Annotated in this window: 62 protein-coding genes and 1 tRNA gene (3 of these 63 running past the window's edge); 41 read left to right on the forward strand and 22 right to left on the reverse strand. The window is 54.8% G+C overall.

The features are described 5' to 3' along the window. Positions 1-38 carry the 3' end of a hypothetical protein gene (locus tag E3E36_RS08355; RefSeq protein WP_167894988.1) on the forward strand. Its footprint begins 505 nt before the window's first position, so the window shows 38 of its 543 coding nt (coding positions 506-543); its start codon lies off the left edge, out of view; the stop codon is at positions 36-38. On the opposite strand, the gene E3E36_RS08360 is transcribed toward E3E36_RS08355, so the two are convergent. The 3 genes in view from E3E36_RS08360 to E3E36_RS08370 are tightly spaced (at most 30 nt apart) and all read right to left on the reverse strand, a layout consistent with a single transcriptional unit that may run on beyond the window. Continuing rightward, a protein-coding gene (locus E3E36_RS08360; protein ID WP_167894989.1) for a sulfite exporter TauE/SafE family protein crosses the window boundary here: on the reverse strand, positions 1-762 show its 5' portion. Its footprint begins 3 nt before the window's first position; 762 of the gene's 765 nt are visible here — the first part of the coding sequence; its start codon is at positions 760-762; the stop codon falls past the left edge of the window. The genes E3E36_RS08355 and E3E36_RS08360 overlap by 41 nt on opposite strands. A gap of 30 nt (positions 763-792) precedes the next feature. Continuing rightward, positions 793-1,788, reverse strand: coding sequence for a M42 family metallopeptidase (locus tag E3E36_RS08365; protein ID WP_167894990.1), 996 nt, complete (start codon positions 1,786-1,788; stop codon positions 793-795). Between the two features lie 19 nt (positions 1,789-1,807). Further along, positions 1,808-2,809, reverse strand: a complete 1,002-nt coding sequence (locus tag E3E36_RS08370) for a 2-hydroxyacid dehydrogenase (protein ID WP_167894991.1) — start codon at positions 2,807-2,809, stop codon at positions 1,808-1,810. A gap of 125 nt (positions 2,810-2,934) precedes the next feature. On the opposite strand from E3E36_RS08370, the gene proS reads away from it, so the two are divergent. From proS to E3E36_RS08385, 3 genes are all read left to right on the forward strand, one after another. Beyond that, on the forward strand, positions 2,935-4,386 hold the full coding sequence (gene proS / locus E3E36_RS08375; protein ID WP_167895345.1) for a proline--tRNA ligase: 1,452 nt from the start codon (positions 2,935-2,937) through the stop codon (positions 4,384-4,386). A gap of 25 nt (positions 4,387-4,411) precedes the next feature. Beyond that, positions 4,412-6,022 carry a carbamoyltransferase gene (locus tag E3E36_RS08380; protein WP_167894992.1) on the forward strand — a complete coding sequence of 537 codons (1,611 nt, stop codon included), beginning with the start codon at positions 4,412-4,414 and terminating at the stop codon, positions 6,020-6,022. A gap of 104 nt (positions 6,023-6,126) precedes the next feature. After that, positions 6,127-7,296: a pyridoxal phosphate-dependent aminotransferase gene (locus tag E3E36_RS08385; protein WP_167895346.1), complete on the forward strand. Its 1,170-nt coding sequence runs from the start codon at positions 6,127-6,129 to the stop codon at positions 7,294-7,296. On the opposite strand, the gene E3E36_RS08390 is transcribed toward E3E36_RS08385, so the two are convergent. Both E3E36_RS08390 and E3E36_RS08395 read right to left on the reverse strand, forming a co-directional pair. Beyond that, positions 7,293-7,949 carry a metallophosphoesterase gene (locus tag E3E36_RS08390; RefSeq protein WP_167895347.1) on the reverse strand — a complete coding sequence of 219 codons (657 nt, stop codon included), beginning with the start codon at positions 7,947-7,949 and terminating at the stop codon, positions 7,293-7,295. The genes E3E36_RS08385 and E3E36_RS08390 overlap by 4 nt on opposite strands. 10 nt (positions 7,950-7,959) lie before the next feature. Beyond that, positions 7,960-8,496 (reverse strand): adenylate kinase family protein, encoded by a 537-nt coding sequence (locus E3E36_RS08395; RefSeq protein WP_167894993.1) that lies wholly within the window; start codon positions 8,494-8,496, stop codon positions 7,960-7,962. A 128-nt stretch (positions 8,497-8,624) separates the two neighbouring features. Here E3E36_RS08395 and E3E36_RS08400 point away from each other — a divergent pair, with 128 nt between their 5' ends. Continuing rightward, a complete protein-coding gene (locus E3E36_RS08400) occupies positions 8,625-8,840 on the forward strand; it encodes a hypothetical protein (protein ID WP_055428707.1) in 216 nt (71 codons plus the stop codon). Between the two features lie 46 nt (positions 8,841-8,886). Here E3E36_RS08400 and E3E36_RS08405 read toward each other — a convergent pair whose 3' ends face one another. Next, complete coding sequence (locus E3E36_RS08405; RefSeq protein ID WP_167894994.1) at positions 8,887-10,104, reverse strand: methionine adenosyltransferase; 1,218 nt, start codon at positions 10,102-10,104, stop codon at positions 8,887-8,889. 334 nt (positions 10,105-10,438) lie between these two features. Here E3E36_RS08405 and E3E36_RS08410 point away from each other — a divergent pair, with 334 nt between their 5' ends. The 5 genes from E3E36_RS08410 to E3E36_RS08430 are packed head-to-tail and all read left to right on the forward strand — an operon-like array spanning position 10,439 to position 13,063. Continuing rightward, a complete protein-coding gene (locus tag E3E36_RS08410; RefSeq protein WP_167894995.1) occupies positions 10,439-11,062 on the forward strand; it encodes a haloacid dehalogenase in 624 nt (207 codons plus the stop codon). 27 nt (positions 11,063-11,089) lie between these two features. Further along, on the forward strand, positions 11,090-11,659 hold the full coding sequence (locus tag E3E36_RS08415) for an endonuclease V (RefSeq protein WP_167894996.1): 570 nt from the start codon (positions 11,090-11,092) through the stop codon (positions 11,657-11,659). After that, positions 11,656-12,294 (forward strand): DUF120 domain-containing protein, encoded by a 639-nt coding sequence (locus E3E36_RS08420; RefSeq protein WP_167894997.1) that lies wholly within the window; start codon positions 11,656-11,658, stop codon positions 12,292-12,294. Before E3E36_RS08415 ends, E3E36_RS08420 begins: the two co-directional genes overlap by 4 nt. 11 nt (positions 12,295-12,305) lie before the next feature. Then, positions 12,306-12,812 (forward strand): hypothetical protein, encoded by a 507-nt coding sequence (locus E3E36_RS08425; protein WP_240911833.1) that lies wholly within the window; start codon positions 12,306-12,308, stop codon positions 12,810-12,812. Between the two features lie 41 nt (positions 12,813-12,853). Continuing rightward, the gene (locus E3E36_RS08430; RefSeq protein WP_167895348.1) at positions 12,854-13,063 is read left to right on the forward strand and encodes a PRC-barrel domain-containing protein; all 210 of its coding nucleotides are present in this window, start codon (positions 12,854-12,856) and stop codon (positions 13,061-13,063) included. Between the two features lies 1 nt (position 13,064). Here the strand turns inward: E3E36_RS08430 and E3E36_RS08435 are convergent, their stop codons facing one another. Further along, the gene (locus E3E36_RS08435) at positions 13,065-14,528 is read right to left on the reverse strand and encodes a DHH family phosphoesterase (RefSeq protein ID WP_167894999.1); all 1,464 of its coding nucleotides are present in this window, start codon (positions 14,526-14,528) and stop codon (positions 13,065-13,067) included. Positions 14,529-14,641: 113 nt separating this feature from the next. Between E3E36_RS08435 and E3E36_RS08440 the strand changes: the two genes are divergently transcribed. Next, entirely contained in the window at positions 14,642-16,387 is a 1,746-nt protein-coding gene (locus E3E36_RS08440) for a hypothetical protein (protein ID WP_167895000.1), read from the forward strand. Positions 16,388-16,487: 100 nt separating this feature from the next. On the opposite strand, the gene E3E36_RS08445 is transcribed toward E3E36_RS08440, so the two are convergent. Continuing rightward, positions 16,488-17,258 (reverse strand): hypothetical protein, encoded by a 771-nt coding sequence (locus tag E3E36_RS08445; protein ID WP_167895001.1) that lies wholly within the window; start codon positions 17,256-17,258, stop codon positions 16,488-16,490. Positions 17,259-17,389: 131 nt separating this feature from the next. Between E3E36_RS08445 and E3E36_RS08450 the strand changes: the two genes are divergently transcribed. The 11 genes from E3E36_RS08450 (at position 17,390) to E3E36_RS08500 (ending at position 27,937) form a co-directional block, all read left to right on the forward strand. Then, positions 17,390-18,184, forward strand: a complete 795-nt coding sequence (locus E3E36_RS08450) for a winged helix-turn-helix domain-containing protein (RefSeq protein WP_167895002.1) — start codon at positions 17,390-17,392, stop codon at positions 18,182-18,184. A gap of 32 nt (positions 18,185-18,216) precedes the next feature. After that, the gene (locus E3E36_RS08455; protein ID WP_167895003.1) at positions 18,217-19,131 is read left to right on the forward strand and encodes a UbiA family prenyltransferase; all 915 of its coding nucleotides are present in this window, start codon (positions 18,217-18,219) and stop codon (positions 19,129-19,131) included. A 57-nt stretch (positions 19,132-19,188) separates the two neighbouring features. Next, positions 19,189-20,058: a DMT family transporter gene (locus tag E3E36_RS08460; RefSeq protein ID WP_167895004.1), complete on the forward strand. Its 870-nt coding sequence runs from the start codon at positions 19,189-19,191 to the stop codon at positions 20,056-20,058. A gap of 264 nt (positions 20,059-20,322) precedes the next feature. Further along, positions 20,323-20,895: a CBS domain-containing protein gene (locus E3E36_RS08465; protein ID WP_167895005.1), complete on the forward strand. Its 573-nt coding sequence runs from the start codon at positions 20,323-20,325 to the stop codon at positions 20,893-20,895. Between the two features lie 117 nt (positions 20,896-21,012). Next, the gene (locus tag E3E36_RS08470; RefSeq protein ID WP_167895006.1) at positions 21,013-22,878 is read left to right on the forward strand and encodes an ABC transporter substrate-binding protein; all 1,866 of its coding nucleotides are present in this window, start codon (positions 21,013-21,015) and stop codon (positions 22,876-22,878) included. Positions 22,879-22,933: 55 nt separating this feature from the next. Beyond that, positions 22,934-23,107, forward strand: coding sequence for a hypothetical protein (locus tag E3E36_RS08475; RefSeq protein ID WP_167895007.1), 174 nt, complete (start codon positions 22,934-22,936; stop codon positions 23,105-23,107). A 251-nt stretch (positions 23,108-23,358) separates the two neighbouring features. Beyond that, positions 23,359-24,462 (forward strand): NADPH-dependent hydrogenase/sulfhydrogenase 1 subunit beta, encoded by a 1,104-nt coding sequence (hydB, locus tag E3E36_RS08480; RefSeq protein ID WP_167895008.1) that lies wholly within the window; start codon positions 23,359-23,361, stop codon positions 24,460-24,462. Then, positions 24,459-25,349 (forward strand): NADPH-dependent hydrogenase/sulfhydrogenase 1 subunit gamma, encoded by an 891-nt coding sequence (gene hydG, locus E3E36_RS08485; protein ID WP_167895009.1) that lies wholly within the window; start codon positions 24,459-24,461, stop codon positions 25,347-25,349. Before hydB ends, hydG begins: the two co-directional genes overlap by 4 nt. A gap of 10 nt (positions 25,350-25,359) precedes the next feature. After that, positions 25,360-26,154 (forward strand): NADPH-dependent hydrogenase/sulfhydrogenase 1 subunit delta, encoded by a 795-nt coding sequence (gene hydD / locus E3E36_RS08490; protein ID WP_167895010.1) that lies wholly within the window; start codon positions 25,360-25,362, stop codon positions 26,152-26,154. Further along, entirely contained in the window at positions 26,151-27,440 is a 1,290-nt protein-coding gene (hydA, locus tag E3E36_RS08495; RefSeq protein WP_167895011.1) for an NADPH-dependent hydrogenase/sulfhydrogenase 1 subunit alpha, read from the forward strand. Before hydD ends, hydA begins: the two co-directional genes overlap by 4 nt. Before the next feature lie 47 nt (positions 27,441-27,487). Next, positions 27,488-27,937, forward strand: a complete 450-nt coding sequence (locus E3E36_RS08500) for a hydrogenase maturation protease (RefSeq protein WP_167895012.1) — start codon at positions 27,488-27,490, stop codon at positions 27,935-27,937. A gap of 11 nt (positions 27,938-27,948) precedes the next feature. Here E3E36_RS08500 and lonB read toward each other — a convergent pair whose 3' ends face one another. Beyond that, entirely contained in the window at positions 27,949-29,853 is a 1,905-nt protein-coding gene (gene lonB, locus E3E36_RS08505) for an ATP-dependent protease LonB (protein WP_167895013.1), read from the reverse strand. A 116-nt stretch (positions 29,854-29,969) separates the two neighbouring features. Between lonB and E3E36_RS08510 the strand changes: the two genes are divergently transcribed. From E3E36_RS08510 to E3E36_RS08540, 7 genes are all read left to right on the forward strand, one after another. Beyond that, positions 29,970-30,770, forward strand: coding sequence for a DUF2666 family protein (locus tag E3E36_RS08510; protein ID WP_167895014.1), 801 nt, complete (start codon positions 29,970-29,972; stop codon positions 30,768-30,770). A 94-nt stretch (positions 30,771-30,864) separates the two neighbouring features. Continuing rightward, a complete protein-coding gene (locus E3E36_RS08515; RefSeq protein ID WP_167895015.1) occupies positions 30,865-31,248 on the forward strand; it encodes a RidA family protein in 384 nt (127 codons plus the stop codon). A 47-nt stretch (positions 31,249-31,295) separates the two neighbouring features. Then, a complete protein-coding gene (locus E3E36_RS08520) occupies positions 31,296-31,667 on the forward strand; it encodes a Mov34/MPN/PAD-1 family protein (protein WP_167895016.1) in 372 nt (123 codons plus the stop codon). A gap of 84 nt (positions 31,668-31,751) precedes the next feature. Further along, on the forward strand, positions 31,752-32,129 hold the full coding sequence (locus E3E36_RS08525) for a helix-turn-helix transcriptional regulator (RefSeq protein ID WP_167895349.1): 378 nt from the start codon (positions 31,752-31,754) through the stop codon (positions 32,127-32,129). A 3-nt stretch (positions 32,130-32,132) separates the two neighbouring features. Beyond that, positions 32,133-32,426 carry a nucleotide pyrophosphohydrolase gene (locus E3E36_RS08530; protein ID WP_167895017.1) on the forward strand — a complete coding sequence of 98 codons (294 nt, stop codon included), beginning with the start codon at positions 32,133-32,135 and terminating at the stop codon, positions 32,424-32,426. 176 nt (positions 32,427-32,602) lie between these two features. Then, on the forward strand, positions 32,603-33,052 hold the full coding sequence (locus E3E36_RS08535) for an Lrp/AsnC family transcriptional regulator (RefSeq protein WP_167895018.1): 450 nt from the start codon (positions 32,603-32,605) through the stop codon (positions 33,050-33,052). A 76-nt stretch (positions 33,053-33,128) separates the two neighbouring features. Next, complete coding sequence (locus tag E3E36_RS08540) at positions 33,129-33,842, forward strand: DUF92 domain-containing protein (protein ID WP_167895350.1); 714 nt, start codon at positions 33,129-33,131, stop codon at positions 33,840-33,842. A gap of 136 nt (positions 33,843-33,978) precedes the next feature. Here the strand turns inward: E3E36_RS08540 and E3E36_RS08545 are convergent, their stop codons facing one another. The 7 genes from E3E36_RS08545 to E3E36_RS08575 all read right to left on the reverse strand — a co-directional run bounded on the left by E3E36_RS08545 (position 33,979) and on the right by E3E36_RS08575 (position 38,638). Beyond that, positions 33,979-35,034, reverse strand: a complete 1,056-nt coding sequence (locus E3E36_RS08545; protein WP_167895019.1) for an SPOUT family RNA methylase — start codon at positions 35,032-35,034, stop codon at positions 33,979-33,981. A gap of 103 nt (positions 35,035-35,137) precedes the next feature. After that, on the reverse strand, positions 35,138-35,740 hold the full coding sequence (locus tag E3E36_RS08550) for a 30S ribosomal protein S3ae (protein WP_167895020.1): 603 nt from the start codon (positions 35,738-35,740) through the stop codon (positions 35,138-35,140). A gap of 15 nt (positions 35,741-35,755) precedes the next feature. Beyond that, positions 35,756-36,016, reverse strand: coding sequence for a KEOPS complex subunit Pcc1 (locus E3E36_RS08555; RefSeq protein ID WP_167895021.1), 261 nt, complete (start codon positions 36,014-36,016; stop codon positions 35,756-35,758). Then, positions 36,006-37,433 (reverse strand): DHH family phosphoesterase, encoded by a 1,428-nt coding sequence (locus E3E36_RS08560; RefSeq protein ID WP_167895022.1) that lies wholly within the window; start codon positions 37,431-37,433, stop codon positions 36,006-36,008. The genes E3E36_RS08555 and E3E36_RS08560 overlap by 11 nt, the downstream gene beginning before the upstream one ends. A gap of 39 nt (positions 37,434-37,472) precedes the next feature. Next, on the reverse strand, positions 37,473-37,928 hold the full coding sequence (locus E3E36_RS08565) for a 30S ribosomal protein S15 (RefSeq protein ID WP_055428677.1): 456 nt from the start codon (positions 37,926-37,928) through the stop codon (positions 37,473-37,475). A gap of 83 nt (positions 37,929-38,011) precedes the next feature. Then, positions 38,012-38,479, reverse strand: coding sequence for a lamin tail domain-containing protein (locus tag E3E36_RS08570; protein WP_167895023.1), 468 nt, complete (start codon positions 38,477-38,479; stop codon positions 38,012-38,014). 81 nt (positions 38,480-38,560) lie between these two features. Beyond that, positions 38,561-38,638 (reverse strand) — tRNA-Met (locus E3E36_RS08575). A 451-nt stretch (positions 38,639-39,089) separates the two neighbouring features. On the opposite strand from E3E36_RS08575, the gene E3E36_RS08580 reads away from it, so the two are divergent. The 3 genes from E3E36_RS08580 to E3E36_RS08590 are packed head-to-tail and all read left to right on the forward strand — an operon-like array spanning position 39,090 to position 41,956. Beyond that, positions 39,090-40,250, forward strand: a complete 1,161-nt coding sequence (locus E3E36_RS08580) for an aconitase X catalytic domain-containing protein (RefSeq protein WP_167895024.1) — start codon at positions 39,090-39,092, stop codon at positions 40,248-40,250. 9 nt (positions 40,251-40,259) lie between these two features. Next, complete coding sequence (locus E3E36_RS08585) at positions 40,260-40,652, forward strand: DUF126 domain-containing protein (RefSeq protein ID WP_167895025.1); 393 nt, start codon at positions 40,260-40,262, stop codon at positions 40,650-40,652. 41 nt (positions 40,653-40,693) lie between these two features. Then, a complete protein-coding gene (locus E3E36_RS08590) occupies positions 40,694-41,956 on the forward strand; it encodes a site-2 protease family protein (RefSeq protein WP_167895026.1) in 1,263 nt (420 codons plus the stop codon). On the opposite strand, the gene E3E36_RS08595 is transcribed toward E3E36_RS08590, so the two are convergent. Further along, positions 41,946-42,518: a hypothetical protein gene (locus tag E3E36_RS08595; RefSeq protein ID WP_167895027.1), complete on the reverse strand. Its 573-nt coding sequence runs from the start codon at positions 42,516-42,518 to the stop codon at positions 41,946-41,948. The genes E3E36_RS08590 and E3E36_RS08595 overlap by 11 nt on opposite strands. 117 nt (positions 42,519-42,635) lie before the next feature. On the opposite strand from E3E36_RS08595, the gene E3E36_RS08600 reads away from it, so the two are divergent. The 5 genes from E3E36_RS08600 to prf1 all read left to right on the forward strand — a co-directional run bounded on the left by E3E36_RS08600 (position 42,636) and on the right by prf1 (position 45,196). After that, positions 42,636-42,812 (forward strand): class III signal peptide-containing protein, encoded by a 177-nt coding sequence (locus E3E36_RS08600; RefSeq protein ID WP_167895028.1) that lies wholly within the window; start codon positions 42,636-42,638, stop codon positions 42,810-42,812. A 57-nt stretch (positions 42,813-42,869) separates the two neighbouring features. Beyond that, entirely contained in the window at positions 42,870-43,058 is a 189-nt protein-coding gene (locus tag E3E36_RS08605; protein WP_167895029.1) for a hypothetical protein, read from the forward strand. A gap of 6 nt (positions 43,059-43,064) precedes the next feature. Then, the gene (locus E3E36_RS08610) at positions 43,065-43,634 is read left to right on the forward strand and encodes an adaptin domain-containing protein (RefSeq protein ID WP_240911846.1); all 570 of its coding nucleotides are present in this window, start codon (positions 43,065-43,067) and stop codon (positions 43,632-43,634) included. 10 nt (positions 43,635-43,644) lie between these two features. Next, on the forward strand, positions 43,645-43,881 hold the full coding sequence (locus E3E36_RS08615; protein ID WP_167895031.1) for a pro-sigmaK processing inhibitor BofA family protein: 237 nt from the start codon (positions 43,645-43,647) through the stop codon (positions 43,879-43,881). A gap of 67 nt (positions 43,882-43,948) precedes the next feature. Beyond that, the gene (gene prf1, locus E3E36_RS08620) at positions 43,949-45,196 is read left to right on the forward strand and encodes a peptide chain release factor aRF-1 (protein ID WP_167895351.1); all 1,248 of its coding nucleotides are present in this window, start codon (positions 43,949-43,951) and stop codon (positions 45,194-45,196) included. Positions 45,197-45,201: 5 nt separating this feature from the next. Here prf1 and E3E36_RS08625 read toward each other — a convergent pair whose 3' ends face one another. Further along, complete coding sequence (locus tag E3E36_RS08625; RefSeq protein WP_167895032.1) at positions 45,202-46,083, reverse strand: dihydrodipicolinate synthase family protein; 882 nt, start codon at positions 46,081-46,083, stop codon at positions 45,202-45,204. 115 nt (positions 46,084-46,198) lie between these two features. Next, positions 46,199-48,127 carry an arginine--tRNA ligase gene (locus E3E36_RS08630; RefSeq protein ID WP_167895033.1) on the reverse strand — a complete coding sequence of 643 codons (1,929 nt, stop codon included), beginning with the start codon at positions 48,125-48,127 and terminating at the stop codon, positions 46,199-46,201. 72 nt (positions 48,128-48,199) lie between these two features. On the opposite strand from E3E36_RS08630, the gene E3E36_RS08635 reads away from it, so the two are divergent. Beyond that, entirely contained in the window at positions 48,200-48,478 is a 279-nt protein-coding gene (locus E3E36_RS08635; protein WP_167895352.1) for a lipoate protein ligase C-terminal domain-containing protein, read from the forward strand. A gap of 5 nt (positions 48,479-48,483) precedes the next feature. Further along, positions 48,484-49,047 (forward strand): stage II sporulation protein M, encoded by a 564-nt coding sequence (locus E3E36_RS08640; protein ID WP_167895353.1) that lies wholly within the window; start codon positions 48,484-48,486, stop codon positions 49,045-49,047. Here E3E36_RS08640 and E3E36_RS08645 read toward each other — a convergent pair. Further along, complete coding sequence (locus E3E36_RS08645) at positions 48,979-50,112, reverse strand: DUF354 domain-containing protein (RefSeq protein WP_167895034.1); 1,134 nt, start codon at positions 50,110-50,112, stop codon at positions 48,979-48,981. The genes E3E36_RS08640 and E3E36_RS08645 overlap by 69 nt on opposite strands. A gap of 282 nt (positions 50,113-50,394) precedes the next feature. Between E3E36_RS08645 and E3E36_RS08650 the strand changes: the two genes are divergently transcribed. Further along, positions 50,395-51,681: a UDP-N-acetyl-D-mannosamine dehydrogenase gene (locus E3E36_RS08650; protein ID WP_167895354.1), complete on the forward strand. Its 1,287-nt coding sequence runs from the start codon at positions 50,395-50,397 to the stop codon at positions 51,679-51,681. Beyond that, positions 51,678-52,811: a non-hydrolyzing UDP-N-acetylglucosamine 2-epimerase gene (gene wecB / locus E3E36_RS08655; RefSeq protein ID WP_167895035.1), complete on the forward strand. Its 1,134-nt coding sequence runs from the start codon at positions 51,678-51,680 to the stop codon at positions 52,809-52,811. The genes E3E36_RS08650 and wecB overlap by 4 nt, the downstream gene beginning before the upstream one ends. Here the strand turns inward: wecB and E3E36_RS08660 are convergent. Continuing rightward, on the reverse strand, positions 52,797-53,510 hold the full coding sequence (locus E3E36_RS08660) for a hypothetical protein (RefSeq protein WP_167895036.1): 714 nt from the start codon (positions 53,508-53,510) through the stop codon (positions 52,797-52,799). The genes wecB and E3E36_RS08660 overlap by 15 nt on opposite strands. Continuing rightward, positions 53,507-53,929, reverse strand: partial view of a hypothetical protein gene (locus E3E36_RS08665; protein ID WP_167895037.1) — the 3' portion only. It continues 156 nt past the right edge of the window; only the last 423 of its 579 coding nucleotides appear in the window; the start codon falls outside the window, past its right edge; the stop codon is at positions 53,507-53,509. The genes E3E36_RS08660 and E3E36_RS08665 overlap by 4 nt, the downstream gene beginning before the upstream one ends.

A 53,929-nucleotide genomic window follows, 5' to 3' on the forward strand; every position in this document is an offset into this window, starting at 1 on the left:
GGGAATCGGAAGACCGAGGCCCTTCAGTATCATCCTGAGGGCGAGAACTGCCATGACCACGGCGAAGGCCTTCTTAAGACTGCTTGCCTTCGTCCTCTTTGCCACCCTTGCCCCCAGCTGGGCGCCTATGATGAGTCCCGGCACGAGGAGGAGCAGCCACTCGGTCTCCACGTTGCCCATGGCGTAATGCTTGAGCGCTCCGGCGGTTGCGGTGAACACTATCGCAAAGCTCGACGTTGCCACGGCGTAGTGTATCGGCAGGCCGAGGTACGTCAGGAAGGGCACGTTGATTATACCCCCTCCAACGCCGAGGAGACCGCTTGCTATCCCCGCGAAGAAGCCACCGACCGGAACCAGTTTGTAGTTGACCTCGACGTCCTCCAGCCTCACTTCGCTCGGCTCGGCCGTCTTCTTCTGGTATATCCTAACCGCGACTATGACGAGGGCCGCGCCAAAGATTACCTTCAGCTGGGCGGCGCTTATGTAGCTCGTCATCCACGCGCCTATGTAGGCCCCTATCACCGCAGTCGAGGCGAGCAGAAGGCCGACCTTGTAGTGTATCCTTCTCTGCCTGTGGTAGGCTATGGCAGAGCTCAGTGAGGTGAAAACAACTGCCGCACTCGACGTTCCAACGGCGTGGTGTATCTCCACCCCAAGGAAGTTGAGCGTGGGGACTATCAGGAATCCCCCGCCGAGGCCAAACATCGCGGCCAATATTCCTATAAAGATTCCAACCGCAAAGTAGCCGATGTATTTGAGCAAAGAATCACCTCCAGTTTTCTAATTGAATGCTTATAGTTCGAAGGCTATCGCCTCTATAAGCTTTATCAGCGCCTCAAGGTCAGCCACATGGAGCGTCTCGACCTCGCTGTGGAGGTACCTTATCGGCACGCTCAAAGCGAGAACCTCGCTCTTGTGCTGGAAGACTGACGCGTCCGTTCCGCCGCCGGTAACGCCCACCTGGAGGGGAATCTTGTTCCTGCGGGCTATCTCTGACACCTTCCTCGCTAGGTTCCTCGTGTAGATTGCGGAGTTGTCAACGGCCCTTATGACGGCTCCACCGCCGAGCCTGACGTCTCCGGTTATGTCGCCGCAGCAGGCAAAGGAGTCTATCGCAAAGGCACACTTTGGAGAGTACTTTTCGGCCAGGAACTTCGCCCCTTTGAGACCTATCTCCTCCTGGACGGTGAAAGCGAAGATATAGCGCCCGTCGAGGTCGTGGTCAACGAGATCCTTTATGGCTTCAACGAGGGCAACGACGCCAAAACGGTCGTCCAGGGAGCGCGTTGAAACGTAGCGGTCGTTTAAAACGGCAAAGTGCTTCTTGAAGACTGCGTAGTCAAGAACCTTGACGCCGAGTCTTTCAGCCTCCTCCCTGCTCTCGGCGCCGATATCCATGACCAGTTTGCTCCACGGAACGGTGTCGAACTTCCTTTCGAGGTTCAGGTGCACCGGCAGAGCACCGATAACTCCGTCGAGCTTCCCGTTTTCGGTAATGACGTCGAAGTGCCTGCCGTAGAGCAACCTGTCATCAATGCCCCCGATCTTCCTGAAGGTCAGCTTCCCATCCGGGCGGATTCCCGTTATGAGAAGCCCAATCTCGTCCATGTGGGCCATGAAGATGCCCTTGAGCTCACCCTCGCCGAGCTCAACGATGAGGTTTCCTATCGTGTCAATGGTGTAGTCGGCGTAGGGTTCAATCCACTCCGCTATCTTTTCCCTCACCTTCTCCTCGTAGCCGGAAATCCCGGGGATTTGCGTTATCTCCCTGAGTTCCTCAATCAGCATTTTCACCACCTCCAAAGCATCAGAGCATTCTAACCTCTTCCGGCGGGCGGACTTTGACAACCTCACGGTTGACCAAATCTTTTGGAACCTCGCCGCGCAGAACGGTGAGGAGGTTCCTAACCGCCTGGAAGCCCATGTCCTCCATGGCCTCCTTCGAAAGGCCGGCGTGGTGGGGGGTTAAAACCGTCTCCCACTCGTACTTAAACAGCTCGTGCTTCTGTACTGGCTCATTCTCAAAGACGTCCGTTGCGTAGCCCTTGAGTTTGCCTTCTTCAATGGCCTTGACTATGGCCTTCTCGTCCACCAGTGTGCCGCGCCCGATGTTGACGAGGTACTTGCCCTCAAGGAGTTTGAGCCTTTCCTCGTTGATTATGTGGTACGTCTCAGGTGTTGCTGGAAGGGCGAGTATAACGATGTCGCTCTCCTTGAGGACGTCATCGAGGGACTTATAGACGGCCCCAACTTCTTTTTCGATGTCCTCCTTCCTCGACCGTGACCAGTAGAGTATCTCTGTACCCATAGCCCTCATTCTCCTAGCTATCGCCTTTCCAATGGCTCCCATGCCGAGGATGCCGACCTTCTTGCCGTAGACCGTCTCGATGTCCTTGAATCCGCTCCATATCACCGCGTGGCTTTCCCACTTCCCGGAGCGTATTAGCTTGTCCGTGTAGACCATCTTTCTGAGCAGGGCTATCGTCAGTCCGACGGCAAACTCCGCAACGGCCTCGCTCAGGACACCGGAAACCTTGGTGACGTAAATTCCCCTCTCAGTCGCCGCTTTGATGTCAACGTGGTCATAGCCGGCCGAGTGGCAGCTTATCACCTTAAGCCTCTCGGCCCTCTCGATGACCTCGCGGGGGAGCCTGTTCAGGGGCGAGATTATCACGCCGTCGAACTCTCCTATGCGCTCTTTCAGCTCGTCAGTGCTCGGATACAGGATGAACTCCACATCAGCGTACTTCTTGAGCTCCTCCGTGGGTTTGCTCTTCATCTTGAAAAGAATGGCCACCTTCGGCCTCATGCTACCACCTTAAGATGATTATCGAAACGTCCCTAATAAGGTTTTCCTTCACGGTTTGTCAAAAATTCGAGCCGCCACCGGGAAAACTTAAAAACTTTTTCGATTTCTCCCTCTAGGTGGTGCAGATGGCGGGTAAAGTTAAGAGGGAAAAGTGGAGCGAGAATTTCAGCGAGTGGTATAACGAGCTCATCGAAACCGCTGGGATACAGGACAAGCGCTACCCGGTCAAGGGAATGAACATCTGGCTACCCTACGGCCTCAAGATCATGCGCAACATAGAGAGGTTCATCCACTCCGAGATGGAGAGAACCGGCCACGAGGAGGTTCTCTTCCCGGCACTCATCCCTGAGACCGAGTTCCAGAAGGAGGCCGAACACATAGCCGGCTTCGAGGGAGAAGTTTTTTGGGTCACCCATGCCGGTCACGATCCGCTTGATATAAAGCTCATCCTCAGGCCGACGAGCGAGACGGCGATGTACTCAATGTTCTCGCTCTGGATAAGGTCGCACGCCGACCTGCCCTTCAAGGTCTACCAGATAGTCAACACCTACCGCTACGAGACCAAGCACACGAGGCCCCTTATCAGGGTTAGGGAAATCAGCAGGTTCTTCGAGGCCCACACCGCCCACGACAGCTACGAGGACGCTGAGAGGCAGATAAAGGAGGACCTCGAGATATTTGACAGGCTTGCAAAGTTCCTCGCGATTCCTTACATAGTCTCCAAGAGGCCTGACTGGGACAAGTTCCCCGGTGCCTACTACTCCCTTGGCGCTGAGGTCATGATGCCCGACGGCAGGACGCTCCAGATAGGCACCATACACAACTACCGCCAGAACTTTGCCAGGGCATACAACATCCAGTACGAGACAGAAAGCGGTGAGCATGAGTATGTCCACCAGACGACGTTCGGAATGAGCGAGAGGCTTTTAGCGGCGGTCATGGCCATACACGGCGACGACAGTGGCCTCGTTCTCCCGCCGACGATAGCCCCAATACAGGTCGTTATCGTCCCGATACCGAAGAAGGACGCCGAGGCTGACGTCTTTGCCTACGCGAGGGAGATAGCAGAAGAGCTCAGGAACGCCGGGATACGCGTCCACGTGGACGAGCGCGACATAAGGCCCGGAAGGAAGTACTACGACTGGGAGCTGAAAGGAGTTCCCCTCAGGATAGAGGTCGGCCCGAGGGACGTTGAAGGAAAGAAGGCCGTCCTGGCCAGGCGCGATACGCTCACCAAGGAGGTCATCGAGAGGGCAGAGATCGTCGATGCCGTCAGGAGAACTTTCGACAAGATAATGGAGAACCTCTACAACCGCGCGAGGAAGTTCCTTGAGAGCCACATCAAGCGCGTTGACACCATCGAGGAGGCGAAGGAAGTTTTCGAGGACAGGCGCGGTATAGTCGAGATCCCCTGGTGCGGTGAGGAAGAGTGCGGCCTCAGGATGGAGGAAGAGCTCGACGCCAAGATGCTCGGAACCCCGTATCCGGACGAGAAGGCCAGAGCTCCGGAAGGAAAGAAGTGCCCGGTCTGCGGCAGGGAGGCGAAGTTCATAGCGAGGTTCGCCAGAACCTACTGAGTTTCCCTCTTCTTGGTGATTTTTTATGATCCTCGGAGTCCACGACGGCCACGATGCGGGTGCGGTGCTCATAGATGGGGATAGGATATTCGCTGTCAACGAGGAAAGGCTCAACAGGGTCAAAAAATATCGGGGCTTCCCCGAGCTGAGTGTGAGGAAAGTCATGGAGATGGCAGAAGCCTCTCCCGAAGATATTGAGATAATAGCCGTTGCGGGAATCTTCCGGAAAGGAAAGCGCCTGCGGGAGCTTGAGGAAAACCTCCAGGCGATATTCGGACCGAAATTCAAGGAGAAGGTCATTTTCGTTGAGCACCACCTGGCCCATTCCGCCTCTGCATACTACACCTCCGGCTGGCGTGATGCACTGGCGCTTAGCATCGATGCCGCCGGAGACGGACTGAGCGCCTCGATTTACGTTGCAAGGGACGGCGAGATGATACGAATTGCCCAGAGCACATACCTCGACTCCCTGGGCGACTTCTACGCCTCGATTACGGAACTTCTGGGCTTCAAACCAATGCGCCACGAGGGCAAGGTCATGAGCCTGGCCGCCTACGGCAGGCCAACCTACGACCTGAGCTCGATAATCGAGCTGAACGGCCTGAGCTTTGACAACCATCTCAGGCTCATTGGGATTGAGGCGACGAGGAAGCTCGCCGAACTTTTTGACTATCCCCTCCGCCACGCCAAAGAGATTGCCCTCCAGATGAAGCGCGGAAATCTTGAAGGTAAACTCCAGAAAAAGGCCATAGAGATAGCGGCAAGCGCCCAGGCCCACCTGGAGAAGCTGATTGAGGAGCTCGGCCTCAGGCTGAAGGACAGGAAACTGCCAGTTGCCTACGCCGGCGGAGTTGCCCAGAACGTCAAGGCGAACGCTGTTCTTCGCCATGTCTTTGGAGACAACAGCCTCTGGGTCTTTCCGGCGATGGACGACGGCGGTTTGGCCTTTGGGGCGGCGGTTTTTGTGAAAGCTCAATTCGATAGGCTTGACGGAAAGTGGAAACCCTCCAGGCTGGAGCACGTCTATCTTGGGCCTGGGTACTCAAAGGAGGAGGTCGAGGAATTCCTGAAGAAGGAAGGGGTCAAGTACGAAGAGATAGGGAACGCCTCCGGCTTCGTGGCGGATGCCTTGACTGATGGCAAACTGGTGGGGTTCTTCCAGGGTAGAATGGAGTTCGGGCCGAGGGCCCTGGGGAACCGCTCGATTTTGGCAGACCCGAGGGATGAGGGCGTCAAGGATAGGCTCAACGTTGCCCTGAAGCGCGACGTCTTCCAGCCATTCGCGCCTTCCCTGCTATGGGAGAAAGCCGAGGAATACCTTGAAGACCTCGGAGGAAAGCCGAACGAGTTCATGACGATGAGCTACACCGCGAGCGAAAGCTTTAGGGAGCTTGCCCCCGCTGTCATTCACGTGGACGACACAACGAGGCCGCAGGCGGTGAGGAGGGAGATCAACCCGATTTATTACAAGGTAATCAAAGCCTTCGAGCGGAAGACCGGTCTGGGTGCGGTGCTGAACACGAGCTTCAACATGCACGGCGAGCCGATAGTCTGCTCCCCTGCCGATGCCCTGAAGACGTTTAGGAACGCGGGGCTCGACCTGCTGGTCATTGAAGGCTTCGCAGTCTGGCGATGAGGATCCGTTAATTGTTCATCAAAGCACTTTCCTGCGCTTTGAAGTACATCTTTTCTCTGAGGTAAGGTTATAAACATCGCCCCGTAATGCCTTCGGTGATGCTGATGGCGCTGAGCGACAGGCTTGAACTCGTCAACCCTTCTGAAATTAGAAAGCTCTTCGACCTTGCTCAGGGCGTTGAGGGGTTAATCTCACTCGGCATCGGTGAGCCGGACTTTGACACGCCGGAGCATATTAAGGAGTATGCCAAGGAGGCCCTTGACAGAGGGATGACCCATTATAGCCCGAACGCAGGAATCATGATGCTCCGGAAGGCCATAGCCAGAAAGTTACGGGAACAGAACGGCATCGAAGCTGACCCGAAGACTCAAATCATGGTAACTGTCGGCGCCAACCAGGCCTTCCTTATGGGGCTCGCCGCCTTTCTCCGGGAGGGGGAGGAAGTCCTGATTCCAAGCCCGATGTTCGTCAGCTACGCTCCGGCGGTTATCCTTGCGGGAGGAAAGCCGGTTGAGGTTCCGACCTATGAGGAGAACGAATTCAGGCTGAACGTGGACGACCTCGAAAAGCACGTGACCAAAAAGACAAGGGCGCTCATCATAAACTCCCCCAACAATCCGACCGGTGCGGTTCTCACCAAGAAAGACCTCGAAGAGATAGCCGACTTCGCGGTGGAGCACGACCTCATAGTCTTCAGCGACGAGGTTTACGAACACTTCGTTTACGACGGGGCCAGAAACCACAGCATAGCCTCCCTCGACGGTATGTTCGAGCGCACCCTCACCATCAACGGCTTCTCTAAGACCTTCGCCATGACCGGCTGGCGCCTCGGCTTTGTCGCAGCTCCGGAATGGATAATCGAGAGGATGACCCGCTTCCAGATGTACAACTCGACTTGCCCGGTCACCTTCGCCCAGTACGCCGCGGCCAGGGCCCTCGAAGACCCCCGTAGCTGGAAGGCCGTCGAGGAGATGAGGAGGGAGTACGAACGCAGGAGAGACCTCGTGTGGAAGCGTCTGAACGAGATGGGACTTCCGACGGTTAAACCCAAGGGTGCCTTCTACATCTTCCCGCGCGTTAAGGACACCGGTCTAACCAGCAAGGAGTTCAGCGAGCTGATGCTCATGGAGGCGAGGGTCGCTGTGGTTCCCGGTTCTGCCTTTGGAACGGCCGGCGAGGGTTACATAAGGATAAGCTATGCAACGGCGTACGGACAACTTGAGGAAGCTATGGACAGGATGGAGAAGGTTCTGAGAGAAAAGAAGCTCGTTTAGAGCGTCTCCAGCCTTACGTCTTTCACCTTTTTCTCGTCTTCGTCGAACTCGATAACCGCGTAGTGGCCCCTGAAGAGCGGGCCGGGGTTCACTATCACCGTATCACTGATTCTATCAACGCTCCTCGCCTCGTGGATGTGGCCGCAGACGACGAGGGGCGGCCCCCTTTTTTCGATGAAGCTCCTGAGCGCCGGGCTCCCCACGTGCAAACCTGAGTGAACCCTGTCGGCCTCTGTGTCTTTTGGTGGGACGTGGGAGAGGATTATATCTCCAGTGAGATAGCTCTTCGCAAGGATTGAAGCTATCTCGTCTTCGGTGAGCTCCCAGACGGTGTTGAACGGTGTCACGTTCGAGCCGCCGATTCCAACGAAGCCCAAGCTCCCAATTTGGGTGCGCCTGTTGTGGACGCTGATTTCAAGCTCATTGAGAAGCCCCGGAACGTCCCTGCCGTCGCAGTTGCCATGGACAGCCAGAAGGGGCTTCCGCAACTTCAGCAGGGGTTCAAGTATCTCCCTGGCGGTTTCTGCACCACTGAAATGGGTTATGTCGCCGGCAATAAGGATGACGTCCGGGTCAATCTCAGGAACCATCTTCGCGAGCCTTTTGACCCCACCCAGCCTTCCGTGAAGGTCTGTAACGGCGAGTATTCTCATGGCCACCACCTCACGAGAGGTTTAGATAGGGCAGCACCTCATCGTATGCATCGCTCCAGTCTACAATGCCGACACGCTTTTTAACACCCCTTCCGATAAGGTCCGTTATCTCATCGGCAACTTCTTCGGGAGTCTTCCCGGTGGTGTCGACCTCTATCACGGTCTCATTTTCCTCAAGGGCCTCAACCAGTATAACGTCAATCAGCTCGGCCTCGACGTTCTCTGCCAGCTTTTTCCTTGAGTAGCCCCTTTCCTTCAGCCTCTCTGCGACCAATTTGGGGTGGGCGCGGAGGACTACTACGATGTCCGCCGGAACAAAGTGGCTCAAGTGGCCGTCGATGACGACGTTCCTCCCCCTGAACTCCTCTGACATCCTCTCAGCGAGCTCGTCCACGTCTATCTCCAGTTCATCACCTGATTTTTCACCTATCCCCTTCTCAACGGCAAAGTCCTTAACGCTCACGTATTCGTAGCCGAGCCTCTCCGCAAGGATTTTTGACACAGTAGTCTTACCGACCCCGGGGGTTCCGGTTACTGCTATTATCATGCTCCCACCGGAGATGCTAACCGGTCGGAGCTTATAGGCTTGTCTTCCGACAATTGACGAATGAACATATAGCATTCGGCGAAAACCTTTTAAGGACTATAGTTTCTATATAGACCCGGTGGTTCGTCATGGAGAGGCTCAAATTGCTCCAGAAGAGGCTGCATGTTGTTAAGAAACAGAAAGAACTCCTCATGCTTGAGGAGGCGAAGCTCATAAGGGTCGCCCGCCAGAAAAAGGCCTCCATGAGGGAGCTTGCAAAGGTGAAAAAGGAGAAAATTGCATTAATGGCAGAGGAAGCGAAGCTCGTAAGGGTTCTCAAACAGAACGGCTACCCTGCCATTTGATCCTTCCAAAATTTTGGCCCACATAGGGATAAAAGAAGGAGTAAGCTCAGAAGACATTGAGCTTGTCCTCGAGTATCATCTTCTGGATCTTGGTTATGTCGGCGAGCCAGGCGTCAGCTATTTCGTAGGCCGGCTTCTGGATGGTTTCAAGGCTGTAGCCCTTCTTCGGAATGACCTGAACGCTGGCAACGAGCGGCTCGTCGATCGGCTTGCCTATCTGGCTGAGTATCCTGACGTAGACCTCCTCGACGCCCTCGACCTGCTCGGCGATGTCGTTGGCGATGAGCATCGAGAGGAGGTTGTAGATCTTACCAACGTGGCTGACCGGGTTCTTACCGGCGGCCGCCTCCATGCTCATGTGCCTGTTCGGGGTGATGAGTCCGTTGACGCGATTGCCCCTGCCGACGCTGCCGTCGTCTCCGGCCTCAGCACTGGTTCCGGTGACGGTGATGTAGTATATGCCCTTCTCCGGGTCGTCGGCGGTGTTGACGTAGATGTTGACCTTCCTCTCGGTGTGCTCCTCAACAACTGCCCTGGCCGCCTCGTAGATGGCCTCCTTAACGGCCATGTAGTCGTCGGGGGTCTGGACCTCGCTGTCCACTATAGCGGCGGCGATGGTAATGTCTATCTCGTCGCCTTTCCTGAGTCCCATGACCTTGATGTCTTCACCGACGGCGGGGTATTTCTTCTTGAACTCGTCGCTGTTGAGGAGTCTCTCGGTCTCAAGGACTATCCTCTCGGTCTCACTGAGCGGAGCGTAGCCGACACCGAAGCTGGTATCGTTGGCGAGCGGAATCGGGTTCTCCTTGGCCTTGTTGAATACTCCAACGAGGTCCACGCTTCCCTGGCCGATGCGGGAGTCGATGACGACGTGGTTCTCAAGGTCGAGGTGCCGGACGGCTCTCTTCAGGTACTCGCGGGCGGCCTTTATGGCCACCTCATGGACGGGGAAGAACTCACGATCAACCATCTCGACTGCCCTTCCTGAGAGGAGGATGTATATCGGCTTGATGACCTCACCGCCGCCGAACTTGGGGTAGGCCCTTCCTCCGACGACCTCGACCTGGTCGGTGTTGTGGTGCAGGATTATGCCGTATCTCTTTATGTACTCCCTGCTGAGGGCCCTGCTGACTGCCTCGGCTATGCCGTCGGCTATGCTGTCCGGGTGCCCTATACCTTTCCTCTCAACGAGCTCAACCTTCTGCATCTCAACAGGAGTCCTTACGAGCTCCTCAACAACTATGTTCCGGACCTTCTCAGCCATGATCGTCACCTCTTTCCGGGTTTGCATGGACGGGTCTGTTCATCTACTTATATAATTTTCGGCATGAAGCTATATACGTAATATTCCTAGTGGTTATTAGCTTCGAAACCCTTAAATTTCTCCCCGAAAATCTTTCACAACGGATGTCCGACCGCGCCCGGTGGCCCGGGCCCGGGAGCCGGCTTAAGGCCAGCTGTGAGCGGGTGCGACGATGCCGGGCGGACAGGGCCCGCCCTCCGGACTGCCTGAGGGAGCCGTCGGGCGTTCGATGAGGGTGGGGGATCGGCCGGGCCCACATTTTTAAGGTTCCCACCCAACTTCTACCGGTGGGAGCATGGAGCTTAAAGATATAATAGCCGAGATTAGGAAAGCCCTGGATGAGAAGGACTCACTGCGGGAGGAGGCGCTCAGGCTCACCCGCGAAATTGTAAGGCTCAGTGGGGACGCCATAAAGGCCCTGCACAGAGGCGAGGTGGAGAAAGCAGAGGAAAGACTGAAACTGGTCCGTGGGAAGGTTGAAGAGCTCAGGGAAAAGCTCAGGGGGCACCCTGACCTATACCACAGCGGCTACGTCCAGAACGCCCACCAGGAGTTCGTTGAGGCCAGTCTGTTCTTCGCGTACATTGCGGGGAAAGATTTCCCGTCCCCCGGAGAGCTTGGGGTACCACATGCGGACTATGCCCTCGGAATCGGTGACCTCATAGGTGAGCTGAGAAGGCACTTCCTTCTCCTGCTGCTCGACGGGAACCTGGAGGAAGCTGAGAAGACCTACCGCTTCATGGAGGAAGTCTATGAAGAGCTCATGACCCTCGAGTACCCCAAAGGGCTTGTCAACGTGCGCCAGAAGCAGGATCAGGCAAGGTATGTTCTTGAAAGGACTCTTGAAGACCTGACGAGGGCAAAGCTGGGCAGAACGCTGGAGGAGAAGCTTGAGCGTGCCGCATTGGGTGACTGCTGAATTAGACAAAAAGGTGATTATATAATTATGGTATCACAGAAAAAATTTGAGATTATGGCCAAAGTCCAGAGGGAGCTTTCGAGGAGGATCGTGGAGAGGCGGCTCGGCGTCGATGGGATAAAAACTATCGCGGCAGTGGACGTTTCCTACAGGGAGAACCTCGCCAGGGCGGCCTTCGTGCTCTGCTCCTTTCCCGACTGCAAGGTACTCAAAGAGAAGGTGGTAGAGACCTCCGTGGGATTCCCATACATCCCGACCTTCTTCTTCCTCAGGGAGACAAGACCGGTGCTCCTGGCCATTGAAGGTGAGAGCTTTGACGTCCTTCTTGTCGAGGGGCACGGAAAGGCCCACCCAAGGGGCTATGGCCTCGCTTCCCACGTAGGCCTCCTCACCGGCAGGCCGACCATCGGTGTGGCCAAGAAGCCCCTTCGAGGAGCTCCCCCGGGGAGCTTTGCTAGGGTGGGAAAAGCTTATGTAAGCGTCGGCCATCTAATTGACTTGGAGTCTGCCGTGAGAATAGTGGAAGCACTGCTCGAGAACGGCTACCCGAAGCCCCTGCTTTTAGCGGACAGGCTGACAAAGAGGGAGAGGACATGAAGAGGATAAAACTGCTCATACTGCTGGCCAGAAAAGGCGCAATAGGTGAGGGAGTGAGGGTCACGATGAGGGAACTCGCCCGGGAGCTGAGCATGTCTCCCCAGTCCGTCCTGAGGCTCCTTGAGGAGATGGAAGACGAAGGGCATGTCCACCGCAGGGTCGAGGGGAAGAGAACCTTGGTTGAGATAACCCCCGAGGGGCTGGAATTTCTGGAGAACCTGTGTGACTCCATTTCGGAGGTTCTCTACACGGGCATTATTGTTGGGGAGGTGATCTCTGGCATAGGCGAGGGGGCTTATTATGTCAGACAGTACTCCCACCTGATACGGGAGTATCTCGGCTTTGAACCGTACCCTGGAACCCTCAACGTCAGGGTGCTCTTTCCCAAGACTGTCTTTGATGCCCTCTGCGGCGTTCGTCCCATAGTCCTGCCCGGCTTTTCCAAGGATGGCAGGACATTTGGCGACGTCAAAGCATACAGGATCGAGATAGACGGGGTGGACGGGGCTATAGTCATACCCTCAAGAACAGTGCACCCCCCAAAAATAGCCGAGATTGTAGCGCCGGTCTACCTGAGGGAAAGGCTGAACCTTAAGGACGGTTCCAGAATAAGGATAAAGGTCGTGAAAGGATGAAGTGGGAATCCATGCTAACGTGGGCAGGACTCGGTTCGTTCCTCGGTTTTGCGGTGGCCGCCGGGTTGTACTCCCCCAGAGGAGGCGAAAACTACATCTATCTGATATACGTCGGTCTTGCCCTGGGCCTTGCCGCAGGCGCCAAGTATCCCGTAAGAACCAGGGCCTCCGCGTACGCGTTCCCCATTGGGTTCATGGCCACATCGATACTGGCCGGCCTGTGGATGGTCAAGAGCACCGCCCAGAACGACATATACGCTTTCCTTGCTGTGGTGGCTGTTGTTCTCGTTATCACCGGATCCAGTGGCTTTCTGGACATGTTCCTCACACCCATAACGTACTTCGGAGGGTTCGTCCTTGCAATGCTCGTCTTCAGGGGATACCAGCCCCTGCAGGGTTCGGAAGGTGCTGTAATGGGCCTCTTCATGGTGGGCGTTATGGGCTCCATCCTGGCATTCTTAGCGGTCTTTTCGAGGTGGCTCTTTGAGGCCTCAAAAAGCATTGTTGTGAGGAGATAACGTTTAAATACGTCCACCAATAACCTAAGCTGGTGATCAGAATGGTGATGCGCCTCTCAAGGCTCTACGGAAAGCAGATATACAACACAAAGGGATACTACATTGGATACGTGGACGAAGTCCTGATAGAGATAGACCGGGGACGCGGGAAAGTGCTGGTGCTGGGCCTGCCCGGGGAGAAGGTCGGCGTGCCGTATGAAAGGGTGACCGCGATAGGTGACATAATCCTTGTGAAGGCAAAGGAGGAGTGAGTCAGCCCTCTTTAACTTTTAATGCCTCCAGGAACTTCTCCGTTATGGCCTCCTCTGCAAGCCTCAGGAGCGAGCTCTTGTCTTTTGCGAGCTTGAATATCCCCAGAGGTATCCTTGCACCTCCCGACTGGGCATGTCCCCCTCCGCTCCCGATATCACCGAAGGCCTCCTTCAGAACCCTCCCTATATTGACCCTGACGTCCCTTGTTCTGGCGGATATCTCTATTCTGTCGTCAACGATGCCGAAGACCAGCACCGTGGTTATGCCTTCAAGGCGGAGGAGAAAGTCTGCGGATTCAGCTATCGCGTCGCGGTTGGTTATAAACCCCACGTTTGATACCACTACGTTTTTGTAGATGCGCCGATTCATTATGGCCTTGGCGAGGATCTCGGCCGTCTCCGTGCTTATGTCGGGGTGCTCTATCTTGTCCAGAAGCTCGTGATCCACCTTCCCGGCAAGGAACTCAATTGCCTTAAGGTCAACGTGGCTCAGCTTGGAAAACTTCTTTGTATCTATGTAGATTCCATAAAAGAGGGCCGTTCCTAGGACGGTGTTCAGGGGCACGTTCAGGGTCCTCATGTACTCGGCCAAGATAGCGGAGGACGAGTTCACCTCAGGCCGTATGTCCAGAAACGCGTCGTCCGGAATGAGCTCCTGAAGGTGCTGAAGTATCTGATGGTGGTCTATTATTATTTTTATTTTTTCGTAATCGCCCTGTTCAAGTATCGTGAGGTTCCCATTGGGCTGACAGTCAACAAGGGCAATGTGAGGATATCTCTTAAACTCATAGGAGCCACGAGAGACCTTCCGGATGTCCGCCCCTAGAAGGTTGACAAAGGCACGGTTTTCGTGGTGGGTGATGTCCCCACCGTAGACTATCTGAGTCTTGAAACCAAGGGTCTGCGCTATGACCCCCAGTGCGGTGGCACTGGCTATTGAGTCCGGGTCGGGATTGTCGTGCATCACTATCAGAAGGGAGTCCCCATGTTTTTTCAGCTCCCGGAGTTTCTTCACCAGGAGGTTGGCATTTTTCTTTTCCCCCAGCTTTTCAACCGTCTGAACCACCACAGTCCTGATGGCCTCTCTGGGGGAGACGGCATAGTCAACTTTTATATCGGCCTCAAATTCCTCGCGGATTTCAGAAACTAACTCTTCAAGGCCAACATCGTCGGGGAGCAAGGTCAGAATGGGCACATCCTTATTGTTCGTCCGTATCACGTAAACCGTCTTCTTTATGGTCTCATGGTTCGTCGTCGTGATTATAACCAGCTCGGCCCGTTCTATTCCCGCTTTGAGGAGCGTGGCAGTATATGAAAAGTCGCCCCTGATGACCTGGAAACCGCTCTCCTCAAGGGCCTTTGCCCTCAGGTCGTCTCTCTCCACGATGGTAACGTCAAATTCTCCCCTAAGGGATTCAGCTATCGAGCGGCCTATCGCACCGCCTCCGAGTATCAGCACCCTCATATCTCTCACCTTTTGCACAATAATGTTTAAATAGAGGCGCCAATATACTAAGACGGTGAATCTCCTCCGGGATTTCTTTGATAGGGGGATATATATAGCTAATGGTGATAGCTATGCAGTTGCCGGACAAGCAGCCCCTCACGGAGAACATCGTCGTAACTTCGGCCGAGGAGCTGAGGGACCTTGTTTTTAAAGGGCTCTCGAGGGGCAGCGGGGCGTTTATCAAAGCGTTTGCCAGGGACTCCGCAGGGAAGTACTACGCAACCCTGCTCATAGACAGGTCGAAGGTGCTCGCCGCCGAGTGCCTCCTAGTGGATCAAAAGAGGGGGGTAGTGGGCGAGGAGGCGGTAAGGACGTTCAAATCCCTGATAGGAAAGCCCATGGTCGTTGATGTCTACGTCCTCGATGAGCTGGAGGTTAAACTTTCAATAGCGGATAACGTTGATGTGTACGCTCAAACCCCAAAAATCCTCCTGAACGAGCTGTTCGAGAAGGCGGAGGAAGGCCCACCAAAAAGGGAGGAGAAAAGAGAACCGACGGCCCCAGTGACCGTTACGCAGGAAGCTCCCAAGACTGCCCCGGTGGTGGCGGAAGCAAAGGCGGAGGAAAAGGCTGAAGCTGCCACCGAAAAGAAACCGCCTGCCCCTGCGCCCACAAAGGAAGAGGAGAAAAAACCTGCCCCGGCCCCTCCAGGAAAGCCCGAGGTCATCGTCAACCTCACCGGAGGGGAACTTCCGGAGAGGGCGTTCCAGGTCTACGCCGAAGACCTGCTCAAGGAAGCCAAGAGGATCAAAGGTCTGAGAATCAACAAGATTGAGTTCGATGCAAACGTTGGCGAGGGTGTAGTATACCTAAACGTCCACATATACGGCAACTCCGATGGCAGTTCTAGGGACATAGAAATCGCTGAGAAGAGGATGCTTCACGCGGTCAGCAAATACGCCCCCGTTCTGCTCCGAGAAGCTGAGGTCAAGCCGATAGTCAAGGACGTCAGCGTGGTGATAGACGGACAGGAAGTCAGGCCCCAGGAGATAATAGACAGGGACAAAAAGAAGACCGCAAACGTTACCCGGGACGGGAGGATAACGCTCTCCGTTATTGAGGACGTCTGGCCCTACTTCAGCGCATACGCCAGAACCGTCATTTCCGAGATAGAGGGGGCGGGGATAAGGGTAAGAAAGGCGCACTTTGACATAAGGGGCAGGAAGGAATTTGAGATAAACCTCCGCCTGGCCGCAGAAGCCAAAATGGAGAGGGATGCCGTCGAAAAAACGGTCAGGGACGTGATAAGCAGACACGCGAGGGAGCTGTCCCGTTCAATAAGGCACTACATATCCGTCCATAAGGTAGAACTGGAGCTCATAGGGGGCCTGTCGGCAGGGTCAGCCATCACCGCCAAACACGCACCTTCATCAGGCAAAGCGGCGGAGATCCTGGCAAAGAAGGATCTCCTCGAAAAGGAGGTCGAAGAGCTCCTCAAGCAGGCCGGCATAGACGAGCTGGCACCCCTGACGGAGGAGAAGAAGAGGGAAACTGAAGAGGCCATCCTGAAGAGCCGCGTGGAGCCCGCTGTGGAGAAGCTCAAAAACATGGTGCACGCTGAACTGAAACTTGTGCCGAGGGTGAGGTTCAAGTGGCTCAAGCTGAATCACGAAATCGAGGGCTCAACAGTTCACATCGATGTCGAGGCAAGCTTCCTCAGAGAGGAAACCGGCGGCCTTTTCGGGTCGTTCTCAGGAGTCGCCGACAGCAAGATACGCAGGGACATTGAGGCCACCATAATGAACGTCATCAGGGAGGTCTCAAAGGAGTACGGGGTCAGGATGCACCTCAGGAAGCTCAACGTTATCCTCAGGTAAACCTTGCTCCCGTTTTTTACAAATTTCAGCACTCAAGATCGTCATCATCCTGGCGTCAGCTCTGCCGAGGTCATCATCGCTCTGCATATATGGCCGGGGTTTATAACAGTGACTCCGGACGTAGCTTTTCGGAGGACGTCTGCGGGATAACACCCTGGCGTTTCATGTCGTAAACATACACCCCCGGTTCAAACTTCAGAAGAGGGGATTTCAGAACGTACATGTGCTCGATAATTTCGTGGTCCGTCCTTTTGCTTGAAAACTCAAGGATGTAGTCACTGAACTCAATGTTCCATGAAAGGAACTCCAGGGACACCCTGTCCCGGTTTAGCAGATAAATGGAAAACAGGTGCCTCCCGTTTATAATGCCGTTCGACAGGAGGTGCCTGATCAGCTTTATGCTCCTCCCCTCTCCGAGCTCAAATGCCATGCCATCCAGTGAGAACACAAAATCCATGACATTCTTCTTGTCCACCTTTTTAAAGATCTCCCTGTAGATCTGTTCAAGCTTCGGGATATAGGTTTCAGGGTTGAAGCCCTCTATCCTGTACACATAATCCCCTGGATATGAGTAGCTGTATCTTGATCCAAATACGTCTATAACTGCCAGGTTCCCGGCTTTCCCCTCCTTTTCAATATCGAACTCCACCGACCTCGCTCTCAGAATCAGTTTGTGGAGGGGAAGGTTGTAGTTTATTATCACCACAAAAGTCCCTTCGGAGATCTGATGCTTCATCATCATGAAAGGCAACATCCAGCCCAGGGAGAAAGAGTCATAAATAAACAACATGCTCGAACCTCGAACCACGCCCCCGCCAACGGCTTGATCTATCCCCCCAATACCGGACGTCAGTACACGCATATCTTCCACACTAAGATTCTCCGCTGGCGGAGTATATAACATTTTTGCTTCAGGCAGGCAAAATTGTCTCGTATAGGCAACAATTCCTCCACCGAAAATTCTATGTACAAAAAACACAATACAACGCAGAGGGGTTCAGTATGGAGCTGGAAAATATGCTCAAAATGATCGTTACATCAAGCGTGCGCTACAGGGTTCTGCTCGCGCTCTCAGGAGGAGCAAAAACGCTGGGTGAAATACATGCTCAAATCGGATCCACGAAATCGACTATCTCTCATGCACTCAGCGATCTTCTGGAAGAAATGCTGGTGGCCCAGGATCCCGAAACCAAGAGATACCGCCTTACAAACATCGGGCGCCTGGTGTCGATTCAGCTGAAAAACGTCTCAGAGGCCCTGGAAAGTATAGAGAAGTTCAAAGACTTCTGGCTCTCCCATGACCTAAGTGGGATACCCGAAAACCTGCTGCTGAGGGTTGGTGACCTGAAGGATTCGAAGCTTCACAGGCCGACGCCAGAGTACATAAGGCTGCCGCACGAAGTGTACATGGAGCTGATAAAAACCTCCGACTGGATTAAGGGGGTGTCGCCGATACTGTTCTCGGACTACCCAGATGAGTTTCTGGGCCTGGCCTTCCGTGAGGACGTCGAAATAGAGATAATAACGACGAGATCCGTGTACAGAAAACTCATCGAACTCTCGTCCCCGGAGGCCGTGGAAAAGGTGCAGAGACTGGAGAACGTCAGGATATACGTCATCGAAGAGAACCCCAGGATAGCATTCACCGTAACAAACAACTTCCTGTCCCTCGGCCTGTTCTTCTCGGACGGAACGTACGACATGATGGCCGACCTGATCAGCACAAGCGAACGGGCCAAAAAATGGGGCATTGAGCTCTTTGAGTACTACAGGAAAAAAGCTGAAAGGGTCATGTAAAAAGAAATGGCCAGACAGCGGGAGAGGGTAGTATGGAGATGCCTCACAGTTACGCCAGGTACATACGGCAGGGGCGGATCAGGGACGTTCTGGGCAACAGTTTTGAGCTAGCGGACAGTATTCTGGGCTTCCTAGTATCAACATCCCTCTTCCTCGCAGTCAGCGGGGTCTTCAAGCTCTATCTGGCATTTTTACTGTACGGCACCAGACCCCAGTGGAACCTGCTGGCGGCGACGTTTTTTCTCATCTTCAGTGTCTACGGCCTTAACAAACTGACCGACCTGGACGAGGACGAAATTAACAACCCAGAGAGGACGGGGTACATAAAAAGGGTATCTGGGGTGTTCCGCCATGCAGTGCTCGTGTCCTTTGCAGTGGCGGTGATTCTGGGTGTTCTCACGAGTCCTTGGGCGGCCCCTGTCATTATTTTTCCCATCTTTTCGGGCGTCCTCTACAGCGTCAGTCTAATCCCCGGGTACCCGAGGCTCAAAGACATCACAGGGATTAAGAACGTGATCATAGCCCTTACGTGGGCCAACGGAACGGCGTTCCTGCCCTATCTCGCGGCTGGTGCTCCGGAACTCCAGAGGGCACTGATGATATACTACTTCTTTTTCATGAAAAGCATGATAAACACTATCCTCTTTGACGTCAGGGACATAGAGGGGGACAGGGCAAACGGAATAAAAACGATCCCCGTGAAGCTTGGGCTGAGAAGAAGCAGGAACATTTTAATAGCGCTGAACTCAACGCTCGTGCTCTGGATGCTTTTGGCGTACAGCAGGGGGTACTTTGCGGGGTATATGCCTGTGCTGGTATTCTCGATCCTCAACGGTTATGCGTACATCCTTTATTTTGCCCGGAAAAGGGAGAGGCCGGGAAAGCTCTTGGACGTATGGGTCGACGGTGAGTGGTTCTACACCCTACCGCTGGCACTGTTCCTGTGACCAATTCGTTCCATATCGAAACGTTAAATTTTTAAGCTGAACTCGTTCCTCCCAACCATGCAGTCAGTAATCCTTGGAATTGCTGCAGCGCTCACCTCAGCGTTTTCGTGGGCAGCCTCCACGATACTCATAAAAGTCGGAATGAGGGACAAGAGCCCCGTGACGGTCAATATCGTCCGCCTTTACATAGTTTCAGCCATATTCGCTGGAATATTCCTCGTCAACGGCACCTTCCAGCAGGTGCTTTCCCTTCCCCCAAAGTTGCTCGCGGTAGCGTTTGTATCATCAATGTTCGGCTTCGTTGTGGGGGACTATTTCTACTTCCACGCCCTTAACATGATGGGTGTCTCCAGGACGGTGCCGATAACCTCGACATACCCTCTCTGGGCGATACTTTGGGCCGCCATTTTCCTTGGAAGGGAGATAAGTCCCAGGATAATACTGGGAGCCGTTATCGTTGTCCTGGCAATAATAGTGGTCCGCAGGGCTGAGGAGACGGAGAACATCAACCCCAAGGGCTTCATCTTTGCACTGCTTGCCCCGGTTTCATGGAGTCTGGCCATACTGACCATGGACTGGCTGACCGGGTATATGGACGTGCTCACTTTAGCGGGGCTGAGAATGATGCTGGCTGCACTTGGGATTTCCTTGCTCACTCCCAGATACCTTCCGGAACTGAAGCGGGTAACCCCAAGTGAGGTGCTCATACTAACCGGGGCCGCCGTCACCGGGCTCATGGTGGGCCAGTACCTCTTTGTGTACTCGGTTAACCTCGTAGGATCTCAAATCGCCGCCCCCGTCTCGGCGATAAACCCCATAATCTCCTCCGCCCTTGCGATACTGCTGCTCAGGGAGCCGCCCAACAAGAAGATACTCGAAGGTTTGATCCTGGCGGTGATAGGGGTCGTACTCATCTCGACCGCATGAGGGGCAGGTTTTTAAATTTTCCACCCTATTTTTAACCGCCGACAGCGGGGGGACAGTACGTCTCCTCGCACGGGCTCGGTCAACCCGCCTCCGCGAGGTATCGGGTTCCGTGAGCGGAGTGTGCTCACGCCGAGCCCACAGGGCCGGGAGCATCCACCCGCGCGAGCGGATGAACGCGGGCCTCTGTGCCCGGCCCACACTTCGATGCGCTTCTAAAGAAAGCTTATAACCTCCGGGACTGAAGCTAATAACCGGTGGTTATTTATGGTGACCATACCCCGGCCGATAGACCCCAGGGAGATACGTCGAATTCGAAAGGAGCTCGGCATAACGCAGGAGGAGCTCGCCGAGAAGGCCGGCGTGACCCAGGCGTACATAGCAAAGCTTGAATCCGGCAAGGTGGACCCAAGGCTGTCCACGTTTAACCGCATTCTTCAGGCCCTCATGGAGTGTAAGAAGGCCCAGCTACGGGCAAAGGACGTGATGTCGTCCCCGGTTCTCTATGTAAAGCCCTATGAGGGTGTTGAACGGGTTATAAAGCTGATGAACGAGCACAATATCTCCCAGATACCGGTCATTGCGGGCAACAAGGTAGTGGGATCCATCACGGAAAGAACCCTGGTCAGGCAGAGCCTCGAGTACGAGGACATCTATGACAGGAAGGTTATGGAGGTAATGGAGGAGCCTTTCCCCATAGTCAATGAGGACGAGGACCTTGAAGTCGTCAAGTACCTTCTTGAAGAGCACCCAGCTGTTCTCGTCCAGGACAGGGAGGGAAGGATAGCAGGAATCATAACCCGAGTTGACATATTCAGGATCGGGAAGGGAAGAGACTGATGTCCTTTCCCAGTTCTTCTATCCCAATTATGGATCAGCGAGGCATGGCAAAAATATCCAACAAGCTTATATACCCCAAGCCCAACCCCCAATGGACAAATAATCCAGGTGGTTGGAATGAAAAGAACCACAGTCCTGCTCATGGTACTGCTCCTCGGAGCCGTCGTAGCGTCCGGCTGTATAGGCAACGGCACCGCTACAACGTCACCAACGAACACTTCTCCGCAGCCAACGGCCTCCACGCCGGAGCAAACCCGGGCCGCCACGAGCAGCTCAATACCGACCCAGACCGAGACAGAAAAACCGTACTATCCGGCGACAATCACGGACTTCGCCAACAGGACTGTAACGATAGAAAAAGAGCCCCTCAAGGTTGTCACTCTAGCTCCGAGCATAACGGAAGACCTATATTACCTCGGGCTTTTTGACAGGGTGGTGGGCGTTACCGACTACGACGACTTCCCGCCCGAGGTCGCCAGCGTCACGAGAATTGGTGGCTACGGAAAGTACGCCAACCTCGAAATCATAGCCTCGCTCCAACCTGACCTCATACTTGCGGACAGTTACTCCCTGTCAATCATTGACGACCTGGAGAAAATAGCCCCCGTCGTTATCGTTGATCCCCACAGTCTCGGGGACATACCCCGGGCCCTTGAACTCCTCGGAGAAGTCTTCAACGCAGAGGGGAACGCCCAAAAAGCTATTGCAAAATTCAACGCAGGCATTGAGGCCATATACTCAGCTGTTAAGAGCGAGCCCAGGCTCGGAGTCTTCTACGTCGTCTGGAACAGCCCGCTTATGACGGCAGGAGGGGGGACGTTCATCAGCGACGTCATCAAGCTCGCCGGCGGTGAAAACGTCTTCAACGACACCGCTGGCTGGCCGACCGTCAGTCCTGAGCAGGTCATAGAGAGGAACCCGGACGTCATAATCCTCACCCCGCACTGCGGCATGACAGTCCAGGACGTATACAGCGGCCCGCTGGCCAACACCAAAGCCGCCAGGGACGGAAGGGTGTACGTCATCGAGAACGAGAACGACCTCATCCACCCGAGCCCGCGCGTCGTGAAGGGCCTCGAAACGATTGCCAAACTGCTCCACCCCGAGGCGTTCAGGGTCAAGTATCCACTAACGGTTACCGACTTTGAGGGAAGAACGGTCACGATTGAGAAGGAACCCGAGAGGATAGTCAGCCTCGCGCCGAGCATAACCGAGACCCTGTTCTACATCGGGGCGGGCGGTAAGGTCGTCGGCGTCACCGACTACGACGACTTCCCGCCGGCGGTTAATAACATAACCAGAATCGGCGGCTACGGAAAGTACGCCAACCTTGAGGTCATGGCCTCGCTCAATCCAGACCTTATAATCGCCGACGACTTCTCCCTGTCCATACTCGACAGCCTGGAGAAAATAGCACCAGTCATCATAGTAGCCCCAAAGAGCATTGAGGACATCTACCGGCAGGTCGAGCTCCTTGGAAAGGTCACCAACCGCGAGGAGGGGGCCAGGACAGTTATCGCCGACATGAAGGCTAAGGTGAGTTACATCACATCAGCAGTTTCAGGGAAACCGAAGGTTAAGACCTTCTTCCTCCTTAGTTACTACAACGGCTACTGGACGGGCGGAAACGGCACCTTCATCAGCGATCTCATAACCCTCGCCGGCGGCGAGAACATCTTCAGCGACGTGAGCGGCTGGGGCGCCGCCAGTGAGGAGCAGATAATCGAGAGGAACCCGGAGGTCATAATAATCTCCCCGAACGCGGGAATCAAGCCTGAAGATCTGTGCTCCGGGCCGCTTTCAGAGGTTGACGCAGTCAAGAACGGCAGAGTCTATGTCCTCAGCGACGAGAACCTCGTCGTGAGGCCCGGACCAAGGATAGTCCACGGCCTTGAGGAAATAGCCGGCTACCTGTACCCGGAGGCCTTCAACCTCCAGCCGCAACCGCTGGTCTGCAACACCACCGCTTCAGCCACGGGCTAGTGCTCCTCTGGGCAACCGTTAAAAAGCCCCCCTTCCTATTTTTTCCGGTGGGAGCATGGAGAAAAGGACCTTTTACAGAATCCTGCTGGCCATAGTGCTTGTCCTCGCGGTCGTTTACACAATGGGCATCATGGGGCTCGTGCCTTTCCAGTGGAGCTACTACATCACGATATTCATGATAGTCCTCTTCCTGTACCTGCGGATCGACGCACGGATAAACGGGCGCTGACTAAAAACTTTCCGTACTGTCCCAAAATGTCTGATGTTTTTTCATGATCCCGCGACACAGGCGCATGTATTCCAGGGAACCTTTTTCCGGCCCGAGGTTCTTTCTGGGGTTCTTTAGGGAACCATGACGGGTTATTAACCTTTGGTTGACAATTTTCGGGTTTAAAAACGCTTTTTTATCCCCCGCCGGAGCCTTAATTGAGGGGATAAATATGAGCACGTGTATATTTATGTTCACCGGAGGTGGTTGGGTTGAGATACGTTAAGCTCCCGAAGGAGAACACCTATGCCTTCCTTGAAAGGCTCAAGGAGTGGGGCAAGCTCTACGCCCCGGTGAAGATCTCGGAAAAGTTCTACGACTTCAGGGAAGTGGATGATGTCAGGAAGGTCGAATTCCACTACAACAGGACAATAATGCCGCCGAAGAAGTTCTTCTTCCTGCCGAGGGAGAAGCTCTTTGAGTTCAACATCAAGAAGGCAGAGTACAGGGAGGTTATTGAAGAGGTCGAGCCCTTCGTGCTCTTCGGCCTTCATGCCTGCGACATCTTCGGCCTCAAGATACTCGACACGATATACCTTGACGAGCTTCCCGACAAGTATTACAAGGTGAGGCGCGAGAAGGGTATAATCATAGGCATCAGCTGCATGCCTGACGAGTACTGTTTCTGCAACCTCCGCGAGACGGATTTTGCCGACGATGGCTTCGACCTCTTCCTCCACGAGCTCCCGGACGGCTGGCTCGTAAGGGTGGGCACCCCCACGGGCCACAGGATAGTTGACAAGAACATCAAGCTCTTTGAGGAGGTCAGCACAGAGGACATCTGCAACTTCCGTGAGTTCGAGAACAAGCGCTCAAAGGCATTCAAGTACCACGAGGACTGGAGCAACCTGCGCTACCTGCTTGAGCTTGAGATGGAACACCCGATGTGGGAAGAGCAGGCCGCCATCTGTCTCGCCTGCGGCAACTGCAACACCACCTGCCCGACCTGCCGCTGCTACGAAGTCCAGGACATAGTCAACCTCGACGGAAACACCGGCTACCGTGAGAGGCGCTGGGACTCCTGCCAGCTCAGGAGCCACGGACTCGTCGCAGGGAACCACAACTTCAGGCCCACCAAAAAGGCCCGCTTCATGAACCGCTACCTCTGCAAGAACTCCTACAACGAGAAGCTCGGCATAAGCTACTGCGTCGGCTGCGGAAGGTGCACCTACTTCTGCCCCGCCGGCATAAGCTTCGTCAAGAACCTGCGCACGATCATGGGGCTTGAGGAGAAGTCATGCCCCTCGGAAGTAAGTGAGGAGATTCCAAAGAGGGGCTTCGCCTACGCCGCCGAGATAAGGGGTGAGGACATATGAGCGAGAGCCTTATACTCCCGAAGGAGATTATGATGCCGAAGGACAACCCGTACGCACTCCACAGGGCCAAGGTTCTTAAGGTCTATCAGCTCACCGAGACGGAAAAGCTGTTCCTCTTCCGCTTCGAAGACCCTGAAATCGCGGAGAACTGGACCTTCAAGCCGGGACAGTTCGTCCAGCTCACAATACCCGGCGTCGGCGAGGTTCCGATAAGCATATGCTCGTCCGCCATGAGGAAGGGCTTCTTCGAGCTGTGCATCAGGAAGGCCGGAAGGGTAACAACCGTCGTCCACAGGCTCAAGCCGGGGGACACCGTCCTGGTGAGGGGGCCCTATGGAAACGGTTTTCCGGTTGACGACTGGGAAGGCATGGACCTGCTCCTCATAGCAGCAGGCCTCGGAACGGCACCGCTCAGGAGCGTCTTCCTGTATGCGATGGACAATCGCTGGAAGTACGGCAACATAACCTTCATCAACACCGCCCGCTACGGCAAGGATCTCCTGTTCTACAAGGAGCTGGAGGCGATGAAAGACTTGGCTGAAGCCGAAAACGTCAAGATAATCCAGAGTGTCACGAGGGACCCGGACTGGCCGGGGAGGCACGGCAGGCCACAGAACTTCATCGTTGAGGCGAACACCAACCCGAAGAAGACGGCAGTGGCAATATGCGGTCCGCCGAGGATGTACAAGTCCGTCTTCGAGTCGCTCATCAACTACGGTTACAGGCCGGAGAACATATTTGTGACGCTGGAAAGGAAGATGAAGTGCGGAATAGGCAAGTGCGGCCACTGCAACGTCGGAACGAGCACCAGCTGGAAGTACATCTGCAAGGACGGCCCGGTCTTCACGTACTTTGACATAGTATCAACGCCGGGACTGCTCGACTGAGGTGGTGGAAATGGAGAACGGAAAAGTTCGCATCGGGTTTTACGCTCTCACCTCATGCTACGGCTGCCAGCTCCAGTTCGCCATGATGGACGAGATACTCCAGCTCATCCCGAACGCTGAGATAGTGTGCTGGTACATGGTAGAGAGGGACTCCTACGAGGACGAGCCCGTGGACATAGCCTTCATCGAGGGAAGCGTCTCCACTGAGGAGGAGGCAGAACTCGTAAAGAAGATACGCGAGAACGCGAAGATAGTGGTCGCGGTTGGAGCCTGTGCAACCCAGGGGGGTGTCCAGAGCTGGGATCAGAACAAGAGCCTGGAGGAGCTGTGGAAGGCTGTCTACGGCGATGCAAAGGTCAAGTTCCAACCCAAGCCCGCAAAGCCAGTCGAGGAGTACATCAAGGTTGACTACCGCCTCTATGGATGCCCGCCAGAAAAGCGCGACTTCCTCTATGCGATAGGCACTTTCCTGGCAGGCTCATGGCCGGAGGACATAGACTACCCTGTCTGCGTGGAGTGCAGGCTGAAGGGCAACAGCTGCATACTCATCGAGAAGGGCGAGCCGTGCCTCGGCCCGCTCACGAGGGCCGGTTGCGACGCCCGCTGTCCGGGCTTCAATGTGGCCTGCATCGGGTGCAGAGGAGCGATAGGCTACGATGTGGCGTGGTTTGACTCACTGGCAAAGACCTTCAAGAACAAGGGCTACACCAAGGAGGAGATCATCGAAAGAATGAAGATCTTCAACGGTCACAACCCCAAGGTTGAGGAAATGGTGGAGGCCGCTTTCAGGGAGGTGGAAGAATGAAGAACCTTTACCTTCCAATCACAGTTGACCACATAGCGAGGGTTGAAGGAAAGGGCGGGGTCGAGATAGTCGTCGGCGACGACGGGGTGAAGGAAGTCAGGATCAACATCATAGAGGGCCCGCGCTTCTTTGAGGCCATAACCATAGGCAAGAAGCTCGAGGAGGCGCTGGCGGTTTATCCGAGGATATGCTCCTTCTGCTCGGCGGCGCACAAGCTCACGGCACTGGAAGCGGCGGAGAAGGCCCTCGGCTTCACCCCTCGCGAGGAGATCCAGGCCTTGAGAGAGGTGCTCTACATAGGCGACATGATAGAGAGCCACGCGCTCCATCTCTACCTCCTCGTCCTCCCCGACTACCTCGGCTACTCCAACCCGCTCAAGATGGTGGACGAGTACAAGAAGGAGATAGGCATCGCCCTTGAGCTCAAGAACCTCGGAAGCTGGATGATGGACGAGCTTGGAAGCAGGGCGATCCACCAAGAGAACGCGGTACTTGGAGGCTTTGGAAGGCTCCCGGGGAAGGCAACACTTGAGAGGATGAAGAGAAAGCTTAAGGAGGCCCTGCCAAAGGTCGAGTACACCTTCGAGCTCTTCGCAAAGCTTGAGCAGTACAGGGAGGTAGAGGGCCCGATAATCCACATGGCCGTGAGGCCCAGGGGAGACGTCTACGGCATATACGGCGACGCCATAAGCGTCAGCGACGGCTTCGAGTTCCCGAGCGAGGACTACAAGAAGCACATGGTAGAGCGCGTTGTGGAGCACAGCTTCGCCAAGCACAGCTTCTACAACGGCGAGAGGCCCTTCATGACGGGAGCTATATCGCGCGTCGTCAACCACGCTGACAAGCTCTACGGAAGGGCGAAAGAGCTCTACGAGAGCCACAGAGACCTCCTCAGGCCGACCAACCCCTTCGCCAACAACCTCGCCCAGGCTCTTGAGCTTGTCTACTTCACCGAGAGGGCAATAGACCTCATAGACGAGGCCCTCGCGAAGTGGCCGATAAAGCCGAGGGACGAGGTCGAGATAAGGGACGGCTTCGGCGTCAGCACGACCGAGGCGCCGCGCGGAATCCTCGTCTACGCCCTCGAGGTCAAGGACGGAAGGGTTTCCTACGCCGATATAATCACCCCAACGGCCTTCAATCTCGCCATGATGGAGCAGCATGTCAGAATGATGGCGGAGAAGCACTACAACGACGACCCGGAAAGGCTCAAACTCCTTGCCGAGATGGTCGTTCGCGCCTACGACCCGTGCATCTCCTGTTCAGTGCACGTGGCGAGGCTTTAGGCAAATTTTTATTTTCTCCCCTTCACTATTCTTCCGGAGGTTTTAATATGAGAACCCTTATCCTTGCCCTCGGCAACGAGCTCATGAGAGACGATGGAGTCGGCCTCAAAGCCGGAAGAATGCTCATCGAGAGGGGATGCAACGTCCTTGAGGTAGGCACTGACATCTTCAGGCTTTCGAGCCACTACAAGGGGGAGGAGAGGCTGATAATCATCGACGCTATTCTGAGCGAGAAGTTCCAGCCGGGTGAAATAGTCCATCTGAAGGGTGAGGAGGTCTTCGAGAAGATGAAGGGGGAGATAAGGAGTGCCCACTTCATGGGGGCGATAGACGGCCTTAAGCTCCTGATGGCGCTGGACGAGCGCCTCTCCAAAGCGGATATCCACTTCATCGGCGTCGTTGCGAAGGAGATAGACCTCGGAATGGAGCTCAGCGAGGAAGTCGAGAAGGCCTTACCAGAGGTCGTTAGGCTTGTTGAAGAACTCTGCAAAAATTGAATTGAAAAGGCTCAGAGGGAAAGCGGGAGGGCTTCCCTTATGCGCCTGAGGAGCTCCCTCTTCTTCTCGCTCTCCTCAAGGGCTATCTCAAGCACCTCGTCTATGGTCTCGACCGGGTATATCTGAATCCTCTCCGCCTTGTCCCTGCTGAGGAAGACGTCCTTCTCGTTGGCCTTGGGTATTATGACGGTCTTTATGCCCGCCTCTATCGCCGCCTCTATCTTTGGAGTTGCCCCGCCTATTGGGAGCACTTCGCCCCGGACGCTCAGCGAGCCTGTCATGGCCACGTCCTGCCTTATCGGTATTCCCTCAAGGGCCGAGATGACCGCCGTTGCAACGCTTATGCTCGCCGAATCGCCCTCAACACCCTCGTAGGTCTGGAGGAACTGGACGTGGATGTCGTAGCGGCTTATGTCCTCCCCCTTGTAGCGCTTGATTATTGCCGAGACGTTCTGGACGGCCTCCTTGGCTATCTCTCCGAGCTTTCCTGTGACTATAATCTTGCCCTCCTCCTTGCTGGCGGCGGGAGCAACTACCGCCTCAATCGGGAGCACTATACCGCTCTGTTCACCGATTACGGCGAGTCCGTTGACACGGCCTATTTCACTTCCCTCGGTCTTGATGACCTGGTACTCCTTCTTGCGCTCTATGTACCAGTCGGCGAGCTGCTTTTCGAGCGGCTTGGCCATCTTTATTGCCTCAAGGACGTCCTCGCGCTCCACGTACTTCTTGCCCTTCTTGACCGCTATGTCGCCGGCGGCGCGGACGATACCGCCGAGGTCACGGAGGCGCAACGTTAAGTGCCCCTTTCTGCCCGCGCGCTTCTGTGCCTCCCTGACGATTTCTTCAACGGCGTCGCGCGTGAAGTGCGGAATCTTACCGTCGCGCTTTACCTCCTGGGCGACGAACTGGATGAGCTTGCGTCTGTTTTCTAGAGTGTCAGGCATCGTGGTACGCATGTAGACCTCGTAACCGTATCCCCTTATACGGGAGCGAAGGGCGGGATGCATTTTTTCTATGGTATCGAGGTTTCCGGCCGCGACGAGGACGAAGTCGCACGGAACCGGCTCGGTCCTGACCATCGCGCCGCTGGACATCTCGCTCTGACCTGTTATCGGGAACTTCTTCTCCTGCATGGCGGTGAGCAGGCTCTGCTGCATCTTGAGGCTCAGCGTTGCTATCTCATCTATGAACAGGACGCCTCTGTGGGCGCGGTGTATCATACCCGGCTCGACGCGTTCATGGGCAGGTGTCCCAAGGCCACCGCTCTGGAAGGGATCGTGCCTAACGTCTCCGAGGAGCGCGCCGGCATGGGCTCCGGTAGCATCTATGAAAGGTGCCTTGTTTCTCCCGCAGTTATCCACAAGGAGCTTGGGGACGAGGACGGAATTTCTAAAGCGCATGTTTCCGAGGGCCATTATGGTGATTATGATGACAAAGACCCCAAGGAGGAGTGTTGAGGCACTGAACTCCATGAACAGGGCAAGCATGACAGTAAGCATAACGAACAGGAGCATGTACGATTTTATGCTCTCCTGGCTCTTGGCCTTCTCACGGTACTTTTCGACTATCCTCCTGCCCTGACAGGCGGGGACGGTCTTTATCTTGGGCATGTTCTCGTCTTCCGGGTTGGGGAAGACAAGTATGTCTTCTAGGCTTTCCGTTGGAAGCAACTCCGCCATGGCCTGGCCCAGCATGGACTTACCGGTTCCTGGCTCTCCTATAAGGAGTACATGCCTTTTCTGGGCTGCGGCTGTTCTAATAACCTCGACCGCGTGCTCCTGCCCGATGACCTGGTCTATGAGCTTCTCAGGAACCTCTATCTCCTCTGTGGTGGTGAACTCAAGGCCAAGTTCAAGGCTCTCGCCGTATTCCCTGGGGGCCAGTGCCTCTCCAACCTTTTCTTCGTCCCCCATTTTGCTTCCCTCTTTCTTCCTCTAAGTCTGGATGCTCCGGGCGATTTATAACTTTTTTGAGGCTACCAAGAAAAAGCTAAAATATGCATGGAGGCCAAATAGGGATGGTGGAAGCGATGAGGGTAGAGGATCAGATAGTGTTTACGGCCCATCACGGGAGCTGGAAGGTGGCGGACCGGCTCATCGACATGGACGACGAGAAGGTGGCGCACTTCATAGCGAGCATAGCCAACACGGTCAACGCTAAGATACCCGAGTACCTCACGGAGGTAATGAACGTCGCGGGCATAATGAGCCTCGCGGAGGAGCTGGCCAGGAAAGACCTGGGCGATGCGGTTGTCGCGCTCAAATCACCCGGGACTGCCAGAAAGCTTGGCCAGCTCGTCTTCGAGAAAGACAAAAAGCTCAAAAAACTGCTTACAGACGTCGCCAAGGCGCTCCTTGTCAGGGAGGTTCTCTCGAAGAAGGTGCCCGTGGACTACCCGGAGGAACGCCTCAGTGAGGTCAGGATAGTGTTCCCGTACAACGAGGACCACGTGAACTTCACGGCCTTCCACCTCAGCGCCGATCCCCCATGGAGAGCAGTGAGAAGGCTCATAATTGACGAAAAGACTCCCATGGCGGACGTCGCAAGGCTCCTCGCGAGCATAAACGAGAGCATCACCCTCAAGCTGCCCGTCTACGCGGGCATAGACGTCAAGGGCATCGACGCCTGGTTCGGCGAGTTCAAGAAGGTTAAAAAGGCGGAGATTCCTGCCGTCGTTGAGAAGTACAGGCACTTCCCCGCGGAGAACTACGCGCCGGGGCACTTCGTTGAGCACGCCAGGGTCTACGCCCTTAGGAAAGCCCTTGAGAAGATAGGCCTGCCCCTCGACGTCCCGGCCAAGAGCCTTGAAAAGTACCTTGAAAAGAAGTGAACCGGGAGGAGATGATGAGGCCGAGGACACCCGAGGAAGACCGATGACGACTCTTCGCTTCGCTGATCACAAAAATAAGCGGGAGGTGGTGTGAATGAAGAAGGATGTGGTTTTCACGGAAAAGGCCCCGAAGCCCATAGGCCCCTACAGCCAGGGGGTCATAGCCGAGGGAAGGCTTCTCTTCATCTCCGGCCAGATACCCATAAACCCCGAAACCGGTGAGCTGGTCACCGGGTCGATTGAGGAGCAGGCAGAGCAGTCGATTAAAAACCTCATAGAGGTCGTTAAAGCGGCAGGCGGAAGCGCTGAGAACATCGTGAAGGTTACTGTCCACATCACGGACATGAGCGCGTACGCCAGGTTCAACGAGGTCTACGAGAGGTATTTCTCGACATCAAAGCCCGCCAGAGCAGTCGTAGAAGTCTCCAACCTGCCCAAGGGCGTTGCCGTCGAGATAGAGGCCATAGCGGTCCTCTGACCCTTTATCATTATTTATTGCTGTCCCGGAAAGTGGAAGGTGGAAAGATGGAATCCGTCAGGATCAGGCGTGAGCTCCTTGAATACCTCATAGAACTCGCCCGCGAGTTCTATCCGAACGAGTTCGCCGGCTTTCTGAGGGAGAGGGACGGTGTCTTTGAGGAGGTTCTCATAGCCCCAAACCCTCACTTTGGGAGAGGCTCCGTATTTTTCAACACGTGGATGCTCCCCTACGACGAGAGCATAAAGGGGACGGTACACTCTCACCCCGGCCCGAACCCAAGGCCTTCCCGTGCCGACCTGGAGTTCTTTTCCAAGTTCGGAGGTGTTCACGTAATAATCGCCTATCCTTTCACCGAGGAGAGCGTGCGGGCATACCGGAGCGATGGAAGCCCTATGAGGATGGAAATCGTGGATTGAGCAAAGTCAGACAAACCCAGTCAACAACAATTCATGTGAAAATTTTATAAGGGGTTGTCGCTTCTTCCCAAAACGGTGGTTCTCATGAAAGTGAGAGACGTTCTGGGGGAGTTGACCGAAAGGCAGAGAAAGACCGTCGTGCAGTGTGCAGAGCTCTGCGGGATACCCGACCTCGACGCGGAGGTGGACGAAAGTATTGACGGGGACACGATCAATTTCGTCAAGGCCATCTCGAACCCGCTGCGCATGAGGATCCTGAAGCTCCTGAAGGACAACTGGCTCTGCGTGTGCCTAATCTCGAAGATACTCGATCAGGATCAGACTCTGATAAGCCACCACCTCAGAACCCTCAAGTCCCTGGGCCTTATACTGGAGAGGAAGGAGGGGAAGATGCACTTCTACAGAACCAACACAGAGGCCCTTGAGGGGTACCTTGAAAGACTGCGTAGGGAGCTGGTGTGAACAATGGACGACCTGCAGAGAAAGGTTGACGGGGTAATCAAGATGCTTGGGGGCTACTGGAGCCCCCTCGCGATGCTGGCAGCTCTAACGGAGGAGGTCGGGGAGCTGGCAGATGAGATGCTTAAGATGGAGGGGATAAAGGGTAAGGCCTCCCCGGAGGGGCTTAGGGAAGAGATAGGCGACGTCATGTTCGCCCTCATATGCATAGCCAACCACTACGGTGTGGATCTTTCCGGAGCCTTAGACGACACCCTGAGGAAGTACCGGACCAGGGATATTAACAGTCGGATAAAATAACCAAAAGCCCAATTGGCAGTGAAATATATACGTTGTGACACCGTGGTACACGAGAACTCAAAAATTCCGAACAGCTTCGCCTCGGAGATAACCAACTGGTTGAAAATAACCCAAAGTATCGAAATGTTTTTATAAGCAATTTCTAAATTCTCCGTGTTCAGAGGAGGTGATGGCCCATGAGCAATAAAATAACAGACATTGATATGAGGATTATGAAGCTGCTTTCAAAGAACGCCCGGCTTACCTATAAGGAGCTTGCTGAAATCCTCGGGACGACCAGGCAGAGGATTTCCAGGAGGACGGACAAGCTTGAGAGGAACGGCGTGATCCTCAAATACACAGTCATCCCGAACTATGACGTCCTGGGGTACGTCCATGTTATCCTCGGGATAACCGTTAAGCCCTCCGTCGACCTCGATGAGGTTCTGAACGTCCTGAAGGAAGATGAGAATATCAAAATAATACAGAGGTCCCTTGGATCCCACAGCCTGGTTCTTCACATAGTCGGACCAAAGGACATGAAGGAGCTTGAAAAGATTATTTCAGAGGTCTCAAAGAAGATACCCGGAATTGACAAGCTCGACATAACGTTTGTTACAGAGACCGTCAAGTTCGAGGTTCTTTGATCTCTTTTACTTCATTCGCTAATAGACGAAAGAAAGAGTAATAAAGGCTTTTTCAAATCCCCCTCCGGTGACAGTAATGCTGGAGAGGCTGATGATCGACGCGGCAGTGGTCGCAGGGCTGGGTGCTGGATCCTATTATTTCAAGGCACTCGATGCAAAAGGGGCCGTTGCGGCCGCCGTCTTGGGCCTGACGGTTATTGAGCTTGGCGGGATATACCCGTTCCTGGCTTTGATGGCGTTTGTTGTAATGGGCGTCATTGCGACAAGGTACAAGTTCAGGGAGAAGTCCCGGATGGGAGCCGCCCAGAGCAAAAACGGGGTTAGGGGCTGGGGAAATGTCCTTGGCAACGGCCTGGCGGCGGTAATCTTTCTGGCACTGGAGTATGTGTTCAGGATGGACGTTTTCTGGGCAGCGAGTTTTGCCGCGATAGCAACCGCCAACGGCGACACCCTCGCGAGCGAGCTCGGGAAGGTATTTGGAAAGAGGCCTAGGCTTATAACCAACCTGAAGCCCGTAAGGCCGGGGACCAACGGCGCCGTTTCATGGCCGGGCGAACTCTTCGGTCTGATCGGGGCGTTTGTAATATCCCTGTTCGCGCTCCCGCTGACCAGCGAAAAAACGATGATGCTAGTTGCGGTTACCATGGGAGGGATCATAGGCATAAACCTCGACAGCATTATCGGTGCCACCCTGGAGAAGGAGGGGATAACCAACAACAACTCCACGAACTTCCTGGCCTCCCTTCTCGGCGGTTTTGCCGGTGCCGGCCTCTTCTACCTCCTCGCGTGAGGTTTTAAAATCCGTCCATAACAACTCTCTCCGGCGGATGATGACTACGGCGGATTCCCGAGCGGTGAGGAAGACCTTAGGGTCTGACGCCGTTTGCATAAAAACGCAACCGCAGAATTGAAGAATTAAAGAAAAATTACTCCTTTTCTTCCCTGCTCCTGGCGTACTCCTCGTAGACCCCCCAGAGCGACACCAAGGCAGCAGGAATGCCGTGCTCTGTTGCAAACGTCATGTACGGCGCAAGGTCAACCACGTAGTCCGCGAAGCGGAAGAGGCCCCTCGGGATGCCCTCACGGGAACCCACAAAAACTACCACTTCCTTTGCGTAGAACATGTCCTTCGCGAGCTTATCCTTCACCTCAGCGAGCGTCGGCCCCTTGGGGTCGGTTATTATGAGCAGCCTCTTGCCCCTCCTCTTATCGCGGACGACCTGGTAAAGATCCCAGACCGAAACGGGGACTTTCTCAACCTTCCAAGGATATGCCTCGCGCTGTATCTGGTACCTGCTCTCCTGGCCAACCCTAATGCCCTTTATGAACTCCGCCAGCTCGAAGGCGTCCATCTTCTCTTTGGGCGCTATTATGAGCTCTTTCACCTCGAAAGCCTGGGCAGCCCTGCCTATCTTCTCACCGAAGGAGTGGCAGGCTCTAAAGTCACCCCAGTAAGGCATCTGGACGATAGTGAGCTTGTGGAAGAGCTTTCTGGCGTCTATCTTTTCGGGGGTAAACTTCCTGAACTCCTCGCCCGGGAGAACTGAGATGTAAGTCATATCCCCGATTATCTCGACCTGGACGACCTTGTCCGGCCAGCTCAGGTTCACGTCAGCGTTTGTCAGCTCCTGAATCTTCGCCCCGAGGTTCCTGTTGACGTCGAGGCTTGAAAAGCCGTGCTTCCCACGCCTCTTGGTCTTCACGGCGAAGGTCTCGTTTTCGCTGATTAGGGGGGCAATTTTTTCGGCAGTAGCGACGATCGCCTCAAGTTCCGCAGGAACCTCAACCAAAACGGGGATGACGCGCTCGACCTCGGGAATCTCAAGTATCTTTTCCTCGGCGTCCTCATCCCCGGTTTCGACTATCACAAGCCCGGAGTAGCCCATCGGCGATGCCCAGACCTCCGCATCAGGTATGGCCTCTCTGATGTAGTTAGCGGCAACGCTCTCCATACCCCCCTGAGTTTTGGCGATGAACTTCATGACCGCACCTCCGGTGGGGAATCGGCGGGAGGTTTAAAAGTCTGCCGAGAAGGCCAAGGTTCCAACTAAGTGGCTGAGCAGAGAATAGAGAATTGAGAGGCCTTCAGGCCTCCGGCTCGGCGAGAACCTTAATCTTCCTGATCTCGGCCCTCTTGATCGGGTAGATCTTCCTGGCTTCCTTGGCTATTTCGGCCGCCATCTTGCCAGTGACCGCCTCAAGGATGAAGTCCCTGTAGTTGAGCTCTTCGGCCTTCTTGTAGATGATGTCCTGAATGATCTTCCTTATGGCCCTCTCCTGGCTGGTCTGGATGCGCCTGTAGGCTATGACCATGCCCATGACGCGGAGCTTGTAGCCGTCCTTGGTGGTGATGTTGAATATGCCATCAACGCGGGTGGTCCTCCTCCTGACGAGGCTCCTTATATAGCTCCTCGCGAGGGTGTGGCCCTTGAACTTGGTGTAGGCGTTCTGGCCCTTGACGTCGTATATCTGGAAGTAGAGCTTGACTTGGCCCTTGGTGAAGTCGCCGGTAAGGTCCTTCAGGGTCGTCTCGATGACCCTGCCAATGACCTTCTCCGGGTCGTCAGCTGGAGTGAGGCCTATTTCCTTGCTCCCGAAGAAGTCCGGAGCATAAACGATGTACCACTCTTTCATCTTCCACTTATCCTTGGTAGCAGCAGCCCTCTTCCTTGGGTTACCCTTTGCCATCTTCACACCTCCACTTCACACCTTTTCGGTAAGGTCTTCGGCGATTTTGATTGAAAACACCAAATCATCCAGCGCTTTGATGAGTGTTTCAATCTCACCCGAGTATTTAACCTTTGTTATGACGTCCCCATCTTCCCATCGGGTAAGCACATTTAAACTTTTCTTTAAGCCCTGGGGGAGCCCAGCGTTATCCACTTCAAGTGCCTGGGCTATTGCCTCAGCCCTTTTTGGATCCCCATAGTGCCAGACTATCTCAACTTTTGCCTCAATCCTCACCGCCTTCCCCCTCCAGCTGCTTCCCAAGTGCCTCATTGAAGAGCCTGATGAACTCGCTGATCCGATCCTTGGGGAATCTTATGCCCGCTGCAATAGCGTGCCCGCCGCCCTCTCCGCCGAGCTTCTCGGCCAATTCCCTCAGGGCCTCGCCAAGGTGGTAACCTCTGGCCAGGGCCTTTTCGGTCGTCCTCGCTGAGCCTTTGACCAGGTTCTCGTCCTCGTCGCTGTCGGCCAAGATGACTACAGGCTTCTCCGGGTCAGCCAGCCCCGTGTTTATCGCTATGTTAGCGGCTATGCCGACGAGAGTGTCCCTGATGTTCTTGCCCGCGTAGAACACGTAGGCGTGCTCGCCCTCCTCAACCATGCTCCAGTTCTGGATGAGGAACTTTCTGGCCTCGATCTGCTCCCTCTTGTAATCGTCGAGCATCTTCCTGGCGCGCCTATAGGCGTCTTCGTCGCCGAGGCAGATGGCGACACCGAGGGTTCCGGCGTTTAAACGGCCGGTCGCGTTCAGCAGGGTGGCGAACTCCCTTGCCTCGTGCCTCGGGTCCCCCTCCGGGTAGAGGGGACTTATGACAACGTCGCCAATCATGCGGTCTATGGCCTCCTTGGGGGCTCCGTGCTTGATGAGGTGGATCACGAGAGCGTCGTGGAGCTTCCTCTTCTCCTCTTCCCTCAACTGCCAGTACTTCATGTCCGGATCAAAGCCCTTGGCGCGGAGCCACTCTATGGCCTTTCTCTCGTCCCCCGTTATCTCGGGAAGCTCTGGGTGGGTGGAGTACGCGAGCATCTGGTAGAGGGGCCTGCTCTCCCTGCCGAAGAGACGGAGCTCCTTTCTGACCTCAAGGACTCCAATCTTTTTGCCATCTTCGATGATGTCAACGTTCATCCCGTGGAAGGTGCCGTCTATCTCCTGCATGTCGCCGACCGCACCGACGGTCGCAATGTAAGCCAGGTCTTTGTTCCCCTCGTTCATTTCCCTGGTAACGAAGTAGGCGACGCCAGAACCGCTGAGATCTCGAACGCTGTTGGCGCCGAAGGGCACCGGGTTAACTAGGACGTGGGAGTCATTTGAGAAACCGTCCCTCTCGGGCGGATGGTGGTCTGCAACGACAACCGTGGCGAAGTCAAGGTGCCTCTCTATCAGCTCTATTGAGCCGCTTCCTAGGTCACTGAAAACGTATATCCTGTGCTTTTCCGCCGCGAGCTCCTTTATGAGCTCCTCGCTGAGCTGCTTAACGATGCTGAGCTGAAATGAACCGCCTTCACGAATGACCGCCTTTGCTAAAACCGCCCCTGCCGTTATGCCGTCGGCGTCGCGGTGGGAGATGATCCTTATGGTGTGCCCTAACTCGATGTGCATCTTGATAAGCTCTGCTCCCTCCCTGGCCCGCTCCAAAAACGCCCCTCTATCCACGGCAGAGCACCACCGCAGGTTTAAGAAGAAGGAAAGGGATCAGCGGACCAGGAGCTTGGCCTGCTCCGGATCGTAGCGCCACTTGGCCGGAAGCTTGCCGGTCCTCCTGTAGTACTTGACGAGGCGCCTGATCTTGCTCTCCGTGAGCTGGAGGCCTCTCCTGGAGTGCTTGTCCTTCGGGTGCATCTCTAGGTGCTTCCTGAGCTTGACTGCCTTCCTGATGAGGGCCATGAGATCCTCCGGGATCTCCGGGGCGAGGCCGTTCTCCTCAAGGATCTTGGTTATCTTCTTGCCGGTGATGAGCTTGACGCTCGGGATTCCGTACTGGTCCCTGAGTATCGTCCCTATCATGGCAGCGCTGTAGCCTTCCTTCCTGAGCTTGATAACGAGCCCCTCGACCTCCTCCGCCGTGTACTCGACCCAGGTCGGCGGAGCGGTCCTCGGTGGCCTCTTAGAACCAGACTTACCCCTCTTTCTCGCGTGTATCCTTGCCATATCATACACCTCCTGGTGACGGCCAGCTCCCGCCAGCCGCCCCTCCGCATCGGCGTAGAAGGAGGAGTTTAAAAAGTTTGCCGTCAGTGACAGCTGACGGCTCCTCCTTCTTTTCCACTCCAGCTACAGCTGTCCACAAGGTTTCCTTCTGCATCGTACAGGTAAGCTGTGTCCCCGTCGTTGTTCCATACTGCCTGCTTCCTGCCCCAGTAGAGGTCGGTTTCAGTGTCCGTACCCTCGCCAGTGTGAACCTTGACACTCGCCCCCGCCTTTAGAATAAAGCCTGCAGGGAAAGTATAAACATGATTGCTTTCGTCCATCAGCTTCCATCCACCCATGTCAACGTCGGCGGATCCCTCGTTCGTTATAAGGACGTATTCCCCGCTCACGTCGCTGCCGGGGGGGTTGTAGTCCACGTAGGAAATAACGACTTTGGGGTTTTCAGAATTCGTGGACAAGAGTCCTATCACTACGTATATTGTAAAGGCAACTACGCCAATTGCAACGGCAAGCATAAACAGGTGCTCAATTAAACCTTGGGCCCGCCGCATAGATCATCACTGTGCTCCACAATTGTAATCTTGAGAGCTATTAGTACAGGACACTAGAAAAATATTATCCCAATAAACAACTGGTAGCGGGGGGAGGATTTGAACCTCCGACCTCCGGGTTATGAGCCCGGCGGGCACTCCTAGCTGCCCCACCCCGCTGCTCGACCCATTAGTTAGTGAACCATGGAGGGTTTATAAATTTTGCGGGAGCGGTATCAAGGTAACCAAAAAGAAAAGTGAGAGACCACAAAATCAGCCAGAAGGTTGTATAACAATCCTCACTTTCAAGTCTTTATCCTGAGACTCAAACTGTACAGGAATGCCTTTCGAATTTACCAACACTATCCATTCTTTTCCTGACTGAGATGTAAACCTGTAGGCAAAGAGTTCCTCTTTCAGCCCTAGCCCCATTAGAATCCTGCCACAAAACAATTAGTTGAGAACCAACCTAGACTTTTCTTGCCATGGATGTCAAGACAGATACTCTCAAGTAGTTGTTACAACAGTTTATAATTTTAAAGTATAAAAGCCTTACGGTTATCAAGTGTTGATAATTGACGGACCGAGAAGGATTTATAACCTTCCCCTCCCTAATTTCTCCGGTGGTAGAATGTACCTGACAAAGGAAGAAGAGCTCATCCTGGCCGGCGAATACGGCTACGCCCTCCAGAAGGCCATGGAGATACTCGTGGCTCTGGGCGAAATCTACGGTGCCGACAGGCTTATCCCAATCAAAAGCGCCCAAGTCGCAGGTGTTTCATACAAGAACATCGGTGAAGCGGGCGTTGAGTTCCTGAGGGACTTCGTGAACGCCGGGGCCAAGGTCTCAGTCTACACGACACTCAATCCCGCTGGGATAGGCGACGACGAGTTCATGGAGAAGCAGGCTGAAGTCCTTGAGCTTTACCGCAGAATGGGAATAGAGGCAACCTCCACATGCACCCCATATTACGGAGCAAACCTCCCAAAGTTCGGCGACCATCTGGCATGGAGCGAGAGCTCTGCGGTGTCCTTTGCCAACTCGATAATAGGTGCAAGGACAAACCGGGAAGGTGGGCCGTCGAGCCTAGCAGCCGCGATTGTTGGAAAAACGCCGAACTACGGCCTCCACCTCGACGAGAACAGAAAGGCAACGGTCATCGTGGACACTGAGGCGAAAGTGGAGAGCTTTGCGGACTACGCGGCCTTAGGCTACCACCTCGGAAAGACCCTCGGCAACGACGTGCCCTACATCAAGGGACTGAAGCCCGAGAGCAATGACCTTCTTAAGGAAATGGGGGCTGCTATGGCCGCTAGCGGCTCGATAGCCCTCTACCACGTCGAGGGCGAGACACCCGAGTACCGGGAGGCGGTGGTGGACAAACTTGAGACCATAACCGTTGAAGATTCCGACATAAAGGCCGTTAAGGAGGCCTTCAACGACGACTGGAGCGAGATAGACATGATTCTCATCGGCTGTCCCCACGCCTCCCTTCAGGAGGTAAAGGAGATAGCCGAGCTCCTCAGGATGCGCGGGAAACCGCTTAAAATACCTCTATTCATAACCACCGGCAGGGCGGTAAAGGTGCTCGCTGATGCCCTCGGCTACACTGACACCATAGAGCGGTACAACGGGAGGATTATACCCGACGCGTGCTTCGTGGTCTCCCCGATAAGGGGCTGGTACAGAGGTATAGCGACCAACAGCGGAAAGAGCGCGTTCTATTTCCGCTCCTTTGGCTTTAAGGTCAGGCTCGACGACGCTGAAAACCTGATTAAGGAGGCCCCGTGAGGTGATACTATGGAACTCAAGGGCAGGAAGATAGTAGGGGGAAAAGCCGGGGGTGAGCTCATCGTCTCTCAAAAGCCCCTCTCGTTCCTCGGCGGTGTTGACCCAGAGACAGGCATAGTTACCGACGCTGAGAGCGACATCAGGGGTCAGAGTATAGCGGGGAAGATACTTGCCTTTCCGCGCGGTAAGGGTTCAACTGTCGGCTCATACGTTATCTATGCCCTAAAGAAGAACGGAAAGGCTCCGAAGGCGATAATCGTCGGCGAGGCAGAGACTATAGTTGCAACTGGGGCCATAATCTCCGAGATTCCCATGGTGGATGGGGTAGACGTCTCGAAGCTGAGGAGCGGGATGAGGGCTAGGGTCGACGCCGATAAAGGGCTGGTCGAGGTTGAGGAATAGTCTTTTTAAAGCACCCCATTAATTTTCATCAGGGATACGTTATGGTGGAAGGAATCTATGAGTGCGTAACCTGCGGCCACAGGGAGTCTGTGGGTTCAAACGACCCCCTGCTCGAGGGTGCGTGCCCCCGTTGCGGGGGCGATATGGTGCTTGTTGGATTTCTGGACGGAGTAGGAGGGGAATCTTCCATTCGTCCAGAAGACGCGGCGCCGGGCCACTCCCTGCCACCCAAACCCCTCATAGAGGCGCTCGCACAGTTCTACCGTCTTGAGCTGGAGGGGACTGAAGGGGATGTCTTTGTTTTTCGGGTGGAGGAGATATACGAACCCGGCTTTGAGAAAGTTCTAAAGAAGCTTGAGGGGCTCGGATACTGGGCGGCGCTGAAAAAAAGGGGCGGAAAGGTCCTGCTGTTTGTTTTCCCGGCAGGAGAAGTCAAGGAAGACAACCGGTGGCTTCCATGGGTCTTTTTAATAGCCACGGTGTTTACGACACTTTTTGCCGGGTACTACCTCGCCCTATCCTACGCCCAGATTCTTGACATGTACGGGCTGCCGGGAGTACGGGATCCCTGGCTCAACGCGGTCGCGTTTTCAGTCAGCCTGCTGGCAATACTCGGCACCCACGAGCTCGGCCACAAAATTGCGGCAGCATATCATGGCGTATGGGCCACGATGCCCTACTTTATACCGTTTCCAAGCATGCTGGGCACTCTGGGTGCGGTAATACGAGTGAAGTCCCCCCTGCCCACAAGGGACGCCGCGATAGACCTCGGTGTCAGCGGCCCTATAGCAGGGTTTCTTGTGGCAATCCCGGTCAGCATCATCGGCCTGAGGCTCTCGGTTCCCGTTCCCCAGGGTATGATATCCCCGACGGAGGGGGGAATAGCCTTCGGGGAGAACCTCCTTTTCATCTTCCTGGAGAAGTACGTGGTCTCCTTCCCGGAGAACTCGGTGGTTTTCCTCCACCCCGTCGCCATCGCTGGCTGGGTGGGCATTCTCGTGACCTTTCTGAACCTTATCCCTGTGGCCCAGCTGGACGGCGGGCACATCGCCAGGGCATTTCTAGGCGAAAAGGTGCACCGCTACCTGACAATGGCGGTGGGGCTGCTACTTATAGGCATGAGCTTTCTCTGGACTGGCTGGCTTATATGGGGAATGCTGGTCCTGCTTATGGGCTCAATGGGAAACCCCGGGGCGCTTGATGAGGTCTCAGGAGTATCAAAGAAAAGGATCATCCTGGCCCTGGTGGTCCTGCTCATTTTTATCGTCTCCGCAACCCCCAGGCCCCTCTGGGTCACTGGGTAGAGCCGTTCTTTCTCTTCTCTTTCAGTATCTGCTCTATGTCGTAGTAGATGGAGTCCCTGGAGACGCCAAACATCCTCGCTATTTCAGAAATATTTAGCACCCTGGGGTTGTAGTTGAACTCTTCAAGAACCCTGGCCAGGAGCGTTCTGCGCTCTTTGATCGTATACTCCACAAGGGGCTTTGTCCGAACTGGAGCGTTGTAGACAACGACCCCAACGGCGTATGTCCTCCTCGTTACCGGGGTGGTATAGGTGCCGATCTCAAAGTCCACTATCTCAGCCCTCTGCGGTATGAGCCTGTTGATCTTGTCCAGAACCTCTGAAGTCGCGGCTTCCCTATTTTTTCCCGAAGAGTACTCGGCGATAACACCCTTATTCATATGCACCCGGGGGTCTATGACCACCGTGACCGACAGATGCATAAAGGCCCCGAACGTCAGCCGTATTTTTGAGGAGGATACAAAACCCACTTCTGGGGACAGCAGTTTTCTTGATTTTAATACAACGGCCTTTACGCATTCCTCAACATTAGCAGACTCATGTTGGATATTTATCAGCTGCACATGACCACCCCTATCCTTTCGGCAGTATTGGGTAAGTATCCCTCAAATTTGGGTAGAAACATATATAAGTTTTTTTAGCCAAAAAGGGTACGAAGTGATCCTTAGGGGGTGAAAGACATGAGGAGGAAGGCCCAGGGTGCAATCGAGTATCTGTTCATGATCGCCGCGGCCCTGATAATAATCCTGATCGTCGTTAGGCAGCTGCAGGGCAGAACCAGCACGGCAACTGAGACCATACAGAACACCTCTGGAGCCCTTGAGAGCAACCTCACCAACCTGAGTGGAAGCGCCTGATTCTATCTATTTATCTATTTATTACTAACATTCGCCTGGATTGGTAATGGTGGTAATATGAACAGAAAAGCCCAGGCTTCTCTTGAGTACATAATGATGTTTGCAGTGGGTATGCTGATCGCGGCGATAGTTATACTGCGGCTGATAGGCGTCAAGGGGCTGGCGCGGTGGGCTGGTTCTCAGATGGACACTACCGGAGCTGAAATTGGTGGGGAGCTTCAGAACTTAAGCAACTCAACTAAGTGAGTGAGGATGGTGACTGCTATGGTTATCCTTCCCTTTGGTTCAAAAAAGAAAAAGCTAAAGCGCCTCATCGAGGAGGAACGCTTTGAGGATGTCCTTTCGATAGTAACAAAGGATAAAAAATCCCTGAACAGTCTCATGGAGCTTTTGGAAGAGCCTTCACCCGGTATTAGAGGCGATGTGTTGTTGGTTTTAAGCATGGTTACGGAGAAGGATCCTTCCCCTCTTGGGCCCCACATGGAGATGCTTCTTCAGAAGGCCATCAGTCTTACGAGGGATAACAACCCGTATGTGAAAGAAAACGCCATGGTGCTGTCATACAATCTCGTCCGCCTCTCCAGTGGCAGGACAGAAAAGCTAAAGGGGATGGTGCTCGAAGATCTCCTCGCGGCAATTAAAGACGGAGACAGAAACACAAAAGCGTTCGCCGTCATGATGCTCGGGGAACTTGGAGCAGCGGAAGCCAGGAGGGAAATTGAAAGCCTGGTGGAGGTGGAGGACAAGGTGATACTCCCGTTCGAAGGCAAGAAGTGGGTTCCCCTTGGGGAGATAGCGAGAGAGGCCCTTGAAAAGCTGTGAGGTGAGCCGAGTGCTGGAAGGAATAATCTTTCTGATACTGCTGGCTGTGGCCCTCTATGTTGTTGTGAAGCTCACGATAGCCGTCCTCAAATGGATGGCCGCAAACGCCATCGTGGGCCTCATCTTGGTGGGCATACTGAACTTCTTAGGAGTCACCCACATTGCACTTACCCCGCTGAACTTCCTGATAATAGCCATCGGGGGAGTTGTGGGGGTCTTTCTTCTGGTGTTGCTGTCCCTTTTCTAGTCCCTCCAAACCTTTATAAATTACATTTTCATGCCTTTTAACAGCGAGAGAGGTTCAGGTGATGCTCATGTCTCACAAGTCTGCCGAGATGTACGAACTCAAAAAGAAGGTGGAGGAGCTCAAGAGCTATCGAGGGCGAGCAACTGAACTCGTCAGCCTCTACATTCCCGCAGGATACGACATAAACAAGGTCATGCAGCAGCTCCGCGAGGAGTACGGAACGGCACAGAACATCAAGAGCAAATCCACGCGAAAGAACGTCCTTGGGGCCCTTGAAAGAGCCATGCAGCACCTCAAGCTCTACCGCAAGACGCCCGACACGGGGCTGGCCCTCTTTGTCGGAAACGTCAGCGAGCAGGAGGGTGTCAGCGACATAAAGCTTTGGGCGGTGATTCCTCCCGAACCACTCAAGGTCAGGCTCTACCGCTGCGACCAGACCTTCGTTACGGAGCCCCTTGAGGAGATGCTCCGCGTTAAAGACGCCTACGGCCTGATAACGGTCGAGAAGAATGAGGCCACCATAGGGATACTCCGCGGGAAGAGGATAGACGTCATTGATGAGCTGACCTCAAACGTTCCAGGAAAGACCCGCGCAGGCGGTCAGTCCGCGAGGCGTTACGAGAGGATCCGCGAGCAGGAGACCCACGAGTTCATGAAGCGCATTGGGGAACACGCCAACAAGGCCTTTCTCCCGCTCCTGGAGAAGGGCGAGCTGAGGGGTATAATCATAGGTGGCCCGGGACCGACCAAGGAGGAGTTCGTCGACGGGGACTACCTCCACCACGAGCTCAGGAAGAAGGTAATCGGCGTTGTTGATATCAGCTACCACGGTGAGTACGGCCTGAGGGAGCTCGTCGAGAAGGCCAGCGACATCCTCAAAGACCACGAAGCCGTCAAGGAGCGCCATCTGATTCAAAACTTCTTCAGGCACCTCGTCAAGGACACTGGGATGATAACATACGGTGAGAAGGAAGTCAGAAACGCCCTTGAGCTTGGGGCCGTTGATACCCTCCTCATCAGCGAGGGCTACGACCGCGTCAGAGTCCGTGCCAAGTGCAACAGCTGCGGCTGGCAGGAGGAGAAGACTATGAGCGAGCAGGAGTTCCACATCTACAAGAAGAGGCTCACCCACTGCCCGGAGTGCGGCAGCCAGAACATCAGCTTCGAGAAGTGGGACGTGGCAGAGGAGCTGATAAAGATGGCCGAGGAAGCCGGCTCAGAAGTCGAGGTTATCTCTCTTGACACAGAAGAGGGTCAGCAGTTTTACAAGGCTTTCGGGGGCATAGGCGCCTTCCTGAGGTACAAAATAAGATAATGGGCTCAGCCCATCACTTTCACCAGCAGTCTTCTTATCTCCTCCTTCGTTTCTTCGCCATCCACCACGTAGGGTGGCCTCAAAATCGGCTTTATCGAGAAGCCCCTTACCGACATCGCCAGCTTTATCGCGGAGCCGAAGGACGACGCCAGGCTGTAGACTCTCGACAGTTCCGCTAGTCTGCGTGCACCTTGGAATGCCTCCTCGAAGCGCTTCTCCTGAAATGCCTTCCACACCGCGAGGTGAATCTCAGGTGCGAAGTTGGCGCAGGCCATTATGCCACCGTCGCCGCCGAGGATAAGGGTGTTCAGGAAGTGCTGGTCTAGACCTGTGAAGACCCTGAAGTCCTTCCTCTCTCCTTTGACATCAAAGATAACGTCTCTGATGTGGTTTATGCTGTCGATGGTCTCCTTGACGCCCACGATGTTTGAGTACTCCAGGGCAAGGCGCTTGATAAGGGGGACGCTCAGAGGATTGGCGCAGGAGGGGATGTTGTAGAGTATGATTGGGATATCTGTCTTCTCCGCAACCATCGAGTAGTGCCTGAACAGGGCATCGTCATTGACGGGGCAGTAGTAGGGGGGCGCTATGACGGCGTAGTCGGCACCTATGTCCTGGGCATGCTTCGTCAGCTCGATGACCTCGAAAGTATTTGACGATGCGGTGCCGACGAGGTAGAAGGCAGAGGTTACGAGTTCTCGTCCCTTCTCGGCCAGAAACTTCCTCTCATCAGTGCTCAGGCTTGTGAACTCTCCGGTCGTCGCGTTGATAAATACTCCGTGCACTCCAGCCTTCTGGAGGAACTCGATGTGCTCTTCCAAAGCGGGAACGTCTATCGAGTAGTCCTCGTTGAACGGGGTAACCAAGGGGACTATTACACCGCGCATGGAACCACCAGTAGATCTAGGTGGAGGGAGTATTTTAGGGTTCCGGGAAAGGGTTTCAAGTATCGGTACTGATACTCATACCTGGGAAGATAAAAATAAAATTAGAAACGCCCAATCACATCTTCTCCGGTGCTTCTATGCCCAGAACCTCGAGTCCATTTCTGAGAACCTGCTTTACGGCGAGCACAAGAAGCAGGCGCTCTTCCTTAATACCCTCATCAGCCTTGAGCACTGGGTGGTCCATGTAGAACTTGTTGAAGAGCGAGGCCAGCTCGTTGAGATAGTTCGGGATAAGGTGCGGCTTGATGTCCCTTCCGGACTGCTCCAGAACCTCGGGGAACTTGGCAAGGAGCTTTATCAGCTCCTTCTCGCGGTTCGTGAGCTTCGAGAAGTCCGCCTTCTCAAGGAGGGTCCTCCACTCGGTGTCAACGCCGCTCTCCTCCGCCTTCCTGAGGATCGAGGCACAGCGCGCGTGGGCGTACTGGATGTAGGGAGCGCTCTCGCCCTCGAAGTTCAGTACGTCGTCCCAGCGGAAAGTAATTATCTTATCCGGGCTGTACTTGACGAGGTTGAAGCGAACCGCGCCGACTCCAACCGCTTCGGCTATCTCATCCTTCTCCTCGTCGCTAAGGCCAGGATTCTTCTGCTCGACGAGCTCCCTGGCCCTCTGGACGGCCTCGTTGAGAACCTCGTCGACGGTGAAGCCGACCCAGGTTCCCTTCCTTCCCGAGAACTTGCCCTCCTCGCGGACGACGTGTTCGTAAGCCAAGTGGTGGAAGTTTTCGGCGCTTTCCTGGAAGCCGAGGAGCTGGAGGGCGTACTTTATAGCCATCTGCGGGTGCTTCTGCTCGGCACCGATGACGTTGACAACTATATCCGCCCCCCCGAAGCGGCCGGGTATCTCATCCCCATCGGGGGCGGTCGTCCAGGTCTCGTGATCATCGTGTTTGTCCCACGGTTTATACAGCATGTCCGCCTTGACCTTTCCGAACTTCCAGAGATGGTATGCTATGTCCTTGCCTGTGTAGGTTGCTGTTCCATCGCTCCTCTTGAGGACGAGGAAGGGGTTCTTCATGTCCGGGAAGAGCTTCCTGAGGTCCATCACGAAGGCTCCTTTGTACTTGCCCTCCTCGGCCCAGAAGAAGTTCTCGTTCCTCTCGATGAGGTCGTAGGCCTCGCCGAAGATTCCGCTCCTCATTATGTCGCTCTCCCAGCTGAGGAGGTCGTAGGTTATTCCCATGCGGTAGGTGGTCAGCATCTGGGCCTTGACAACGCGCTCGGCCAGCTTCCTGCCGAGTTCGGCTATCTCGTTGTCTCCCTCTTCGAGCCTTTTCATGAGCTCGCGGACTTCCTTATCGATCTCCGGGTTCTCCTCTAGCTTTTTGTTCACCTCAACGTAGAGTAGCCCCATGACGTGGTCTATGAAGTCCTCCTTAAGACCTTTCTCGCGGAGTTCCCCCTCGATCCTCCCAAACTCGTCCCTGAGGTTGAGGTAGCCCCAGAGAACCTGCGCGAACTGAACTCCAAGGTCATCTATGTAGTTCTGCACCTCGACGGTATAGCCGAGTTTACGCATGATCCTCGCCATTGTATCGCCGAGGACGGAGTTCCTAGCGTGCCCCATGTGGAGCGGTTTGGTCGGGTTCACGGAAGTGTGCTCGACTATTACCTTCTTCCCGTTTCCGAGGTCGCTCTGGCCGTAAGCGCTACCTTTTCCGAGTATCTCACCGACCAACTCCCTTCCAAACCTATCGTAGTCGAGGTAGAAGTTGATGTAGCCGTTCACCGCTTTAACGTCCGCTATCTCCGCGGGGAGTTTCTCTTTAATCCTCTCGACGATCTCCTCGGCTATGAGCTTCGGGGCCTTCCTGAAAACCCTCGCAAGCTGGAAGGAGACCGTTGTTGCGAAGTCACCGAGCTCGATGCTTGGGGTCTCATCGAAGACTATCTCACCGCTCCATTCCTTTCCTGCTTCGCTGAGCATTTCTTCGAGGGTTTCCTGAAGGATGAGCCTCACGCGTTCCTTAACTTCCCCATAGCTCATTCACACCACCGCTCCCACTTGGGCCCAACCTTTAAAAACTTCTCCCGTTAATTTACTCAGGAGGTGGGTAGGATGAAGCACCGCGTCGGTGAGCACAAGGCCAGGAAGGGCCTGATAAGAATAGAGTTCGACGAGGAGAACGGAATAGCCGAGCACGTTAAGATTACAGGGGACTTCTTCATGCACCCGGAGGAGGCGGTCCATGAACTGGAGCAGAAGCTGGAAGGCCACAAGCTCGATGAGCTGGAGGGGCTCATGGAAGAGTTTTTTGCTATGAGGATGGACATAGAGATGCCCTACGTTAACGTTGAGGACTTCAAGATAGCCCTCAAGAACGCGCTGAAGGAGTGATGGCCATGGAGTTTCCCCAAGTTCCAAAGAGGACGTTTGGACTGCTCCTTCTGGTCTTCCTGGCCTTCTCCCTCGTGGGCTACGCAGTCGGAGCCGCCAGCCCTAACACAGCCCTTGAAGCCGTTGAAAAGCTGATAGGGCAGATCGGCCCAATATCCGATTCCAGCTTTGAGAACTTCGTCAAGATATTCGCCAACAACTCGATGGTGGCGCTCTTCATGTTTCTGTCAGGCCTGTTCTTCGGCCTCGGGCCGTGGTTCATAATGGCTTTCAACGGGCTGATGGTCGGTTTAGTTGTCCTGGCAGTCCACAGAATGGGTGGCATGCCGATAGCTCAGATAGTCCTCGGGCTCGTGCCACACGGGGTGGTCGAGATACCCGCGATAGCGATGGCCGGCGTTGCAGGAATAGTGTGGTACAGGGAGCTGGTAAAGGGGGAGGGAGAACCCGCGGAGAGGTTCAAGAGGGGAGTGATAAAAGGGCTGAAGCTTTTCCTGCTCTCAGTTGCGCTCCTCTTCGTCGCTGCCTTGATTGAGGCTTACATAACCCCTAAGGTTGCCGGCCTCTGAGGGCTCCCCCACCCTCATTGTCGTAAACTTTCCGAGCTCCTCGTATGTTTCTATCTCCTTGAGGATGATGTCCATGGGGTTCTCAAAGCCGCTCACAACACTGCGGATGTAGGCCCTGTAGCTGCCGTTCATCTCTATCATGCGCTCGGCCATAGCGGCAACCTTAACGGGGTCGGTGGAGTGGAACTTGACGCCCTTCTCGACGAGCCACCGCGTTACCGCAAGGAGTCTGCCCGGATAGGTAGAGATCGTGGGTGTGCCTAGGGCTATGGCTTCCCTGTTCATGGTCCCACCGGCACCTATCATGAGCCTGGCGTAGTAGAGGAGGCTGAGGCTGTCAACGGGCCTCTCGGGCATTATCACGTTGTCGAAGCGCTCGAAGCGCTCCCTCTGCTCGGGGGTGCGCGGGAAGAGGACAATGGGAATATCCGGGAGGAGAGGGATGACGTCCTCAAGAACGCTCTTCTCCGGCCCGTTGAAGTAGTTGGCCTTAACCGGCTCGGTGCGCATGACGATGTACTCATTCCGCCTGAGGCCGAGTTCCTTCAGAACGCCCCGGTCTGGCTTAAACCCGTAGAGGTGCGCGAGCTCGGAGAAGCCGTTGACCGGCCTCATACCGTTGGGGTCTGCACCGCACTTGAGAAAGTCGTAGGCGTCGATGGCCTTGGGGAAGAGGAGGAGCCTCGTGTATGGGAGTATGAGTTTGTTCTGGGCAACGGCGGTTTCGTTGTCCACAAAACCAATTGAGGGTATCTGGAGGCCAAAGGCAACGCGCGGGGCCTCGGCTGAGTGCTTGTAGAGGGCCAGATCAGGTTTCTCTTCAACTATGAGCTTGCTCAGCCGGTACATCCTTTCCGTCCCGGCGATAAGCTTGCCCTCAAGGGTCGCCCCCCCGTGCCGGCCAACGACGTAGTAGTCAAAGCCGTACATGTCGAGGATCCCGGTAAGGCCGTCAAAATCTCTCGTCGTGATTAAAACCTCATGGCCTGCTTTCTCCAGCTCCCTGATCACACCCTTGAAGAAGTGAACGTGAGGTGCATTCGTGATATCTACCCATACCTTCATTCTACCCACCATACTACTGGACAGCTTTGTTCAATATAAGGGTTTCCCAAAAACGGTTGTGAAGCCTTCTTTTCCAAGCTTTCTCACCGTGTCCCTGGCGCAGAAAAGGTTTATAACGCTTTCTCACAGTGAAAACAAACATGTCATCCTACCGACAGGCCCCTAATGCCACCGCCGTTGGCGGTCTGCCCCCACAATTTCTCAAACCAAGAAATCCGAAGGGAAACCGTTTTCTGGAAAAGGCTTTTATTCGCCCGGAGTAAGCTTTGATGGGTGGGACAAATGGAGGACAGGATAGAAAAGAGAACCGCAGAGATAGCAGTCATAGGGCTCGGGTACATAGGGCTCCCGACGGCTATAATGTTCGCCAACGCTGGGTTCAAGGTTATCGGATACGAAATAAGGAAGGAGGTAGTGGAGAAGATAAACTCTGGAGAGGCCCACATAGTCGAACCGGAAATCAACGAACTTCTCCAGAGGGCGGTTGGGAACGGAAGGCTGAGGGCCACGTCAAACCCCAAGGAGATAAGGGACAAGGACGTCTACATAATCTGCGTCCAGACACCCCTAAAGGAAGACACAACCCCCAACCTCGAATACCTTGAGAATGCAGTCAGAACCGTCGCCGGGGTAATGAAGAAGGGCTCCTTAGTAATAATCGAAAGCACGGTTCCACCCCTCACCACGGTTAAAATGGCGAAGCTCATCGAGGAGATTACCGGTTTCAAACCCGGCGAGGACTTTTACATGGTTCACGCGCCGGAGAGGGTGATGCCGGGGAGGATTTTCAAGGAGCTGGTCTACAACTCACGCATATTTGGCGGGATAACCCCGGAAAGTGCGGAACTGGCTGAAAAGCTCTACCGCTCCTTCGTGAAGGGGCAGACGTTCAAAACAAGCTCAACCGTCAGCGAGGTCGTCAAGCTCATGGAGAACACCTTCAGGGATGTCAACATAGCCTTGGCCAACGAGTTCGCCTACCTCGCCCACCAGTACGGCATAGACGTCTTCGAGGCGATAGAGCTTGCCAATACTCACCCGCGCGTCCGTATACACCTACCCGGCATAGGGGTCGGCGGCCACTGCCTGCCGAAAGACCCCCACCTCCTCGTCTGGCCTGCGAGGGACGACTTCGGCCTGATAAGGCTCGCGAGGGAGATAAACGACGGTATGCCCCTCCTGGCAAAGGATCTGCTCTTCGAGGCGCTGAGGATCGCCAACATGCCTCCCCAAGAGGCGATCGTGGCGGTTCTGGGGCTGGCGTACAAGGGCGACAGCGACGACACTAGGAACTCTCCGGCGCTGGCTTTCATAGAGGAAATTAAGGACGACGTTGCAGAGGTCAGAACCTACGACCCCTTTGTTGGGGGGACCCACGGGAGCCTTGAGGATGCCCTGGAGGGAGCGGATGCGGTCGTTATAGCGACCGACCATACGGAGTTCAGATCGCTGGACTGGAAGGAGCTTGGAAGGCTGATGCGCACTAGGATCCTCGTGGATGGGAGGCACATCGTTGAAAAGCCCCCCAAGGGCTTCATATTCAAGGGCATCGGGAGGGGGGAGTATTGAAGCCGGCGTTCGTCTTCGGGACCAGGCCTGAGATAATCAAGCTCGCACCGGTGATAAGGGCCTTCATTGAGAGGGGCGTGGAGCCGCTTTTAATCCATACCGGTCAGCACTACGACTACGAGATGAGCGCGGTCTTCCTGGAAGAGCTTGAGCTCCCGCCCATAGACTACCACCTTGAAGTCGGCTCGGGGACGCAGGCGGAGCAGACGGGCCTGGCGATGATAAAGATCGAGAGGGTTCTGATGAAGGAAAAGCCGGACGTAACGCTTGTGCAAGGCGATACAAACACTGTCCTTGCAGGGGCGCTCGCGAGCGTCAAGCTGAAGATACCGGTCGCCCACGTCGAGGCCGGGCTGAGGAGCCTCGACAGGACGATGCCCGAGGAGATAAACAGGATTCTGGCGGATCATGCGAGCGAAGTCCTCTTTGCGCCGACGGAGGATGCGAGAAAAAACCTCGAGCGCGAGGGGATAACCGAGAACGTCTACGTCACTGGCAATACAGTCGTTGATGCAGTTTTGCAGAATGCCGAGGTTGCCGAAAAGAAGAGCGACGTCCTTGAGAGGTTCGGCCTCAAACCGAAGGAATACATCCTCATAACCGCCCATAGGGCGGAGAACACCGACAGCAGAGAGAACCTCAAAAGGCTGGTTGAAATCCTTGAAGGCCTTCCGATAGAGGCGATATACCCAATGCACCCACGGACGCGGAACAGGCTTAAGGAATTCGACCTCTGGGACAGGATAAGCTCGATCGAGAACCTGACCATCACCAAACCCCTCGGCTACCTAGACTTCCTCAGGCTTGAGAAGAACGCCAGGCTGATAATGACGGACTCCGGGGGGATACAGGAGGAAGCTATAATCCTCAACGTACCGTGCCTAACGCTGCGTTACAACACCGAGAGGCCGGAGACGGTCGAGGCAGGCGGCAACATCCTGGTGGGGCTGGAAAAGGAGCGTGTCCTTCGCTACCTGAACAAACTGCTTGAGGATGAGGAGTTCTACCTGAAGATGGCAAACGCACCTAACCCGTTCGGCGACGGAAAGGCTGGGGAGAGGATAGTAGAAATACTGTTAGGGCTCCATGAAAAGGGAGAGCTGAAGGTCAGGAGCTCAAGGTTCATCTGAGTGTTTAAGTGTTTCAGCCCACTCGTCGATTTCTTTTCCTACTTCTTCAGCCAAGACGTCCCAGCAACTCCTATCGGCCAGCTTGCCGCGCCTTACCTCAAGGACGTTCCAGTAGACCACCTTCAGCGAGTAGGGGCTTTCATCGAGGTCGACCCTTGCTTTGGCGGTGCGGAAAAGGTCGGCGGCAAAATACTTCAGGTCATCTGTTTTTCTTGAATCGCCGGAGTATCTCTCTTCCACGGAGAGATAGCTTCCAACGTCACCGTTAGAGCTCATATAAACCAGAATGCTCGCGTAGCAGTTTTCGTAATAGACTCTATTCTCGTGGCCATGAAACGGAACGAAAATGACAACAACCGAATCGTTTATTCTTGAGGGCAAACCCTCGCCCGGAAAGACTATGACCGGCCTCACGTGTGCGAACTCAGGGGAGAGATTCTCCGATTCCAGGACTTTTGTTATGGCGTCCTTCAGAGAGTTCTCAAATTGCTCATGGTAGTCGAGCTCGGGATAAACACCAGGGATCAGCTCAAGTTCAAGGGGCATGTCCACAACTACCCTTCCCGAGATGGTAACGTTGGAAAGGTGGTTAAACTCGCCTTTTGAATCCCACGACAGCCCGGTTGAGAAGGAAAAGTAAAAGATGAAGGTATAAACCACAACAATAAGCAGCGCAAGGACCACCCCCGGACGCTTCATCTGGCCTCACCATTTGAGAGGTTCTCAATGTGATCCACAATGGCTTTCACGGCTTTCCCCGTGAGATAATCCCGGTATCCCCCGAGACCGATGATGCCCCTGGAGTCATCAGAGATGTCGAGGAGGATGTAAGCCTGAAACTGGGGCCTGTCGGTTCTGTCAAAGGTTATCAGGGCTCTTTCCTTATCAGTGGCGTTCCTGTAACTCAGATAGTGGGTTGGACCGCCGGCGCTTGAATATATGGCAACGACCCTTACCTGTCCCCTTGCAAGTATGGGGGAATAGCTGACGTTGAACCACTCAATCCAGACCGCCAAGAACTGGCCGTCACACTCTACCGGGGCAGAAAGGGTTAGAACTTTATGTCCCCTTTCTTCCAGCTCAGCGGCCACCATTTTCCCAAAGGAAGAGTCTGGGTA

The sequence above is a fragment of the Thermococcus sp. M36 genome, assembly GCF_012027355.1.
Taxonomy (GTDB): domain Archaea; phylum Methanobacteriota_B; class Thermococci; order Thermococcales; family Thermococcaceae; genus Thermococcus.

What these genes read in the sequence shown, in the direction of transcription:
- E3E36_RS08420 (WP_167894997.1), top strand. Translation starts at nt 11,656, where the DNA reads ATGAAGAGGATAAAACTGCTCATACTGCTGGCCAGAAAAGGCGCAATA.
- E3E36_RS08600 (WP_167895028.1), top strand. Translation starts at nt 42,636, where the DNA reads ATGAGGAGGAAGGCCCAGGGTGCAATCGAGTATCTGTTCATGATCGCC.
- hydG (WP_167895009.1), top strand. Translation starts at nt 24,459, where the DNA reads ATGAGCGAGAGCCTTATACTCCCGAAGGAGATTATGATGCCGAAGGAC.
- E3E36_RS08630 (WP_167895033.1), bottom strand. Translation starts at nt 48,127, where the DNA reads ATGAGCTATGGGGAAGTTAAGGAACGCGTGAGGCTCATCCTTCAGGAA.
- E3E36_RS08390 (WP_167895347.1), bottom strand. Translation starts at nt 7,949, where the DNA reads ATGAGAATACTCGCCGTTACAGACCTTCACGGAAGGCTGGGTGGGGTC.
- E3E36_RS08475 (WP_167895007.1), top strand. Translation starts at nt 22,934, where the DNA reads ATGGAGAAAAGGACCTTTTACAGAATCCTGCTGGCCATAGTGCTTGTC.
- E3E36_RS08590 (WP_167895026.1), top strand. Translation starts at nt 40,694, where the DNA reads ATGGTGGAAGGAATCTATGAGTGCGTAACCTGCGGCCACAGGGAGTCT.
- E3E36_RS08400 (WP_055428707.1), top strand. Translation starts at nt 8,625, where the DNA reads ATGGAGAGGCTCAAATTGCTCCAGAAGAGGCTGCATGTTGTTAAGAAA.
- E3E36_RS08465 (WP_167895005.1), top strand. Translation starts at nt 20,323, where the DNA reads ATGGTGACCATACCCCGGCCGATAGACCCCAGGGAGATACGTCGAATT.
- proS (WP_167895345.1), top strand. Translation starts at nt 2,935, where the DNA reads ATGGCGGGTAAAGTTAAGAGGGAAAAGTGGAGCGAGAATTTCAGCGAG.
- E3E36_RS08395 (WP_167894993.1), bottom strand. Translation starts at nt 8,496, where the DNA reads ATGATAATAGCAGTAACCGGAACCCCCGGGGTCGGTAAGACTACTGTG.
- E3E36_RS08365 (WP_167894990.1), bottom strand. Translation starts at nt 1,788, where the DNA reads ATGCTGATTGAGGAACTCAGGGAGATAACGCAAATCCCCGGGATTTCC.
- E3E36_RS08380 (WP_167894992.1), top strand. Translation starts at nt 4,412, where the DNA reads ATGATCCTCGGAGTCCACGACGGCCACGATGCGGGTGCGGTGCTCATA.
- E3E36_RS08540 (WP_167895350.1), top strand. Translation starts at nt 33,129, where the DNA reads ATGCTGGAGAGGCTGATGATCGACGCGGCAGTGGTCGCAGGGCTGGGT.
- prf1 (WP_167895351.1), top strand. Translation starts at nt 43,949, where the DNA reads ATGTCTCACAAGTCTGCCGAGATGTACGAACTCAAAAAGAAGGTGGAG.
- E3E36_RS08610 (WP_240911846.1), top strand. Translation starts at nt 43,065, where the DNA reads ATGGTGACTGCTATGGTTATCCTTCCCTTTGGTTCAAAAAAGAAAAAG.
- E3E36_RS08405 (WP_167894994.1), bottom strand. Translation starts at nt 10,104, where the DNA reads ATGGCTGAGAAGGTCCGGAACATAGTTGTTGAGGAGCTCGTAAGGACT.
- E3E36_RS08650 (WP_167895354.1), top strand. Translation starts at nt 50,395, where the DNA reads ATGGAGGACAGGATAGAAAAGAGAACCGCAGAGATAGCAGTCATAGGG.
- E3E36_RS08520 (WP_167895016.1), top strand. Translation starts at nt 31,296, where the DNA reads ATGGAATCCGTCAGGATCAGGCGTGAGCTCCTTGAATACCTCATAGAA.
- E3E36_RS08450 (WP_167895002.1), top strand. Translation starts at nt 17,390, where the DNA reads ATGGAGCTGGAAAATATGCTCAAAATGATCGTTACATCAAGCGTGCGC.
- E3E36_RS08605 (WP_167895029.1), top strand. Translation starts at nt 42,870, where the DNA reads ATGAACAGAAAAGCCCAGGCTTCTCTTGAGTACATAATGATGTTTGCA.
- E3E36_RS08435 (WP_167894999.1), bottom strand. Translation starts at nt 14,528, where the DNA reads ATGAGGGTGCTGATACTCGGAGGCGGTGCGATAGGCCGCTCGATAGCT.
- hydD (WP_167895010.1), top strand. Translation starts at nt 25,360, where the DNA reads ATGGAGAACGGAAAAGTTCGCATCGGGTTTTACGCTCTCACCTCATGC.
- E3E36_RS08385 (WP_167895346.1), top strand. Translation starts at nt 6,127, where the DNA reads ATGGCGCTGAGCGACAGGCTTGAACTCGTCAACCCTTCTGAAATTAGA.
- E3E36_RS08455 (WP_167895003.1), top strand. Translation starts at nt 18,217, where the DNA reads ATGGAGATGCCTCACAGTTACGCCAGGTACATACGGCAGGGGCGGATC.
- E3E36_RS08530 (WP_167895017.1), top strand. Translation starts at nt 32,133, where the DNA reads ATGGACGACCTGCAGAGAAAGGTTGACGGGGTAATCAAGATGCTTGGG.
- E3E36_RS08460 (WP_167895004.1), top strand. Translation starts at nt 19,189, where the DNA reads ATGCAGTCAGTAATCCTTGGAATTGCTGCAGCGCTCACCTCAGCGTTT.
- E3E36_RS08570 (WP_167895023.1), bottom strand. Translation starts at nt 38,479, where the DNA reads ATGCGGCGGGCCCAAGGTTTAATTGAGCACCTGTTTATGCTTGCCGTT.
- E3E36_RS08410 (WP_167894995.1), top strand. Translation starts at nt 10,439, where the DNA reads ATGGAGCTTAAAGATATAATAGCCGAGATTAGGAAAGCCCTGGATGAG.
- lonB (WP_167895013.1), bottom strand. Translation starts at nt 29,853, where the DNA reads ATGGGGGACGAAGAAAAGGTTGGAGAGGCACTGGCCCCCAGGGAATAC.
- E3E36_RS08565 (WP_055428677.1), bottom strand. Translation starts at nt 37,928, where the DNA reads ATGGCAAGGATACACGCGAGAAAGAGGGGTAAGTCTGGTTCTAAGAGG.
- E3E36_RS08580 (WP_167895024.1), top strand. Translation starts at nt 39,090, where the DNA reads ATGTACCTGACAAAGGAAGAAGAGCTCATCCTGGCCGGCGAATACGGC.
- E3E36_RS08370 (WP_167894991.1), bottom strand. Translation starts at nt 2,809, where the DNA reads ATGAGGCCGAAGGTGGCCATTCTTTTCAAGATGAAGAGCAAACCCACG.
- E3E36_RS08545 (WP_167895019.1), bottom strand. Translation starts at nt 35,034, where the DNA reads ATGAAGTTCATCGCCAAAACTCAGGGGGGTATGGAGAGCGTTGCCGCT.
- E3E36_RS08535 (WP_167895018.1), top strand. Translation starts at nt 32,603, where the DNA reads ATGAGCAATAAAATAACAGACATTGATATGAGGATTATGAAGCTGCTT.
- E3E36_RS08510 (WP_167895014.1), top strand. Translation starts at nt 29,970, where the DNA reads ATGAGGGTAGAGGATCAGATAGTGTTTACGGCCCATCACGGGAGCTGG.
- E3E36_RS08515 (WP_167895015.1), top strand. Translation starts at nt 30,865, where the DNA reads ATGAAGAAGGATGTGGTTTTCACGGAAAAGGCCCCGAAGCCCATAGGC.
- E3E36_RS08440 (WP_167895000.1), top strand. Translation starts at nt 14,642, where the DNA reads ATGCAGTTGCCGGACAAGCAGCCCCTCACGGAGAACATCGTCGTAACT.
- E3E36_RS08640 (WP_167895353.1), top strand. Translation starts at nt 48,484, where the DNA reads ATGGAGTTTCCCCAAGTTCCAAAGAGGACGTTTGGACTGCTCCTTCTG.
- E3E36_RS08660 (WP_167895036.1), bottom strand. Translation starts at nt 53,510, where the DNA reads ATGAAGCGTCCGGGGGTGGTCCTTGCGCTGCTTATTGTTGTGGTTTAT.
- E3E36_RS08470 (WP_167895006.1), top strand. Translation starts at nt 21,013, where the DNA reads ATGAAAAGAACCACAGTCCTGCTCATGGTACTGCTCCTCGGAGCCGTC.
- E3E36_RS08585 (WP_167895025.1), top strand. Translation starts at nt 40,260, where the DNA reads ATGGAACTCAAGGGCAGGAAGATAGTAGGGGGAAAAGCCGGGGGTGAG.
- E3E36_RS08415 (WP_167894996.1), top strand. Translation starts at nt 11,090, where the DNA reads ATGGTATCACAGAAAAAATTTGAGATTATGGCCAAAGTCCAGAGGGAG.
- E3E36_RS08550 (WP_167895020.1), bottom strand. Translation starts at nt 35,740, where the DNA reads ATGGCAAAGGGTAACCCAAGGAAGAGGGCTGCTGCTACCAAGGATAAG.
- E3E36_RS08430 (WP_167895348.1), top strand. Translation starts at nt 12,854, where the DNA reads ATGGTGATGCGCCTCTCAAGGCTCTACGGAAAGCAGATATACAACACA.
- hydA (WP_167895011.1), top strand. Translation starts at nt 26,151, where the DNA reads ATGAAGAACCTTTACCTTCCAATCACAGTTGACCACATAGCGAGGGTT.
- E3E36_RS08625 (WP_167895032.1), bottom strand. Translation starts at nt 46,083, where the DNA reads ATGCGCGGTGTAATAGTCCCCTTGGTTACCCCGTTCAACGAGGACTAC.
- E3E36_RS08645 (WP_167895034.1), bottom strand. Translation starts at nt 50,112, where the DNA reads ATGAAGGTATGGGTAGATATCACGAATGCACCTCACGTTCACTTCTTC.
- E3E36_RS08525 (WP_167895349.1), top strand. Translation starts at nt 31,752, where the DNA reads ATGAAAGTGAGAGACGTTCTGGGGGAGTTGACCGAAAGGCAGAGAAAG.
- E3E36_RS08635 (WP_167895352.1), top strand. Translation starts at nt 48,200, where the DNA reads ATGAAGCACCGCGTCGGTGAGCACAAGGCCAGGAAGGGCCTGATAAGA.
- E3E36_RS08500 (WP_167895012.1), top strand. Translation starts at nt 27,488, where the DNA reads ATGAGAACCCTTATCCTTGCCCTCGGCAACGAGCTCATGAGAGACGAT.
- E3E36_RS08425 (WP_240911833.1), top strand. Translation starts at nt 12,306, where the DNA reads ATGCTAACGTGGGCAGGACTCGGTTCGTTCCTCGGTTTTGCGGTGGCC.